The organism is Acinetobacter sp. ANC_7634 (assembly GCF_056779875.1).
In genome coordinates this window covers 114730-168946 of sequence record NZ_JBWYIT010000006.1, presented here as the reverse complement: position 1 = coordinate 168946, position 54217 = coordinate 114730, and the positions used below count along the sequence as shown (strand labels likewise).

The 54217-nt window shown below is 40.1% G+C and carries 50 protein-coding genes (1 of these 50 cut by a window edge); 17 read left to right on the top strand and 33 right to left on the bottom strand.

Going from position 1 to position 54217, the window contains the following annotated elements; all coding sequences use genetic code 11:
- Positions 1 to 499: 499 nt before the first annotated feature.
- The 5 genes from AC1M9A_RS08465 (at position 500) to AC1M9A_RS08445 (ending at position 4580) form a co-directional block, all read left to right on the top strand.
- Entirely contained in the window at positions 500 to 1474 is a 975-nt protein-coding gene (locus tag AC1M9A_RS08465) for an MlaA family lipoprotein (protein WP_481610020.1), read from the top strand.
- A 117-nt stretch (positions 1475 to 1591) separates the two neighbouring features.
- Complete coding sequence (gigA, locus tag AC1M9A_RS08460) at positions 1592 to 2560, top strand: RsbU family protein phosphatase GigA (RefSeq protein ID WP_035268527.1); 969 nt, start codon at positions 1592 to 1594, stop codon at positions 2558 to 2560.
- Positions 2561 to 2672: 112 nt separating this feature from the next.
- Positions 2673 to 3179 (top strand): anti-anti-sigma factor GigB, encoded by a 507-nt coding sequence (gene gigB / locus AC1M9A_RS08455; RefSeq protein WP_035268529.1) that lies wholly within the window; start codon positions 2673 to 2675, stop codon positions 3177 to 3179.
- A 38-nt stretch (positions 3180 to 3217) separates the two neighbouring features.
- The gene (locus AC1M9A_RS08450; RefSeq protein WP_481610019.1) at positions 3218 to 4045 is read left to right on the top strand and encodes a carbon-nitrogen hydrolase family protein; all 828 of its coding nucleotides are present in this window, start codon (positions 3218 to 3220) and stop codon (positions 4043 to 4045) included.
- 109 nt (positions 4046 to 4154) lie between these two features.
- Positions 4155 to 4580: an organic hydroperoxide resistance protein gene (locus tag AC1M9A_RS08445; protein WP_481608957.1), complete on the top strand. Its 426-nt coding sequence runs from the start codon at positions 4155 to 4157 to the stop codon at positions 4578 to 4580.
- 228 nt (positions 4581 to 4808) lie between these two features.
- Here AC1M9A_RS08445 and gspE read toward each other — a convergent pair whose 3' ends face one another.
- Positions 4809 to 6296 carry a type II secretion system ATPase GspE gene (gspE, locus tag AC1M9A_RS08440; RefSeq protein ID WP_481588729.1) on the bottom strand — a complete coding sequence of 496 codons (1488 nt, stop codon included), beginning with the start codon at positions 6294 to 6296 and terminating at the stop codon, positions 4809 to 4811.
- 99 nt (positions 6297 to 6395) lie between these two features.
- On the opposite strand from gspE, the gene AC1M9A_RS08435 reads away from it, so the two are divergent.
- Positions 6396 to 7214, top strand: a complete 819-nt coding sequence (locus AC1M9A_RS08435) for a hypothetical protein (RefSeq protein WP_092768367.1) — start codon at positions 6396 to 6398, stop codon at positions 7212 to 7214.
- An 11-nt stretch (positions 7215 to 7225) separates the two neighbouring features.
- Entirely contained in the window at positions 7226 to 8143 is a 918-nt protein-coding gene (locus AC1M9A_RS08430) for a mechanosensitive ion channel family protein (protein WP_481610018.1), read from the top strand.
- 29 nt (positions 8144 to 8172) lie between these two features.
- Here the strand turns inward: AC1M9A_RS08430 and AC1M9A_RS08425 are convergent, their stop codons facing one another.
- Positions 8173 to 10884: a DUF2339 domain-containing protein gene (locus AC1M9A_RS08425; RefSeq protein ID WP_481610017.1), complete on the bottom strand. Its 2712-nt coding sequence runs from the start codon at positions 10882 to 10884 to the stop codon at positions 8173 to 8175.
- A 160-nt stretch (positions 10885 to 11044) separates the two neighbouring features.
- On the opposite strand from AC1M9A_RS08425, the gene polA reads away from it, so the two are divergent.
- Positions 11045 to 13804 (top strand): DNA polymerase I, encoded by a 2760-nt coding sequence (polA, locus tag AC1M9A_RS08420; RefSeq protein WP_481610016.1) that lies wholly within the window; start codon positions 11045 to 11047, stop codon positions 13802 to 13804.
- Between the two features lie 78 nt (positions 13805 to 13882).
- On the opposite strand, the gene AC1M9A_RS08415 is transcribed toward polA, so the two are convergent.
- The 5 genes from AC1M9A_RS08415 to ppx form a co-directional block, all read right to left on the bottom strand.
- Positions 13883 to 14431, bottom strand: coding sequence for a YggT family protein (locus AC1M9A_RS08415; RefSeq protein ID WP_092768361.1), 549 nt, complete (start codon positions 14429 to 14431; stop codon positions 13883 to 13885).
- Positions 14432 to 14454: 23 nt separating this feature from the next.
- On the bottom strand, positions 14455 to 15285 hold the full coding sequence (gene proC / locus AC1M9A_RS08410; protein WP_481597628.1) for a pyrroline-5-carboxylate reductase: 831 nt from the start codon (positions 15283 to 15285) through the stop codon (positions 14455 to 14457).
- 21 nt (positions 15286 to 15306) lie between these two features.
- Positions 15307 to 16659 (bottom strand): tRNA lysidine(34) synthetase TilS, encoded by a 1353-nt coding sequence (tilS, locus tag AC1M9A_RS08405; protein ID WP_481591520.1) that lies wholly within the window; start codon positions 16657 to 16659, stop codon positions 15307 to 15309.
- Complete coding sequence (locus tag AC1M9A_RS08400) at positions 16596 to 17420, bottom strand: acetyl-CoA carboxylase carboxyltransferase subunit alpha (RefSeq protein ID WP_035268558.1); 825 nt, start codon at positions 17418 to 17420, stop codon at positions 16596 to 16598. The genes tilS and AC1M9A_RS08400 overlap by 64 nt, the downstream gene beginning before the upstream one ends.
- Before the next feature lie 67 nt (positions 17421 to 17487).
- A complete protein-coding gene (gene ppx / locus AC1M9A_RS08395; protein WP_035268561.1) occupies positions 17488 to 19008 on the bottom strand; it encodes an exopolyphosphatase in 1521 nt (506 codons plus the stop codon).
- 269 nt (positions 19009 to 19277) lie between these two features.
- Between ppx and trxA the strand changes: the two genes are divergently transcribed.
- The 3 genes from trxA to AC1M9A_RS08380 all read left to right on the top strand — a co-directional run bounded on the left by trxA (position 19278) and on the right by AC1M9A_RS08380 (position 21878).
- Positions 19278 to 19604, top strand: coding sequence for a thioredoxin (gene trxA / locus AC1M9A_RS08390; RefSeq protein WP_035268564.1), 327 nt, complete (start codon positions 19278 to 19280; stop codon positions 19602 to 19604).
- 319 nt (positions 19605 to 19923) lie between these two features.
- The gene (gene rho, locus AC1M9A_RS08385) at positions 19924 to 21192 is read left to right on the top strand and encodes a transcription termination factor Rho (protein ID WP_035268567.1); all 1269 of its coding nucleotides are present in this window, start codon (positions 19924 to 19926) and stop codon (positions 21190 to 21192) included.
- A gap of 401 nt (positions 21193 to 21593) precedes the next feature.
- Positions 21594 to 21878: a hypothetical protein gene (locus AC1M9A_RS08380; RefSeq protein ID WP_035268570.1), complete on the top strand. Its 285-nt coding sequence runs from the start codon at positions 21594 to 21596 to the stop codon at positions 21876 to 21878.
- A gap of 141 nt (positions 21879 to 22019) precedes the next feature.
- Here the strand turns inward: AC1M9A_RS08380 and AC1M9A_RS08375 are convergent, their stop codons facing one another.
- From AC1M9A_RS08375 to pheS, 3 genes are all read right to left on the bottom strand, one after another.
- Positions 22020 to 22316 carry an integration host factor subunit alpha gene (locus tag AC1M9A_RS08375; RefSeq protein WP_035265376.1) on the bottom strand — a complete coding sequence of 99 codons (297 nt, stop codon included), beginning with the start codon at positions 22314 to 22316 and terminating at the stop codon, positions 22020 to 22022.
- A complete protein-coding gene (gene pheT / locus AC1M9A_RS08370; RefSeq protein ID WP_481610015.1) occupies positions 22313 to 24694 on the bottom strand; it encodes a phenylalanine--tRNA ligase subunit beta in 2382 nt (793 codons plus the stop codon). The genes AC1M9A_RS08375 and pheT overlap by 4 nt, the downstream gene beginning before the upstream one ends.
- Before the next feature lie 120 nt (positions 24695 to 24814).
- The gene (gene pheS, locus AC1M9A_RS08365) at positions 24815 to 25795 is read right to left on the bottom strand and encodes a phenylalanine--tRNA ligase subunit alpha (protein WP_035265373.1); all 981 of its coding nucleotides are present in this window, start codon (positions 25793 to 25795) and stop codon (positions 24815 to 24817) included.
- Between the two features lie 169 nt (positions 25796 to 25964).
- Here pheS and AC1M9A_RS08360 point away from each other — a divergent pair, with 169 nt between their 5' ends.
- On the top strand, positions 25965 to 26990 hold the full coding sequence (locus AC1M9A_RS08360; RefSeq protein ID WP_035265371.1) for a hypothetical protein: 1026 nt from the start codon (positions 25965 to 25967) through the stop codon (positions 26988 to 26990).
- Here the strand turns inward: AC1M9A_RS08360 and AC1M9A_RS08355 are convergent.
- From AC1M9A_RS08355 to AC1M9A_RS08330, 6 genes are all read right to left on the bottom strand, one after another.
- Entirely contained in the window at positions 26975 to 27514 is a 540-nt protein-coding gene (locus tag AC1M9A_RS08355) for a P-loop NTPase family protein (RefSeq protein ID WP_481610014.1), read from the bottom strand. The genes AC1M9A_RS08360 and AC1M9A_RS08355 overlap by 16 nt on opposite strands.
- 83 nt (positions 27515 to 27597) lie before the next feature.
- On the bottom strand, positions 27598 to 27957 hold the full coding sequence (gene rplT, locus AC1M9A_RS08350) for a 50S ribosomal protein L20 (RefSeq protein ID WP_004867327.1): 360 nt from the start codon (positions 27955 to 27957) through the stop codon (positions 27598 to 27600).
- Between the two features lie 11 nt (positions 27958 to 27968).
- Positions 27969 to 28163 (bottom strand): 50S ribosomal protein L35, encoded by a 195-nt coding sequence (gene rpmI, locus AC1M9A_RS08345; RefSeq protein WP_004278281.1) that lies wholly within the window; start codon positions 28161 to 28163, stop codon positions 27969 to 27971.
- Between the two features lie 158 nt (positions 28164 to 28321).
- Complete coding sequence (locus AC1M9A_RS08340) at positions 28322 to 28747, bottom strand: YqaA family protein (protein ID WP_481610013.1); 426 nt, start codon at positions 28745 to 28747, stop codon at positions 28322 to 28324.
- Positions 28744 to 29043 carry a hypothetical protein gene (locus AC1M9A_RS08335; RefSeq protein WP_092768345.1) on the bottom strand — a complete coding sequence of 100 codons (300 nt, stop codon included), beginning with the start codon at positions 29041 to 29043 and terminating at the stop codon, positions 28744 to 28746. Before AC1M9A_RS08335 ends, AC1M9A_RS08340 begins: the two co-directional genes overlap by 4 nt.
- A gap of 72 nt (positions 29044 to 29115) precedes the next feature.
- Positions 29116 to 29733 (bottom strand): glutathione S-transferase family protein, encoded by a 618-nt coding sequence (locus AC1M9A_RS08330; protein ID WP_035265364.1) that lies wholly within the window; start codon positions 29731 to 29733, stop codon positions 29116 to 29118.
- 280 nt (positions 29734 to 30013) lie between these two features.
- Here AC1M9A_RS08330 and AC1M9A_RS08325 point away from each other — a divergent pair, with 280 nt between their 5' ends.
- A complete protein-coding gene (locus AC1M9A_RS08325) occupies positions 30014 to 30484 on the top strand; it encodes an Hsp20 family protein (protein WP_179998611.1) in 471 nt (156 codons plus the stop codon).
- A gap of 459 nt (positions 30485 to 30943) precedes the next feature.
- On the opposite strand, the gene infC is transcribed toward AC1M9A_RS08325, so the two are convergent.
- Positions 30944 to 31495, bottom strand: coding sequence for a translation initiation factor IF-3 (infC, locus tag AC1M9A_RS08320; protein WP_081403231.1), 552 nt, complete (start codon positions 31493 to 31495; stop codon positions 30944 to 30946).
- Positions 31496 to 31500: 5 nt separating this feature from the next.
- On the bottom strand, positions 31501 to 33423 hold the full coding sequence (gene thrS / locus AC1M9A_RS08315) for a threonine--tRNA ligase (RefSeq protein WP_092768341.1): 1923 nt from the start codon (positions 33421 to 33423) through the stop codon (positions 31501 to 31503).
- 325 nt (positions 33424 to 33748) lie between these two features.
- Between thrS and AC1M9A_RS08310 the strand changes: the two genes are divergently transcribed.
- Entirely contained in the window at positions 33749 to 35368 is a 1620-nt protein-coding gene (locus tag AC1M9A_RS08310) for a glutamate synthase-related protein (protein WP_481610012.1), read from the top strand.
- Positions 35369 to 35426: 58 nt separating this feature from the next.
- On the opposite strand, the gene AC1M9A_RS08305 is transcribed toward AC1M9A_RS08310, so the two are convergent.
- From AC1M9A_RS08305 to AC1M9A_RS08295, 3 genes are read right to left on the bottom strand one after another with little or no spacing between them, the layout of a single operon-like run.
- A complete protein-coding gene (locus AC1M9A_RS08305) occupies positions 35427 to 36626 on the bottom strand; it encodes an alanine racemase (protein ID WP_481587549.1) in 1200 nt (399 codons plus the stop codon).
- A gap of 3 nt (positions 36627 to 36629) precedes the next feature.
- Positions 36630 to 37919 carry a D-arabinono-1,4-lactone oxidase gene (locus tag AC1M9A_RS08300; RefSeq protein WP_481590350.1) on the bottom strand — a complete coding sequence of 430 codons (1290 nt, stop codon included), beginning with the start codon at positions 37917 to 37919 and terminating at the stop codon, positions 36630 to 36632.
- Positions 37916 to 39658, bottom strand: a complete 1743-nt coding sequence (locus AC1M9A_RS08295) for a neutral/alkaline non-lysosomal ceramidase N-terminal domain-containing protein (RefSeq protein WP_481610011.1) — start codon at positions 39656 to 39658, stop codon at positions 37916 to 37918. The genes AC1M9A_RS08300 and AC1M9A_RS08295 overlap by 4 nt, the downstream gene beginning before the upstream one ends.
- 264 nt (positions 39659 to 39922) lie before the next feature.
- On the opposite strand from AC1M9A_RS08295, the gene AC1M9A_RS08290 reads away from it, so the two are divergent.
- The gene (locus AC1M9A_RS08290) at positions 39923 to 41563 is read left to right on the top strand and encodes an acyl-CoA synthetase (RefSeq protein ID WP_481587552.1); all 1641 of its coding nucleotides are present in this window, start codon (positions 39923 to 39925) and stop codon (positions 41561 to 41563) included.
- Positions 41564 to 41619: 56 nt separating this feature from the next.
- On the opposite strand, the gene yjgA is transcribed toward AC1M9A_RS08290, so the two are convergent.
- The 9 genes from yjgA to mazG all read right to left on the bottom strand — a co-directional run bounded on the left by yjgA (position 41620) and on the right by mazG (position 48298).
- Positions 41620 to 42153 (bottom strand): ribosome biogenesis factor YjgA, encoded by a 534-nt coding sequence (gene yjgA / locus AC1M9A_RS08285; protein ID WP_035265351.1) that lies wholly within the window; start codon positions 42151 to 42153, stop codon positions 41620 to 41622.
- A gap of 2 nt (positions 42154 to 42155) precedes the next feature.
- Positions 42156 to 42425, bottom strand: a complete 270-nt coding sequence (locus AC1M9A_RS08280; protein ID WP_035265349.1) for an HPr family phosphocarrier protein — start codon at positions 42423 to 42425, stop codon at positions 42156 to 42158.
- On the bottom strand, positions 42422 to 43273 hold the full coding sequence (gene rapZ / locus AC1M9A_RS08275) for an RNase adapter RapZ (RefSeq protein WP_035265345.1): 852 nt from the start codon (positions 43271 to 43273) through the stop codon (positions 42422 to 42424). The genes AC1M9A_RS08280 and rapZ overlap by 4 nt, the downstream gene beginning before the upstream one ends.
- 39 nt (positions 43274 to 43312) lie before the next feature.
- Positions 43313 to 44152 carry a pantoate--beta-alanine ligase gene (gene panC / locus AC1M9A_RS08270; RefSeq protein ID WP_481591532.1) on the bottom strand — a complete coding sequence of 280 codons (840 nt, stop codon included), beginning with the start codon at positions 44150 to 44152 and terminating at the stop codon, positions 43313 to 43315.
- 2 nt (positions 44153 to 44154) lie between these two features.
- Positions 44155 to 44964: a 3-methyl-2-oxobutanoate hydroxymethyltransferase gene (panB, locus tag AC1M9A_RS08265; RefSeq protein WP_179998618.1), complete on the bottom strand. Its 810-nt coding sequence runs from the start codon at positions 44962 to 44964 to the stop codon at positions 44155 to 44157.
- A 40-nt stretch (positions 44965 to 45004) separates the two neighbouring features.
- A complete protein-coding gene (gene folK, locus AC1M9A_RS08260; protein ID WP_481591534.1) occupies positions 45005 to 45493 on the bottom strand; it encodes a 2-amino-4-hydroxy-6-hydroxymethyldihydropteridine diphosphokinase in 489 nt (162 codons plus the stop codon).
- Complete coding sequence (gene pcnB / locus AC1M9A_RS08255; protein ID WP_481588712.1) at positions 45490 to 46947, bottom strand: polynucleotide adenylyltransferase PcnB; 1458 nt, start codon at positions 46945 to 46947, stop codon at positions 45490 to 45492. Before pcnB ends, folK begins: the two co-directional genes overlap by 4 nt.
- A gap of 153 nt (positions 46948 to 47100) precedes the next feature.
- Positions 47101 to 47511, bottom strand: coding sequence for a ComEA family DNA-binding protein (locus tag AC1M9A_RS08250; protein ID WP_092768325.1), 411 nt, complete (start codon positions 47509 to 47511; stop codon positions 47101 to 47103).
- On the bottom strand, positions 47504 to 48298 hold the full coding sequence (gene mazG, locus AC1M9A_RS08245) for a nucleoside triphosphate pyrophosphohydrolase (RefSeq protein WP_481587553.1): 795 nt from the start codon (positions 48296 to 48298) through the stop codon (positions 47504 to 47506). The genes AC1M9A_RS08250 and mazG overlap by 8 nt, the downstream gene beginning before the upstream one ends.
- 107 nt (positions 48299 to 48405) lie before the next feature.
- Between mazG and AC1M9A_RS08240 the strand changes: the two genes are divergently transcribed.
- Together AC1M9A_RS08240 and AC1M9A_RS08235 are read left to right on the top strand one after the other, a co-directional pair.
- Entirely contained in the window at positions 48406 to 49182 is a 777-nt protein-coding gene (locus AC1M9A_RS08240; protein ID WP_481610010.1) for an SDR family oxidoreductase, read from the top strand.
- Positions 49183 to 49261: 79 nt separating this feature from the next.
- A complete protein-coding gene (locus AC1M9A_RS08235; protein ID WP_035265332.1) occupies positions 49262 to 49693 on the top strand; it encodes a hypothetical protein in 432 nt (143 codons plus the stop codon).
- A gap of 55 nt (positions 49694 to 49748) precedes the next feature.
- On the opposite strand, the gene AC1M9A_RS08230 is transcribed toward AC1M9A_RS08235, so the two are convergent.
- The 3 genes in view from AC1M9A_RS08230 to AC1M9A_RS08220 are tightly spaced (at most 53 nt apart) and all read right to left on the bottom strand, a layout consistent with a single transcriptional unit that may run on beyond the window.
- A complete protein-coding gene (locus AC1M9A_RS08230; RefSeq protein WP_035265331.1) occupies positions 49749 to 52055 on the bottom strand; it encodes a RelA/SpoT family protein in 2307 nt (768 codons plus the stop codon).
- Between the two features lie 53 nt (positions 52056 to 52108).
- The gene (gene rlmD, locus AC1M9A_RS08225; RefSeq protein WP_481610009.1) at positions 52109 to 53476 is read right to left on the bottom strand and encodes a 23S rRNA (uracil(1939)-C(5))-methyltransferase RlmD; all 1368 of its coding nucleotides are present in this window, start codon (positions 53474 to 53476) and stop codon (positions 52109 to 52111) included.
- Between the two features lie 9 nt (positions 53477 to 53485).
- A protein-coding gene (locus AC1M9A_RS08220) for a 3'-5' exonuclease (protein WP_035265329.1) crosses the window boundary here: on the bottom strand, positions 53486 to 54217 show its 3' portion. Its footprint extends 90 nt past the window's final position; only the last 732 of its 822 coding nucleotides appear in the window; its start codon lies off the right edge, out of view; it ends in the stop codon at positions 53486 to 53488.

Sequence of the window (54217 nt, the reverse complement as noted above, 5' to 3'; positions counted from 1 at the left end):
AATTTCTACCAATTATTAATGATAATATATATCGATCAATCAACCAGTAAAAATCCACACAAGTTGTTCTTCATAATCTCTTAATGATCTTCTTAATGCTTCGTCAGCATCAAGCTAGGTCGGCTATATTACCCTTTCTTTTCAGAAAGTCAACTAGCAATGTTAATTTATTTTCTAACTCATTCTCAAAACTTAGATCCAACTTATTCAGCTAAATCCTTGTTTTTCAACAAGTTTTAATCAACATCACCGCCGATGGATGTGCATTCTACAGCATTCCTCCCCCAATGCAACTACTTTTTTTAAAATTTAATTATATTTTCTTAACAAGTGATTATATTTTCTACAAAATCACTCTTTTTTCACGATTAATTCACATTTTTTGTGCAAATATGCTTTAGTAAACTGCTTTCAACTCTCGCTATAATGGCGTTATTCTGTTCGTACTTACTATTTATTTAATAAGACTAATATTCAGCTTTTATTCTAGGATGTTTTTATGCAGTACTCTCAACTTCTTTGGGTCAGTATGTTAAGTATTGGTTTAGCTGCACCCGCTTACGCCAAACAACCTGAGATTGCAGGCAATAAAACTGCTGACGATACTGCACTATCAACATCTGATCAGTTGTCTACCTCAAATGATAATAATCAGCCTTTAAACAACGATATTGCTAAGTCTTCACAACCAGCTTTAGAAAATTCAGTTAACACCAATGGATCCATCAAAGATTTAAAAAATTTAAAAATTGTTAATTTCAAAGTCAATGCAACAGCAGCATTACCTGAAAATGAAAAAGATCCACTTCAACCTTTAAACAGACAAATCTACGCATTTAATGATGTTGTCGATCAAAATGTCTTGCGCCCCATAGCCGTGCAGTACGCTGATAAAGTTCCAGAACAAGTTAGAGATTCAGTACGTGGCTTCCGAGACAATTTGGGTGAGCCATGGAATGCTGTAAATCAGGTTGCTCAAGGTCGCTTTAAACGTGCCGCACAAACGTTTGGTCGTTTTACATTAAATACAATTACAACGCTTGGTTTCGCTGATCCTGCACGTCGCTTATCTCTCCCAATGGAAGATGAGGATTTTGGAACTACTCTAGGCTATTACGGTGTCCCTTCTGGTCCTTACCTCGTTCTTCCTTTTATGGGACCAAGCACCCTCCGTGATACTGTTGGTCGCGTAGTGGATAGTCAGGCACGCCCTCAAAAATATTTACTCGATGGTCATGATCGCATCTATTATAGTGACTGGGCACTTAGCGCATTAGATACACGTGCTCAACTTTTAGAGATTGAACAAGTCTTGCAAGGTGACAAGTATGCAGCAATGCGTGATGCCTACTTACAACGAAAAAACTATGTTATTGCTGAAAAACGCGGTTTAGAAACGGGTTCTGGACTATTTATTGAAGATGATTTTTCAGATGATGAATCCTTCATGGATGAGTCTATGGAATCCGAATAGAAACCATATGCAAGTTAAAGTCTAAATCTTCTGTTTTTAGACTTTAACTTGGCGTTCGATATAAGTTCGTCTAAGATAGTTTTATAAATAAAGCATTTAGGATTGATTCTTTCATCTATGTATTTCATTCAACCCACTCGTGACATCCATCTTCTAGATAGCGTTCTAGAGGCTCTGCCGAGTTTACAAATGATTCATATAGATGATCTTCATCTTTACGATTCAACCATCATTGCCATTAGTGATGTTAATGATTTTCTGCAATATAAATGGACCCTCCCTACGATCGTGATAGGTCATGCAGATGAGGGACTTCAACTCTCGCAAGCATGGGAACTTGGTGCACTCGCTGGCTGGATTTGGGATCGTCTTCCAAAAGACCTCGCAAAATCGATTGCTAAAATTGAAGCAAAATACAAACGTAATCAGGACAGCCGCGACCTGCCCTCCGCAGCCGAATTACAAAAAAAACTATTACCCAACCCAATCGACCTACTTAATTATAAAGTTGAGACTTTATTTCAACCGTCAGCTTACTTATCTGGTGATTGGTATGATTATTGGAAACTCAGTGATCGTGAAATCTTATTTTATCTCGCTGATGTTTCTGGACATGGTGTAACAAGCTCACTTCTTACCTCTTGGATGGCTGCATTTCACGGTAGATCGAAAACCCCACGAGAACTCCTCAAAAAACTTAATGGCATGCTTTTACAAGAGAACATCGAAAAGCATATTACAATGATTGCAGGCACATTGAATCTAGAGACCCACCAGCTTAAGTGGTCAAGCGCAGGGCATTACCCTCCAGCAATTATCTTTGAACCTAATCAGGATGCTCGCATCCTCAACACCAGCAGCTTTCCCTTAGGTCTTACTGAAGATCTCGAAATTGAAGAGTTTGAATGTACGTTGAATCGTGGAGCTCGTTTTATTATTTGCTCAGATGGTGCACTTGAACCTTTTGATGGTGGATTGAATGAACAATTCACACAATTGGTCTATCACTTGCAAAATCAATCATTCGAAGTTCCTGAACATGTTGCAGATGATATTGCAATACTCAGCTTCCAACGTCTAAATTAAGTTAATAATCAATAGTGTAGCTGTTTATAAATCGATCTACGACTGAAGACTACTTGAGTATCGACTTGCGCTATGTGATAATTTTAGCATCCTTTCTGCAAATGGCATTTATATGTCAACAGGTCATGTTGAATATGCAAGCTTGGATGGTACGCACATTTTCAAACTCATTGGAGAAGTGCGCGCTCAATCTTGTATAAGCCTTGATAAATTATTATCTCGGATTGAACAACAACAAAACGTCGTAGGCGCAATTGTTGATTTAACCCAAACTACATTCATAGACAGTACTGTGCTTGGAATCCTCGCAAAACTTGGATTAAAGCTCAAACAAGTGCATCAAGTTCAAGCTGTTATGTTATCTACTAACCCAGATATCACTACACTTGCGAACAGTATGGGTCTTGGTCAGGTTTTCGTAATTTTAAACTATTGCGGAGATCCGAATGTGTGCACGCGCGCTTTATTGGACGAACACATCACACATAATGCAATGCTTTCAACTGTATTAGATGCTCATCGTACATTAATGAAATTAAATGCTGATAACCAAAATATGTTCGAACCTTTGGTTAAACAATTAGAACAACAACAAGATACCATCGATCACAGCATCTGATATTCTCTTAAGCATACTGAGCGCTTAAGGAGAACCTCATGACAACCTTACTTTCTGTCACCCAAATGAACTCCCAAAATGATATTGAAAATAACTTTCAAGTCATTGAATCATTGTTAGCAAAAAGTAAGAATCAAGGGGCCTCCTTGATCGTTTTCCCGGAGAATTTCGTTTGTTTTGCGGCAGGCAAACAGCGTGAGACTGCTGAACGATTTGAAGAAATACAATCTCGTTTAGAACAACTTGCTCATCAATATCAAATGTGGATTGTTGCTGGGACACTCCCCTGTCCTTTTCGCCCAGACGGCACCGTTGTGCCAGATGGTCGTGTCAGAACAACCAGTCTTTGTATTAGCCCTGAAAAGACAGAAGCACGTTATGACAAGATTCATTTATTCGATGTTCAAGTCGGTGATGCGGTAGGTGGATATCAAGAATCTAAGTTTTTTGAACCAGGTGATCAAACCGTCATTGCTAAAACTCCATTTGGCAATATTGGTTTAATGGTCTGCTATGACCTTCGTTTTCCTGAACTTGCTTTAAAGCTGCGCGCACAAGGCGCAAATATTTTAACAGCACCTTCTGCTTTTACTTACACGACAGGTCAAATGCACTGGCAATTACTTTTACAAGCTCGTGCCATGGATAGTCAATGCCAAGTTTTAGGCTCAGCTCAACAAGGGTGGCACGGTGAAAAAAGACAAACCTGGGGTCACTCTGGTGCTGCGAATTCTCGTGGTCAATTGTTAGATATCATCTCTGAAGAAGGTGCTCAAATGATTACAGTTCCGTTTGACATCGATGAACAGAAAAAAATTAGAGAATCGATGCCATTAATTCAGCATCGTAAACTTATTCAGCTTTAACCTGCTCACACATAAAAAATTGAATACCAAGCTTTACAAAATTACCGCTTATCATTCCTTTTAAATCAGAGAGTATAGATATTCACCTATACTCTATCTGGAAGGAATCATGTCATTAGAAAAAGTTGTTTATACCGCACATGCAAAAGCTACTGGTGGGCGTGATGGTCGTGCTACATCATCAGATCAAATTTTAGATGTTCGGCTCGCTGTACCAAAAGAAATGGGTGGTCCCGGTGGTGGAACAAATCCAGAGCAATTATTTGCTGCTGGTTATTCTGCATGTTTCTTAGGTGCGATGAAATTTGTTGCCAACCGCGATAAATTGAAAATCACACCAGATGCTTATATTGAAGGTGAAGTGAGTATTGGTCCTATTCCAACTGGTTTTGGAATAGCAGCCACTTTAAATATTCATCTGGAAGGCTTGGATAAAGAGCAAGCTCAAAAGCTAGTAGATGCTGCTCATATCGTTTGTCCATATTCAAATGCAACACGTGGCAATATTGATGTGACCTTGAATGTGATTTTTTGATCCAGTTGTTTCAATCCTAAAAATCACGCTGATATGCATATTGCATCTCAGCTTTTTTAGCGTTGTAGGTTAAGTTCATGTTAGAACCCATTTAAAATCAGTTGTTTAACCATATAAAAGAAGCCCTTTCATCTCCGATTGGGCTCTTTTGTTGAATCCTCAGCTTTCGGGCTTAATTTCAAATCAGCGCTTCTTCGTTTTATCGAGAATTATTAAATAATCTCTGAATCACTCCGCCGCTTCGTTTGTTACTCGAAGTACTTCCTCTAATGTACTCTTACCTTCAAGCACCTTTCGTAATCCATCATCACGTATCGAACCTGACTGCTGGCGAGCATAGTTTTCAACTTCAAACTCTGCAGCATTCCCGTGAATCAGACGGCGCATTCCATCATCAACAGGGACGATTTCATAAATGGCGGTACGACCACTAAAACCTGTATGCGCACAATGTTCACACCCCTCTGGTTGAGGCAGATTGAGCGCAATACCATCATGGACATTCTTAAAAATTTCTTTTTCAAAGTCATCCGCGGCACGCCAACTATGACAATGCGAACACAAAGTACGAACCAATCGTTGCGCAATCACACCAATTAAAGAACTCGACAGAAGAAATGGCTCAATTCCCATGTCTTTTAAACGCGTCACTGCACCAATCGCAGTATTGGTATGCAACGTCGACAATACCAAGTGACCCGTCAAAGATGCTTGCACAGCAATTTCTGCAGTTTCTAAATCTCGAATTTCCCCCACCATCACCACATCTGGATCTTGACGAAGCATCGCTTTCAACGCACGCGCAAATGTCATATCCACTTTAGTGTTAACCTGAGTTTGTCCAATACCTTCAAGTTGATATTCAATTGGATCTTCCGCGGTCAAAATATTCTTAGATCCGTCATTTAAATCCGAGAGTGCAGCATAAAGTGTCGTCGTTTTACCAGAACCTGTCGGTCCGGTCACGAGAATGATACCGTGAGGACGATGCACTAATTGGGTTAATCGCTCGTAATCATCTTTCATCAGACCCAAATGGGTCATATTTAAACGACCTGCTTGCTTGTCTAAAAGACGCATTACTACGCGCTCACCATGTGAAGAGGGTAAAGTCGAAACACGGACATCCACCTCACGACCTGCCAGTCGTAAAGAGATACGACCATCCTGAGGAATTCGCTTTTCAGCAATATCAAGTTTTGCCATTACTTTAATACGTGAAACTAACAATGGGGCAAGTTCACGACGTGGTTGCACGATTTCTCGAAGTTGCCCATCAACACGTAAACGAACCGATAACTTTTTTTCAAAAGCTTCAATATGTATATCTGATGCACTCACTCGAATGGCTTCGGACAATAATGCGTTAATCAATCTAACAATCGGAGCATCGTCTTCCTGATCCATCAGATCTTCTGCTTCAGGTACTTGATCGGCTAAACTTAACAAGTCAGGATGATCTTCTAAACCAGCAGCCACTTGCTGAGACTCGCCTGTCTCGCCAGCATAACTTGAACTGAGTAACTGACTAAAATCTTGTTCAGTCGCCAATTGATATTGGGCTGTACGCCCCACGTAACGGCGTGCTTCTTGCAAAGCAACCAAAGCAGTATCTTGACGACGGACAATAAAAACTTGATCCCCTTCATAACGCAACAAAACGCCATGCTTTTTTGCAAAACTATACGGTATTTGTATTTGTTTAAGTACTTGCATAAGGGATGATAATCATGATTAAAATTACCTCGAGTGTACTCTAAGCATTTGACAGCGTGAAGACAGTTTTTTAATGAATTTATTTAAGGATATTCCCTATTGTCACTAGATCAGAAACTTGAGCAAAACCCTTCGACTTTAAGATGGTGGGGTGAGCAGCATTTTGAACTCAATCAAGTGCGTGCTTGGCAATTTGGTTCATTGCTCTTTCGACTCACTCGTGGCTTACAAGAATGGCGCATGGAGTACTACCGTCCTCAAATTCAATACGACTACGAACAAAAGTGGCAGGAAATGGATGACCCCCATTTTTCATTTCCTCGTCCAGTACATGTTGAACGTTACATGTTCAGGGAAACTCACCCTAAAATTCAATTGATACCACGTCTTGCAGATCGATCTGTGGTGATCCGTCCTGTAGACCCAATTTACATTCCAGCTGGTCAACGTGGCACGCTTTATATTAGTACCCCTCTGTGGCTTTCAGGTTATGTCGAAAGTCAAAAGACCCCATTATTCGATATACCGGTCATTATGCCTAAAGATACATGGTTCGGTCCTGATCAACGCAGTGGTGAAATGTGTTACGCCACTTCAGTCGATGGTCGCACAGAACTCAAACAACTTCGTCCACGTGCATTTCGTGCGGTCACTCCAATTGACTTTCACAATGTCAGTGGACATCAACTCCGTTTCGATCGAATGAATGTACCTGTTCCTGCCCTGCCTTTGTTTTATAGTGAAAGTACAGAGCGATTATGGACATCACAAATTAAAGTCATTCACGAAGGGATGGATCGACCAGCACGTATTCGTATTGAAAATCGCACCCCACCATTGGCAGGTGATGTAATTTATGTCAATCCAGCACGTGCCCCAGGTAGTACTTTATTTAACATGTTTGATTCATTCTTCTAAGGGGGGGGCATATGGCAGATAGTCTTACCAGCACCATTGCTGATAGCCTCAAAAGTATATTTACCAATATCAATACGGATCGCTTAACTGAAATTATTATTGCGATTGTGCTTTGCTTTATTGGATTCCTTTTTGCTCGAGTCGTTTCCAATACTTTTGTGAGAACGATCGGCGCCAAATTTAATGCTCATCAGCGTTTGGTATGGCGGCGCGGTATTTTTTATTTTATTTTCCTCATCTTTGTGATGGCTAGTTTAAAAGAAGCAGGTTTTAAATTAAGTGTATTTCTAGGTGCCGCTGGTATTTTGACCGTAGCGCTGGGTTTTGCATCTCAAACCTCTGCGACGAACTTGATCAGCGGTTTATTCTTGATTGGTGAAGGTTCTTTTGAAATTGGTGACACCATTCAAATTACGTTAATTCGTGGACATACCATCGAAGGTGAAGTGATCTCCATTGATTTACTGTCTGTCAAATTACTGACTCAAGATAATGTCTATGTCCGTTTACCTAATGAGCAATTAATTCGTGCTCCCGTACACAACCTTTCTAAATTCCCGATACGGCGCATCCCCATTACACTTGCAATCAACTTTCATGAAGACATCATTAAAGTACGAGAAGTTTTATTAAAAGTGGCAAACAGCTATCCTTTAGTGTTAGCAGATCCCAAACCTGCTGTAACGGTAACCGCATTCCGTGAATCTTCAATCGAATTGTTATTCGCCATTTGGTGCCAACAGGAAAACTTTTTAAAAGTGCGTGATGAAATGCAAGAGCGGATTCGAAACGGTTTTGTTGATCACCATATTGAAATTCCTGTACCTAAAATGGGTTTTGTTGATCGCCCTCCACAACCCTCGTTAACAGATGAGGAAATAGACCAATACGCCAATGATAAGGAAATCAAAAGAGAGCCTAAATTATAATGAATTAAGGTTAATGCTTGATCTCAGGATCAAGCATTAGTCTCTTCTACTCGATTTTGCTCTGGCGCTGGGGCGATGTACGCAATAATCAGCATCAATCCTCCCGCGCCTAAAAATGATAAAACTCGACTTAGAGTGCCGATATGGGATAAATCTAACAATACCAATTTAAACGTCACGATCGCTAAAATACTTGCACCAAACATCCATACCACTCGATTATGGATGACAGCGGCATATTTCATCACAATGAATGCCATGACCACCCACAATAATGTCAACGCCAATTGCACTGCAGAATCTTGCCAAATGATCCACTGGTTATAAGGTGTAGAAAAATAAAAATGCAAGGCTCTGAGAAGTACATAACTACTTACCCATAGCACAGCGAGTAAGATCAAAAATGCGCCAAGTGTTCGCTCTAGCCCCTTTCTGATTTGACTGCGAAGCACCTGAATAAGCACCCACAAACCAGCCAGACTGACGACATCAATAGGATTTAAGATTGGGATAAAATATTTCCAAAAAGGTTCTACCACCCAAATTTGTGAGCTGACAATCCAGCACAACAATAAAATGAGGCTAGTCTTTGTTAACCAAAGCTTATTCAAGTCTGTTGTTTTAAAAATACTATAGCCATAAAGTATCAACGGTAAAAGGACAGCTCCCATCATAGGTGACATTGAAACTACACCCACGCTGGCACAAGCTAAAGAAGCGAGTCCACCAAAGGCGATCCATTCATTTTCATACTGAGCATTTGAAATTGGTTTTAACCACAGATAGCTCAGGCCCAAACAAGCCAAGATAAACAAGCCTTGCGCACCAAATGACTGCCAGACGATGACTCCTTGAGTGTATTGATCGATCAGCATAATAGCTGCGAACACTACAATAGGAATCAGCCCCAACCATTTTGGTAATAACCATGACCATGAGACTACTTGGCGCGGTTGTAAGACTAAATTAGCAGCAAAATAAATCGCAGTTGTGAATGCAAGTGTGTAGATTAATCTCATCGGTTCACTAAAACTTTCCACACCTTGATAAAGCAGTAAAAGACTCGCAAAAAAAGAAAAAATAGACAGGAAAATTTTATCTGACAGTGTCAGCTGTTTTTGATAACGCATAACAATATTGGAGACCGCAATCGCAAGGATATAACTTAGACCTAGTAACCATGGGATGATATTTGGAATTGATGCTAACTCGATCAAATAGTATAAATACGAAAATAATCCAACTGCTAACAACGCATAACCTAATGTTCGACCTACCCTAAACTCACGATGCAAGCCCCAAATTAAAATAAGAAGTCCTTCAATGATCCACCCGATCACACTCCATACTTGTGGGATCAAGATCGGCGGGATAAAACTTAGAAAAATAAAACCTAACATTAAATAATTTTGTTTAATCGCCGTATCAAATTTCGCGTGCTGCACAACTTTAAAAATCGCAAAGTGAGTCAATGCAAAACCCAAACACAAGGCAATTTGAACCGATGTTTGATCTAAATACATGAGATGTAAAAATGCATATGCGACCAAGGGACTGACATAAATCAATGCGGAGTCAATAATACGCTGACCTAAATGAGCTTGATTTTGATGTGTAGCGAGCTGGTTAAATCTGAAACCCAACCAAATAAATACACTCGCATGTACAATAACTAGACAGGATAAAACGAATCTCTCTGCAACACCGCCATTCAGAAAGCCATAACCACCACCGATAACAACAATGAGCAGCAACGCTATTTGAGTGAGTATTTTCCATGGATGTAATGTACAAATTACACCTACAACACAATTGACCGCTAGATAATAAGACAGTAATTGAGCTGAGGAAAAATCTGCATGAGGTAATGTGAACGGTGCAATATAAGCAACCAAAACTCCCATCAGGGAAAGCTCCACTGACCGCTGTTTTAAAATCAGCATGACCAACGACAGCATGCTCAAGCTGTAAAGCGTAATCGTATTAATGAGATTTAACAGATCATCGTGATAAGCAAATAGAATACTTAATAACAATCCCGCAAAACCCAGTCCTTGTAAAGCAAGACCAAAGCCGCGGTTTTTTTTCTGTATATGATAACCAAAGGCAACACATATGACGGCGATGACAGCAACAGCCAAAAGTTTGATTGAAAGACTTAAGGTCCAATGTTCAACCATATATCTCAATAATAAGACGACCCCAATCACTAGGACGGTAATCGCAACTTTGAGAACAGGATTACCATGAAAGATCCATCGTCTGATTTGCATCCCAAAACCCAAATCATGCTGCTGATTTGTCTGGATTCCCTCTGAATCTTGTAAAATACTTGTGGTGCTGGTCTGATCGTCTCGATCTAGTTTTATTAGCTTTTCCTGCAAAGCACCGATTTGAATTAATCGCCCCTCAAGTTGTCGCAACCAGTTTAGAAAAAAATAAATCCAGAATGTTAAACCTAATCCAACCAACCATGTCCAATCGAACAAACTACCAATTAGTGCAAAAAATGACGAAATATATAAGGGCAATCGTGATGTATTCTGCTTCGAATAATGAGTCTGTTGCTCAATGTTGGTAAGCGGTTTTTCAACATGATGGGCATATTGCATAACACTTATGAGGAATGCAGCAACACATAAAAACGTAATGATCGGCAACTCTAGAACCCAAGCACTGATCGCTACTATGATGAGTAGCATCAACCAAATCATTTTTATTTCACTATGTTGCTTCAGCATACACATCATTCCTTTTTAACTAGATTGATGATACCTCAGCAAGAATTGGCATTTTGCGTTTTTCATCGCATATTCTGTACACTTGATTGCAAATCTTGTATCAGCGCAACTGCTGAAAATCACGTACAATAAAAAAGTTAATTGGATTAGGAACGTTTCAATGCCACCATTTGTCTTGGTCGATGGGTCATATTTTTTATTTCGTGCTTATCACGCACTACCACCGCTAACGACGTCAACAGGTTTACAAACCAACGCAATTCGCGGAGCTATTTCTGCTATCCAAAAATTAATGCGTCGTGTTCAACCTACACACATGGCTGTCATTTTTGACACACCTGAACCAACTTTCCGTCATCAACTTTCCCCAATATATAAAGGGGATCGACCGAGCATGCCTGACGAACTCGCTCAACAAATTCCATATTTACATAATTTAATACGCGCTTTAGGTATCCCACTCCATGCCATTCCAGGCGCGGAAGCCGATGATATCATCGGTACGCTGGCAAAACGTGCAGAAAAAGAGGGCTATCAAGTCTTGATTTCTACAGGCGATAAAGACATGGCTCAATTGGTCACGGACAAAGTGACACTTGAAGACAGTTTTAAAGACAAGCCCATGGATGTGAATGGCGTTTTTGAAAAGTTTGGTGTTTGGCCGAACCAAATTATTGATTATTTAACCCTCATGGGAGATGCCTCTGACGGCATCATGGGCGTTCCTGGTATCGGGGCAAAGACTGCGGCTAAACTGCTGAATGAATATGGGTCAATAGGCGGAATTCTTGAAAATGTCGATAAAATTAAAGGCAAAGTAGGCCAAAATATTAAAGACAATGTAGATGGTATTGCGCTAGATCATCAGCTAGCAAGTATTGTTTGTGACTTAGACATGAATCTGACCTACGATGATCTTAAACTCCGAGATCCAAATGTTGCAGAGTTACGTCAGCTTTACACCGAACTTGAGTTTAGAAATCAACTTCAGTCTTTAGATCATCCCAACAATCCAAATAGTGCTGCGTATAAACAATCAAGTCAAGTTGTCGCAAAACCGAGTACTGCAACATCGAAAATCGAAGACCAAGCGGTTCAGACTAGTGTAGATGATCAGCTTGGCGAGGCAACTTACCATACCGTTTTAACACCAGCGGATTGGGAAAAACTCTTTCAAAGATTGACTACTGAGAAACGTTTTGCTTTCGATACTGAAACCACAAGTTTAGATTATCGTGTTGCAGAGATGGTAGGCTTCTCTGTGGCATTTGATGCCCAAGATGCATATTACGTTCCGCTTGCTCACGATTATGAAGGTGCTCCAGAGCAATTGGATCGCGACGCTATTCTTGCGCAAATCAAACCAATTTTAGAAAACGCTGAGATTGAGAAGATTGGTCATCATTTAAAATATGATGCTCATATTCTCGAAAATCATGGAATTCATTTACAAGGCTGGTACTTTGACACCATGCTTGCCTCGTACGTGCTCAATGCTGTGGCGACGCGCCATGGTATGGATGACGTTGCGCGCGTTTATCTTAGCCACTTAACCACCACTTACGAACAAGTGGCGGGCAAAGGTGCTAAACAAAAAACCTTTAATCAAATTGAAATCGAAACAGCAGCGCATTATGCCGCTGAAGATGCCCATGTAACCTATCGTTTGTATGAGGTATTGGAGCGTAAGCTTAAAGAAATCCCAGAGCTTCTCAATATTCTTCATCAAATCGAAATGCCGACAGCTGCAGTTCTGACGACGATGGAAGAAAATGGAATTCAGCTCGATTTGAGTTTCCTCGATCAATTGGGTCAAGAATTTTCTAATACAATTCTAGAGTTAGAAAATCAGATTATCGAAATCGCTGGTCAACCTTTTAATGTCAGCTCACCTAAGCAGGTGGGTGATATTCTTTTTGATAAGTTAGGTTTAAAAGGTGGTAAGAAAACTTCAACAGGTCAATACAGTACCAGCGAAAGCATTCTTGAGAAAATTGATCACCCGATCGCTGCACTTATTTTAGAATATCGTGGCTTGTCTAAATTAAAAAGTACCTATACTGACGGTTTAATCAAACAAGCCAATAACGAAAGTCATCGTGTTCATACCAGCTACCATCAAGCTTTAACCGCAACTGGACGATTATCTTCTACTGATCCTAATCTTCAGAATATTCCAATTCGCGAAGAGATCGGTCGTCAAATCCGAAAAGCTTTTGTTGCACCTGAAGGTCGGGTTTTACTTGCTGCCGATTACTCACAAATTGAACTACGTCTTATGGCACATTTTTCACAAGATGAGGCTTTAGTTGACGCGTTTAATCACGGCCAAGATGTTCATCGCCGTACTGCAGCAGAAGTATTAAATATTGCTTTGGATGATGTAACCAATGATCAACGTCGCCAAGCCAAGGCAGTCAACTTTGGATTACTTTATGGCATGTCTGAGTTTGGTTTAACACGTCAGTTGGGATTCACACGCGAAGAATCTCAAAATTACATTAAACAATATTTCCATCGCTATCCTGGCATTTATGAATATATGCAACGCACACGACAAGTCGCATTAGAACAAGGCTTTGTTGAAACCATTACAGGGCGACGCTTATACACCCCAGATATCGATGCGCGCAATATGATGATTCGAAAGGCAGCTGAACGCGCTGCAATTAATGCGCCTCTTCAAGGTTCTGCTGCGGAGATTATCAAAATGGCAATGATCGAAGTAGATAAAATTCTACCTAAAGATCAGGCCAAATTATTATTGCAAGTTCACGATGAATTAGTGTTTGAGGTAGATGAAGCGATCGCTGACGAGATCGCTATTAAAATCGCAGATGCAATGCAAGGTGTTGTTCAACTCTCTGTGCCACTTGTTGTTGAAGTCGGCAAAGGGAAAAACTGGGGCGAAGCGCACTAATTTCTAAGATTCTTAGATTGTAAAAAAGGACTCAAATGAGTCCTTTTTTATGAAATTGTTTAAATCCACAATTTAGATTTAACCAATTGATTTCAACATGATTTCAGCAATATAAAGTGTAAAGAATGCAAGGATTGGAGAAAGATCAATCATCCCTAAATTTGGCATTACTTTACGGAATGGTGCCAACATCGGTTCAGCTAATTCTTGAATCACTTCAATATAGGGTGAACGTGTTTGTGAAAACATCAAAATCCAACTACATATGATGTAAGCGAACAGTAAATATTTAAGAATTGAAATTAATGCCTGCAACATTGAAAGTACTGTTGAACCAATAAAATACAATGCATCGCCTGTTGGTAAGGCATTTAAATATTTATAGCCAAATACCTTAAGAAAATACAACAACACGATCAGCACTAAAGCTGCTAGATTTACACGCCCCTGTGCCACAGTTGGCAAGATTCGTCCAAACACATCTACAATTTTAGTTGCTTTCACTGTCGATAGCACAACAGGGTTATATGGACTGACTGCCGCTAATTGCATTAAAAAACGGAAAAATACCAATAAAATCGCAACATTAATGATAATGTCAAAAAATAGCGCAGAGTTCGCACCCATACTTCAATTTTCCTAAAATTTAGTTATTTAGAACTATCACTTAATTCCTGAGCGAGCTCCTGACTGCGTTTTTTTGCAGCCGCAAGAGCAGCTTGAATATTCTGTGAAATTTGCGCTCGATCAAAAACTTCCAAGGCCGCTTGAGTTGTACCATTTGGTGATGTCACATTTCTACGCAGTTCAGATGGCGTATTAGAACTGGTGATCGCCATTTGTGCAGCACCGAGAGCTGTTTGTAGCGTTAATGCTGTTGCAGTTTTCTCATCCAAGCCTAAATTTTTCCCAGCACGAATCATACTTTCCATCATATAGAAAAAGTACGCTGGACCTGACCCCGATACCGCAGTTACTGCATCAATTTGCTCTTCTGAGTTTACCCAAAGTGTTAAGCCTGTTGCAGCTAAAATCTGACTTGCCAATTCACGCTTTGCTTGGTCAACAACGTCATGAGCATATAAACCATGGGCACCTGTTTGAACCAATGCAGGTGTATTAGGCATGACACGAACGATAAAATCCGTCCCCGTTAATGCAGCAATCGTTGCAATTTCAGCTCCTGCTACAATCGAAACAATTAACTTATTCTCAAATTTATCTTTTAACGGTTTAAGAACTTGTGCCAGTACTTGTGGTTTCACCGCCAGAACAACAACATCAGCATTTTGGATCGCGTCTTCATTATTGTCTGTAACTTGAATTTCTTTTTCTTTTAATAACTCTCTCACACGTTCTACAGGATCGGAAACTGTAATACGCGTTGTTGGTAAACCACGACTAATCAACCCTCCAATTAGGGCTTGAGCCATATTACCACCACCAATGAAACAAATATTACAGTTTAACGCAACACTCATGAACGACTCTCAACCTTGATTTTATAGCGATGAAACTAACTTTGGCTGCCAACCACCGACTTCACAATACTCTGATTCAGCCAGCCAAAACCCTTTTGGCGTGAAAACACCAAGCATAACATTATCTAAGCTTAAAATTTGAATAGTATGACGCTTCCATGGAAAAATTTGTGCCTCTTGAATTGCTTTTTTTAATGGCCATTTCCCCACACGTCCATGCAAATGGACTTTTTCCCCACCTTGACGATAATGCAATGTCAAAGGCTGATTTAAAAGTTCTGTACGCAGACCATACTCTTCCTGATGTTGGCAGATCTTAAATTGACCCGAAGCTAAATTTACAACTTGCTGGATTTCAAATTTTATTTCTGAATCAGTTGTATTCGATTCTGCTAAGTATTCATCCTTAGCAACTCGATATAAGATGTTTTGGAAACGAACATAATATTGTCCATTCCAATGCAATGCTGCTTGTGCATCAGGTTTCGCCAAAATAACTTCTTCAGTCAACCGCTCTACCATCTCAAATGCAGGACGGTATTGATCCTTACCTTTCATCCAATTGGATAAAAGTTGTCTTCTTCTTGCTAAACTTAATTGATTGAGTTGTCGTAAATCTAGATGATCATCATCGCCACAGAACGCCAAATCTTGCTGTAAAACCTCTTGCAAAATTTCATCCGCATCTTGCATCAGCACACTAGTTCTCACAATCGCCTGTTGCATTTTAGGGAATCGGCTTTGCAAAATATTCCAAAGCTCATGACGGCACCAAGCTCGATCATAATGCGTATCAAAATTGGTCGGGTCATCCACGTAGGGCAATTTGAGTTGTTCTACCCATTGGCAAATCTGCTCACGACTTAGATTCAATAGTGGTCGCCAAATAATGATGTCTTCACGTGAATCTAATAATTTCATCGCGGACAACCCCTGTATTCCAGCACCAGAGAACAAACGTAATAATACGGTCTCAGCTTGATCCTGCTGATGATGTGCCAGTACTAAAATATCTGTGTCGGATAAATGATGTTTAAAAGCTTGATAACGTGCTGCTCGAGCTTGCTGTTCCAAATTCCCCTCAGCAACTTGAACTGTCTCGAGAACCACAGGGATGTGCGCTGCTATACAAAATTGATGGACGAATTCAGCCCATTCCTGATTTGCAGATTGCAACTGGTGGTTAATATTAATCGCACGGATTTTTTGGGGAATTAATTGAGACATGATATACAGCAACAGCATGGAATCCATGCCGCCACTGCATCCCACTAAGAACGTGTGTTCATCACCAAATTTGGCAATTTGTTTTAAGAAGCTAGACCTGAATTGTCGCTGCCAAACTTCATTAAACGTTGGTAACGTGCTTCGCATCTTGCATTTGCATCCATTGGAACAAGCTCATCAAGTGCAGCTTGTAACACATGTTTTAATTTATCCATGACTACGTCTGGCTGAAGATGAGCACCCTCACCTTCATCTACAACATACTCAACAATACCAAGTTCTTTCAGTTTATCTGCAGTGAGTGCAAGTGCTTCACTCGCTTGCTCAGCTTTTTCAGCAGTTTTCCAAAGAATTGAGGCACAACCTTCAGGTGAAATCACAGAGTAAATACTGTGAGAGAGCATAATCACACGATCTGCAACGCCAATGCCTAATGCGCCGCCAGAACCACCCTCGCCTAGAACAGTCGCGATGACAGGTACTTTTAAACTTGAGAGTTGAGCTAGACTCGTAGCAATTGCTTCTGCTTGTCCACGCTCTTCAGCACCTACACCAGGGTATGCACCCATGGTGTCAATAAATGTGAAAACTGGAAGATTAAAGCGTTCAGCCATATCAAGTAAACGCTGAGACTTGCGATAGCCTTCTGGATTACTCATCCCAAAATTATGCTGTAACTTTTCACGTGTACTACGACCACGATGTTGACCAACCACCATCACAGCCTGACCATTAAAACGTGCTAAACCGCCAACCATTGCACCATCATCACCATATAAACGGTCACCATGAAGTGCATCAAATTCTGTAAAAATTTCGCTCACATAATCTAAAAATTGTGGGCGATCTGGATGACGCGCAATTTGAACCGTTTTCCATGCTTTAGATTGAGCAGCTTTATTTTTCATAAGTCGATGAATATCCCTAAATTAACTATGACGTAGTTAACTAATAAAATTCGCTTATCAGCTTCTGTTAGCCAATAAATTGTTCCGACTGAATATTCAAAACGATATCCCAATGTTTAAATTGCACCTGCTCATCATGCAGCTCTGCAACCAACAAAGGCCATTGTTTTGCATCACCAGAAACTTTCAGTTGCCATTGTTGCTCATCTAATATCTTTAATTCAATGGCAGGAAGCATCTCATCGCTTCGGCTGTGATTCAGCAAAATTGCGAGACGAAGGAGCAAACATAGATAGACAAGTTTAATTCCACCGACTTTCGTCACATCATTTTTTGCTTCAGCACGCAATTTACGGCGATGATGAGCGACCAAATGTGACAAATGATTTTGATCAATTTGTGAAAAACCAGCAATGTCAGAATGCTGAAGCAAATATGCGCCATGACGATGATAACCACTATGACTAATGGCTAAACCTATTTCATGAAGATAAGCTGCTCGACGTAGCAAATCACTATCGTCATTATTTAGACCAAGCGTTCCTGCCACGCTATCAAATAATTGTTGAGCCGTTTCAACAACACGTTCTGCTTGTTTTTGATCAGCACCATAACGCCCCATCAAGGCTTGTACGCTACGATCTCGAATATCTTCATGCTGGAAGCGCCCGAGCAAATCATACATTACACCTTCTCGTAAGGCGCCATCTGAATAGACCAGCTTATCAACTTGAAGAACTTCAAATACAGCGTATAAAATCGCAATACCCGCAGGTAGGACTGCACGACGATCTTCCTTAAGACCCTCAAATTCCATGTCTGAAATATGTTTATATTTGAGTAATTTATCTTTAAGTTTTTCCAAGCCTTCACGAGTCAAGTTTTCCTGATCATCGCTCCAGCCCATATTTACCGCAATTTGACGACAGGCTTTAATGGTTCCACTTGAACCGACAACAGTATCCCATCCTGCCGCACGATAAGTTGTCGCGATACCCGAGATTTCTTTGCGTGCAGCAGTCACCGCACGATCGAAAGCTTTTGGATTAATATCGCCGTCTGCAAAATAGGCCTTCGTAAATGCAACGCATCCCATTTGCACGGATTCAGTATGAATCGGCTCAAACTCTTCACCAATGATTAACTCAGTCGAGCCACCACCAATATCAATCACCAAACGGCGACCGCTGTTCGCCATAGTATGTGATACACCTAAATAAATTAAACGTGCTTCTTCACGACCAGCAATAATTTCAATAGGTTTAGGCAGAATTTCAGCTGCTTTTTGAATGAATTCATGCCCATTTTTAGCTTGGCGCAACGCATTGGTGGCGACAATTCTTAAGCGATTGGATTGGACTGAACTTAGGCGCCCTACAAATCGAGCTAAGCATGCTAAACCACGTTGTTGAGCAGCTTCTGTCAAATTTTTATTTTCATCTAAACCTGCGGCCAATTGGACCTTTTCAGACATCGATGCGACTTTTTTTACCTCACCATGATCAACTCGAGCAATCGCCAAGTGGAAGCTGTTTGAGCCCATATCAATGGCTGCAAGGAGTTCTTCATCAATCAAAAAATCAGACATTGTTGCGCTAAGTTCAACCAGAATTGTGCCTAGATTAATTCACATAACTGTAATTTAAAAGCCATTTATTTAGTCAATTTAACGACTATTTAAAAAATCATCATATATGACAATTGTGTTACACCGATCATGGAAATCGTGAGCATCAATTAGACATTTACAGAATTTAGTCCGAAAATAAACCCTATCCCCTACTTTGTTAAAGTGGTCTATGTAATACTTATATACATAGATAGACCGTTTTCAAAAAATTATTCGGAGCAAATTCCATGTCTGCTAATATTGTTAATACAACTGATGCTAATTTTGAAGCTGACGTTTTAAATTCTGACACGCCAGTTCTTGTTGATTTTTGGGCAGGCTGGTGTGCGCCATGTAAAGCTATTGCTCCTGTACTTGAAGTTTTAGCAACTGAATACGAAGGTAAGGTTAAAATCGTAAAAGTTGACGTAACTTCATGCGAACAAACTGCTGTAAATTACAATATTCGTAATATCCCAGCTTTATTGATGTTCAAAAATGGTGAAGTTGTTGCTCAACAAGTTGGTGCAGCTCCTAAATCTAAACTTGCAGCTTTTATTGAAGAAAATATCTAATTCTTTCAATTTTAATTGCCTTGAAAGCGTCAAATTTTTGGCGCTTTTTTTGACGGTAAAATTGACAAAGAGCCATATCTCACTTATATTGCATGATCAAGAAACACTTGGACAATTTCTCCTCGTTTCTTACAATACACAAAACATAAGATCGCCGCTCGGCTAAAGAAATTGTTTACACATTTCTCCTCGAAAGAACTTACTAGATTCTGAGTTTGTTATTGTGCAAATCAATTGCTGCTCTTTTCTTGCACTGCGGATGTCTTTTGCTTCTATTCTATCTGTGTTCCACACTTCCTTTTAATTCAATCGACCATTTATGAACTTAACTGAACTCAAGAAAAAACCGATAGGCGAACTCATCAAAATTGCTGAGTTCATGGGCCTTGAAGGAATGGCACGTAACCGTAAGCAAGACATTATTTTTGCCATTTTGAAACGCCATGCTATGAATGGTGAAGAAATTTTCGGCGATGGTGTTCTTGAAATTCTGTCTGATGGTTTCGGTTTTTTACGTTCTGCAGCAGGGTCTTACCTTGCGGGTCCAGATGACATTTATGTCAGCCCTTCTCAAATTCGCCGCTTCAATTTGCGCACTGGGGATACGATTACAGGTACGATTCGTCCACCAAAAGAAGGCGAACGTTATTTTGCACTTTTAAAAGTGAATCAAATTAACTACGACACGCCAGAAAACTCTCGCAATAAGATTCTTTTCGAAAACTTAACGCCTTTATTCCCAACTGAACAATTAGTGATGGAGTTAGGAAATGGTTCGACTGAAGATTTAACTGCGCGTGTTGTCGATTTAGTTGCTCCAATTGGTAAAGGTCAACGTTCAATTATTGTTGCACCACCTAAAGCTGGTAAGACAATGTTGATCCAAAACATTGCTCAATCTATTGTTCGTAATAATCCTGAATGCTTCCTAATCGTTCTTCTCATTGATGAGCGCCCAGAAGAAGTAACAGAAATGGAACGTACCGTTCGTGGTGAAGTTGTTGCTTCAACATTTGACGAATCACCTGCACGTCACGTTCAAGTCGCTGAAATGGTGATTGAAAAAGCGAAACGTCTGGTAGAACACAAAAAAGACGTTGTTATTTTGCTTGACTCAATTACACGTTTAGCACGTGCATATAACACTGTTATTCCATCATCAGGTAAAGTTTTAACTGGTGGTGTTGATGCCCACGCTTTAGAACGTCCAAAACGTTTCTTCGGTGCTGCACGTAATATCGAAGAAGGTGGTTCACTTACGATCATTTCTACTGCTTTAATTGAAACTGGCAGTAAAATGGATGAAGTCATCTACGAAGAATTCAAAGGTACAGGTAACCAAGAAATTACGCTTGATCGCCGTATTGCAGAGAAGCGCGTATTCCCTGCGATGAATATCAAGAAATCTGGTACACGTCGTGAAGAACGTCTCATGGATGAAGATAAACTACGTAAGGTTTGGATTTTACGTAAGCTTCTCCATCCTATGGACGAACTTGCTGCGATGGAATTCTTACTTGATCGCATGAAGGAAACCAAGACCAATGATGATTTCTTCGATCAAATGAAACGCAAAGCTGCCAACTAATACGCAAAAGGCCATCATTTATTGATGGCCTTTTATTTGGGTTGACACCATTTACATAAATACACAATACCGACTTTTGAATGTAACTTTTCTTGCAAGTATGTGATTTTTATCATCTTGTATTTTAATTCCCTTTATTTTTTAAGTATTTACTTAGTATTTCTCCAATTCAAAATGCAAAAATGATTGTAATTTTCTGTTAAAAATAGGGGCAAATTTCTCATTTTTTAAGCATTTTTTCATTTCGCCTAGTAGTAATTCAAAATACTCAGTGATAGCATGTCGGCATACCAGTTAGGCTGCTCCATGCGTTATTAACCTTACTAACGTTAGGAATAATAAAAGCACACAACAGACTAACCGGGTTTTTTGTCTCAATTTATTTTAATGAGAGTGATGCCATGTTATTCAAAAAAATTGCTATTGCTGCTGCCGTTGCTACTACTTTAGCTTTCGTTGGTTGTGCTAAAAAAACTGAAGAAGCTGCTGCTGACGCAAACGCTGCTGCATCTGAAGCTGTAGAAGCTGCTTCTGAAGCTGTTGTAGCTGCTGACGCTGCTGCTGTTGAAGCTTCTTCTGAAGTTGCTGCTCAAGCTGACGCTGCTGCTGCTGAAGCTACTGATGCTGCTGCTGAAGCTACTGACGCTGCTGCTGACGCTACTGCTGCTGCTTCTGCTGCTCAATAATCTAAAGTTTAGATTATTCGAAAAAAAGAGAACCTTTGGTTCTCTTTTTTTATGCGCTGAATTTTATGAATACGCATAAAGTTAAGAGCATAAAAAAACCTGAGCTGAGCTCAGGTTTTTTTATGTTATTTGATCAAGCGATTAATCGACTTGCTCTGTCCCTACACGCTGTCTAAACTTTTGACCAGCACGGAAGGTCACTACACGGCGAGCAGAAATAGGAATCTCCTCACCTGTTTTTGGATTACGCCCTGGACGCTGACGCTTGTCACGCAGTTCGAAATTACCAAAACCCGATAATTTGACATGTTCACCTGCAATTAATGCCTGGCTAATTTCATCAAAAAACAACTCAACCATTTGTTTAGCTTCACGACGATTTAAACTCGTCAGCTCACTCAAATGATCAGCCATTTCTGCTTTTGTTAATGCTGTCATGAGGCCCTCAATGTCGCTTGGTAAGTGTTTTCTAACACTTGTAAAATATTATCCATACCAGATTTAATTTCAGCATCCTCAAGCGTGCGACTCGGATGCTGCCATAAAAGTGCAAACGCCAATGAACGTTTACCCTCTTCTACACCTTGACCCGTATACACATCGAATAACCAAGAAGAATCAAGTAACTCTCCTCCAGTTTTTTCGATAAGTTGCTGAATTTCACTAACATTAATCTTATCACTAATTAAAACTGCAATATCACGTCTCACTGAAGGAAATCGTGATAATTCTGTAAAATTAGATACATAAGTTTGCAAAACAGACGATTGATCGAGTTCTGCTACCCATGTCGTTGCGAGATCAAGCTCATCTTCAAGCGATGGATGTAAACGACCAATATAACCAATTGATTGTCCGTCCACTAAAATTTCAGCAGATTGACCTGGATGTAACCATGAACGCTCTGAACGCACATATTCTACTTGAACTCGCCCAGCCGCCAATACAGCCTCAATTTCACCTTTAAAATCGAAGAAATCCATTGGCTGAGGTTTAGCATGCCAAGATTCCTGATTCTTCGCACCTGTTGCCACAATCGCAAGTGTAGGTATTTGCTTAAGATCATGAATACTGGTGGCTTCTTGATAATCAAAACGTAAGCCAAGCTCAAAGAAGCGTACGCGACTTTGTTGACGATTAACGTTGTATTGGACACAAGGAATTAAGCTTGAAAGTAAAGTCGAACGCATTACCGCCAAATCACTTGAAATTGGATTTGCCAATGCCAAAGGATTTACACTTGGATTTAACTGTTTTTCAAGTTTTAGATCAGCAAAACTAAAGCTGATTGCCTCTTGATAACCAAGAGCAACCAAAGTTTGACGTAATTGTGCAACTTCAAATTGATCTTGGTATTTTGCAAGTTTCACATCAATCACAGGCAAGCTGATTTGAATGTTGTCATAACCATGAATACGCGCAACCTCTTCAATTAAGTCTTGGTAGATTGCCATATCATAACGATGTGATGGCGGTACGACAGACCATTGACCTTGTGCTTTAATTGCTACCTGACAACCTAGACGTGTTAACGCATCAGTAATAAAGTCAGAGTCAACTTTATAACCAAGAAGTTGATCAACTTGCGCCTGCTCAAGCTCGATTGCTTCTCGTGTTGGTAATACTGCTGGATTTTCTGCTACCGTAATTGGACCAAATTCACCACCTGCAAGCTCAGAAATCAACTGAGATGCACGGTGCATTGCGATCATTGGAAGTTCGAAATCTACTCCACGCTCATAGCGCTGAGACGCATCTGTATGTAAACCGAAGCTACGCGCACGACCTGCGATATGAAGCGGTGCAAAGAATGCTGATTCAAGGAAGATTTCAGTCGTTGCGTCTGTCACCGATGAAGACAAGCCACCCATGATGCCCGCAATTGCTAATGCTTTTTCGTCATCTGCAATCACCATCACGTTGTCTTGCATTTCAACTTCTTGCTCATTCAAGAGAACAAGTTTTTCACCTGCAGTTGCTTGACGAACGTGTACCGCACCTTGAACTTTACCACCATCAAATGCGTGAAGCGGTTGACCCAACTCCATTAATACATAGTTGGTAATATCAACCAAGATACTGTGCTGACGGATACCAGAACGAGCCAGTGCACGCTCCATCCATTCAGGAGTTGGCGCTTTGGTGTTGACGTTTTTGATCACACGACCTAAGTAACGTGGGCAACCTTCAGTAGATACAACGACCTTCTTTTCATCAGCAATCGTTGCAGCCACTTCTTTAATTTCAGGCGCAGTCACGGGAAGTTGGTTAATCACACCAATTTCACGTGCAATCCCACGAATACTGAAACAGTCACCACGGTTTGGTGTGATACTAATATCAATCACGTTGTCATCAAGGTCTAGATATTCACGTACGTTTACACCGACTGGCGCGTCCGCGGGAAGCTCGAGTAGACCGTCGATTTTATCTTCTAAATCAATTTCAGATGCACCGCACAGCATACCCTGTGATTCAACACCACGAAGCTTACCTTTTTTGATTTTAAAATCACCTGGCAATACTGCACCGATGGTTGCTACGGGTGCTTTCATTCCTGCACGTACATTAGGTGCACCACAGACGATTTGTAATGGTTCACCCACACCAATGTTGACAGTCGTTACACGTAAACGATCTGCATCTGGGTGCTGTTCTACCGTAAGTACTTCACCTACAACCACACCTGTAAATGGTTTTGCAGCAGGAGATAAATCATCTACCTCAAGGCCAAGCATGGTCAGTTGGTCAGATAAAGTATCGCTATCGATGGCTGGGTTAACCCATGTGCGTAGCCAATTTTCGCTAATTTTCATTGATATAAAACCTGTAATTCAAATCTCTAGAATCCTCCCTCTAACCCCCTTTGCTAAGGGAGAGAACCCCAAATGATTCTGTGGAGTTCCTCAAGTTAGGAGAGGATTTAATAAAAAGTTTTAAGCAAACTGGCGTAAGAAACGCACATCATTTTGGTAGAACATACGCAAGTCGTTTATGCCATAACGAAGCATTGCAAAACGTTCAACACCTAAACCAAATGCAAAGCCTTTGTACTTGTCTGGATCAATACCCGCTGAACGAAGAACATTTGGATGTACCATGCCACAACCTAATACTTCTAACCATTTTCCTCGCTCATCCATGATGTCGACTTCAGCACTTGGTTCTGTGAATGGGAAGTAAGATGGGCGGAAACGTACTTTCAAGTCTTTTTCAAAGAACTCATTCAGCAAATTAACCAATAATCCTTTTAACTCAGCAAAGCTCGTATTTTCTGCAACGTACAAACCTTCAATCTGGTGGAACATCGGAGAATGTGTTTGGTCTGAGTCACAGCGATACACACGACCTGGACATACAATACGAATTGGTGGTTGCTGTGTTTCCATCGTTCGAATCTGTACACCAGAGGTATGCGTACGAAGCAAATGGTTTACATCGAAGTAAAAGGTATCGTGCATTGCACGCGCAGGGTGATGACCAGGAATATTTAATGCCTCAAAGTTGTGATAGTCATCTTCAACCTCTGGACCAGTCGCAACAGAAAAACCTGCTTTCGTGAAGAATTGACAAATACGCTCTTGTACTTGGGTCACTGGGTGGATACTGCCCACCTGTTGACCACGACCAGGCAACGTGATGTCGATCTGTTCACTTGCTAATTTTTGTTCTAGTGCAGCTTTTTGTAATGCAGTTTGACGCTCAGTTAATGCGCCATTAATCGCTTCTCGAACTGAATGAATCTGCGCACCAAAAACCTTACGCTCTTCCGGATCCATTTTACCCAGTGCTTTCGATTGTTCAGCAAGCTGGCTTTTCTTACCCGTAAATTGCACTCGAACCTGATCGAGTGTTGCAAGGTCTTGAGCTGCTGCAATGGCAGCGAGCGCTTCAGTGGTCAGGGCTTCCAGTGACATAGTAACTCTCAAAGCAACAAATATAAAAAATAATATAACTGCGCATTCTAACAGCTTTTATAGCTCCGTATGAAGATCAGCAAGTGTTAAAATTGGATGTGGAATTAAATTGGAAATTACATTTATAAAAAGTTTAAGATATGCGCAATGATCATTGAGAAGATATGTCATGGCATTAGATCAAATTTGGAAACAACAGCTCACACTCGTGACTTACGGCAATGAGTTTTTAAGTCAGGATTTAAGTTTTCAACACTGGAAAAATCATGCGATTTTTAATCAGCACCATTTCCTTTTTCGAGATTTAAATACGCAACACTTATTGGCACAACATTTCCAAGTTTGGTTAGAAAGCTTAAAACGTCAGGGTGTCACACGCTTAAGCCTACATAACTCAAGTTTATTAATCGATGAAAAAAATCCCAATCCAAATGTTGAGCTTTTACCATATCCCCATTTCATTGTCAGTCATCACCGCAATGTAAAAACAGCATGGATCTGTGGTAAAGAACTTGCCGAATGGTATAGTTCTGAACAAGACTTCGACATACCAAACAACCAAACACTCCCTGCACGAATTGAAACATTTTGGCGTTTTGATCTATCCACCCAACATATCAAACGTGTTGAGGCAGATCTTCAAGCACCTAATTGGAATGATATTCACGACTACACAGAGAATGAGCTGTTCGATCGCGCATTAGCACAAGGGGTGGAATCCGTTAAACGTGGCGCAATCTTTTATGGTACTGACGATCAATCACCCTCCAACGCTGGAGCTGCCTTACCATTACTGCCACAAGATTATGCAGCACCTTATGCCAATGAAACCTTAGTGCGTTTCATGCATCTAGAACAACATTTAAAGATTCAAAAACGAAAGCTTTTGGAGCAAGATCATCAAGAATCTCTTGAGGAAGAAAAACAACTGAAGGTATTTCAACAAAAGTTAGATGACCTGAGTGCAAAATTCATTACTAAAGTAGCAAATCACTATAAAACTGCTCATTTAAAAAGCCCCGAAATTCACTCCCCTTTGGATGAAGCCTTAACACATACTCAACATGGAAAACGCTTTTTCAACAATGATTCCAGTTCTCACCAACCCACACCTAAAACAGGTAAATCAAATGTGTTTGCCCTCATTTTAGTCACTGCAATAATCTGTTTCTGCGCTTACTATTTTGGACTGTGATGTTTTAAAAATTCATCTAATTGTTCAGTTTTATGAAAATGTAGCCACTTTATATGATGATATTGAGTGGCATTCATCATCTGCAAATATTTAAGTCTATTTTTCCCATGTGTTTGGACTACCCACAATATTATTGAGTCTTTACTTAACAATTTCGCCCAATGTTCTCTATTGTTAGAATTTTTCCATATTTTCTTTTGGCTAATCACACGGTATAGCGACCTCTTAATCACACGATAAAGATTTACGCGTAGTGAAAAATCCAACCACATCACAGTGTCGATCTCATTTAAGATTAAATTTTGAATCAGAGAATAATTACCATCAATCACGAAGCCCTTATTCATAGACCTAACACGATTTATAAATTTTTCTTGAAATTCTATTGAAGATGACTCAGTCCAGTTATCCAACCAAAAGAGATTATCAAGTTCAATATGATCGACTTGCAGTTGAACAGCCAACTTACGTGCAAAGGTTGTTTTCCCAGATGCTGCTGTACCGACGACCATAATTTTATTCATACCAATCTCTTGGCTTTATTTGGTCGTAAACAATGAAAATAAAAAAGACCGCTAAAAAGCGGTCTTTTTCTCATCTACGATGATTAAGCAGCTAATGCGCCTTTAGCTTTTTCAGCTAAAGCAGCAAATGCAACTGCATCATGCATAGCGATGTCAGCAAGTACGCGACGGTCGATGATCACTTGAGCTTTTTTCAAGCCATCGATCATACGGCTGTACGACAAACCATTTTGACGTGCACCAGCATTGATACGCGCAATCCATAAAGCACGGAATTGACGTTTCTTTTGACGACGGTCACGGTAAGCATATTGACCTGCTTTGATTACCGCTTGGAACGCTACGCGGTAAACACGTGAACGAGCACCATAGTAACCTTTAGCGCGAGCAAGAATTTTTTTGTGACGGCGATGAGCCTGTACACCACGTTTTACACGAGCCATTTATAATCTCCTTAGATGTACGGGCACATACGACGAACTGAAGCAACGTCACTTACGTGAACCATTACACAGCCGCGCAATTGACGAATACGCTTAGCAGATTTTTTGGTCAAAATGTGGCGTTTGAACGCTTGTTTACGCTTAAAACCGTTAGCAGTCGCTTTGAAGCGTTTTGCTGCACCACGGCGAGTTTTCATCTTAGGCATAACAACCTCTTTTGAACACCTGTTCGGCTCGTTTGCACCATTACAATACGACCTGCAGGTAAGGGAGCGAGTATTCTATAGCATCTTTGCGCAAAACAAAAGCACCGTTAATCTTGATTCAGACAAATTAATCTTGATGAGTTTTACTCTACGAAAATTTAGAACAAACCAAGATACACCCAGTAAATAAATAGATACCGACCTGTTTTCGCTATACCCACCACGAAGATAAATTTCCAGAATTTTTCTTTCAAAATTCCTGCAATTAAGGTGATTGGATCACCAATGATAGGCACCCAACTTAAAAGAAGTGACCATGTACCATACTGCTGATAAGCCCGTTGAGCACGAATCATGTGATCTGACTTAAATGGAAACCACTTTTTGTTTTTAAACTGCTCTATTTTTAAGCCCAACCACCAATTGACGCATGAACCCATCACATTCGCTACACTTGCAACAAAAATAAGCATCCACGGCGAAAATTGTTTTAAAGCAAATGACCCCAACAATACTGCTTCGGACTGTAAGGGCAATAAAGTGGCGGCTCCAAAGGCACTTAAAAACAATAAAATCAGATTCATTTACTGGACTTGTTCGCCGCTAAAAGTTTCTGCGTTTTGCGATATTCTTTTATCGACCAAGCAATTGCCAACACTACTATGATGGCACGTAGCACCGTATATTTATTCGTTATCGCTGGAATCACCTGTTTTAATTGATCCCTAGAATCTGGTTCGATTGCTGCAATGATATTTTGCACATGAAATATTTCGACGATATAAGAAGCAACACAGAGTAAAATACCAGCAATAATTGCCCAGTATACTTTTGAATTAGATTCAACAATTTTGCTGAAATTTAAAAAAAAATCCTTCATGGCAGTTCTCCATAAAAAAACCACCAAATGGTGGTTTAGATGTATAGAGTTTAGCACACTTAAATCCGTGATCTACTTTAGTAGTGCAAGCGCCTTTTGTACCGCTGGTCTCTGTTGGATACGTTGAATATAAGCTTCCACTTCAGGAAACTCTGCTAAATGAATACTTTGCCACTCGTGCCGCATCAACCAAGGGAAAATTGCCATATCCGCAATAGAGTACTCACCAGCCACATAGTCTTGCCCAACTAACTGCTTATTGAGCACCCCATATAATCTTTTAGTTTCTGTAATGTAGCGCTCGATCGCATAAGGGATTTTCTCTTTAGCAAATTTAGCAAAATGATGATTTTGACCTAACATCGGTCCTAGACCACCCATTTGCCACATCAACCATTGTTCAACCTGAATCCTCGCGATTTCGTGCTGAGGATAGAATTGTCCCGTTTTACGTCCTAAATATTGCAGTATTGCACCAGACTCGAAAATCGAAATCGATTGATTATTCGGTCCATTTTGATCAACTATCGCAGGAATTTTATTATTAGGAGAGATCGCAAGAAAGTCAGTTTGGAACTGATCATTTTCTAATATATTGATTGGATAGATTTGATAATCTAAAGCCATTTCTTCGAGTGCAATTGTTATTTTTAATCCGTTGGGTGTTCCCCAGTAATATAAATCGATCATTACAGTTCAGGCTCCATATGCCCTTTGTTGATTGATTTATCCACCATAAATCATTTCAGACCAAACAACAAGGATAGAAATTCTTTATTTATAAGTTATAAAAAATCAATTATTTATAAAATATTTTAAAAATTTTTTGAATTTATTATTGAAAAATTTCGGTCTGAACCTATATAAAAACTTGCCAGATTTATGATGATCATCTGGTTCTGTTGATGATAGTCATGACAGAACAACATTCTTATTTTTATGACTTTGCTGACCTCAGGAGGTTTTAATCATGAGTAACTTAAATCTTCATCCATTGTTTCGTCGTAGCATTGGTTTTGATCGTTTAAACGATTTTATTGATTATGCAATGCAAAGTGATGCTCCAAACTACCCACCTTATAACATTGAAAAAAAAGGTGAGAATAAATATCGCATCGTGGTCGCTACTGCAGGCTTTAGTCAAGATGAGTTAAATATCAGTCTTGAAAATCAGCTTCTCTCGATCACAGGAAAACCAGAAGCTATTCAATCTGAACAAACCGAATATCTTCATAAAGGAATTGCGCGTCGTTCATTTAAATTATCGCTTCGCTTAGATGAACATATTGAAGTTCAACAAGCAGATTATGAAAATGGCTTATTAGTGATCGACTTAGAGCGTATCATTCCAGAAGAGAAATTACCTCGACAAATTCCAATTGGCAAAAAACTTCTGTTAGAAAATACAGAGTCTACTGAAAAAACAGTTCATGTCGAATAAAGCATCGAACTTAATAAGTCACAAAAAAAGCCGATGCAAAAGTATCGGCTTTTTTTATAGATCAAATCTAAAGGTACTTTGAGCAACGAATTTCCTGATGTGCTGATGTGCTGATGTGCTGATGTGCAATATAAAAAATCCTTTTTGGGTCATCTTTCAAGGCAGTAAACACTCTAAACCTATTCAGTTTTACCATCCATCTAGAATTTTCTATGCATAAGTACGAGTTTACCTGTCGAAATAATTAAATTTTTTACTCAAGCCACAAAATGATTCGAGAAGTTTAAAATATAAGTTTATTAGACTTCACTAAAGTACTGCCTGATGGAAATATTCAACTGATGATTTATACCCCAACTACAGTCGTTCCTCTCTTTACTAACTCAGGATGTACCTATATCCCTTCAATCAACATATAAAAAAGCCCTGCATGTGCAGGGCTTTTTCTCTAAATCGGTTTTACTTTTTCTTTTTAGGACCAAGTAACATACCCATTTGACGGCCTTCCATTTTTGGTGCTTGTTCCACTACACCGATTTCAGCCACATCAGCTTCAATCTTTTGTAATTGAGCAAGACCCAATTGTTGGTGAGCCATCTCACGACCACGAAAACGTAGAGTAATTTTAACTTTGTTGCCTTCTTCAAGGAATTTCAGAATAGCACGCAACTTAACATTGTAATCACCAACGTCTGTACCAGGACGCAACTTGATCTCTTTAACCTGAACTTGATGCTGCTTTTTCTTAGCATCTTTTTGCTTTTGCTTCAGATCAAATAAATGCTTGTTGTAATCCATGATTTTACAAACAGGCGGCTCTGCATTCGCAACGATCTCAACGAGGTCAAGATCAACTTCTTCTGCAGCACGCAACGCTTCAGCAAGTGAAACGATGCCTTTTTGTTCTCCGTCAGCGCCAACGAGACGCACTTCTTTCGCACGAATCTCATCATTTAATGCAGGACGATTGCTTTTAGCACCTTGTTGTTGGTTACGGTCAGGCTGTTTAATCTTTCTTACTCCACAATATACCGGCCGCGTTCGGCTACGGCTACTTTCACTAAGTCAACGAATGCATCGATAGACATAGTACCTAAATTTGTTCCAGAGCGAGTACGTACATTCACTGTACCTTCCTCTACTTCTCGATCCCCAAGCACCAATAGGTATGGAATACGCTCTAAAGTACGCTCACGAATCTTAAAGCCGATTTTCTCATTTCTCAAGTCTGAAATCGCTCGAATGCCATTTTCTTGCAATTTAGCGACGACTGACTGACAAGCATCTGCTTGAGAATCGGTAATATTCATCACACATGCTTGAATTGGTGCCAACCATGGTGGCATAAATCCAGCGTAGTGTTCAATAAGTATACCAATAAAACGTTCAAAACTGCCAAGAATTGCACGATGAAGCATCACAGGATGATCACGATCGTTGTCTTCAGTCACATAAGATGCATCTAAACGTAATGGCAAGTTAAAATCGCATTGGATTGTACCGCACTGCCAGATACGACCTAAACAATCTTTCAAAGAAAATTCAATTTTAGGACCGTAGAACGCACCCTCACCAGGTTGTAAATCCCAAGCGAGACCTGCTGCATCCAGTGCGTCAGCTAAAGATTTTTCAGCAACATCCCAAAGCTTATCATCCCCTACACGCTTTTCTGGACGTGTTGAGAGTTTCATTTGCACTTCTTCAAAACCGAAATCTTTATAAACATCTAAAGTCAGTTTGATAAAGTCAGCAACTTCTTGACCAATTTGCTCAGTTGTACAGAAAATGTGTGCGTCATCTTGGGTGAAACCACGAACACGCATAATCCCATGTAATGAACCCGATGGTTCGTTACGGTGACATGAACCAAATTCAGCAAGACGAATTGGTAAATCACGGTAAGATTTTAAACCTTGGTTAAACACTTGAACATGACATGGGCAGTTCATTGGTTTAACGGCATAGTTACGGTTTTCAGAATGTGTAGTAAACATGTTTTCTGCATAGTTTGCAGCATGTCCTGATTTTTCCCACAGACTAAAATCGACCACCTGAGGTGTGCGAATCTCTTGATAACCATTGTCCTGCTGAACTTTACGCATGTATTGTTCTAAAACTTGATAGATCGTCCAGCCATTTGGATGCCAGAACACCATGCCTGGTGCTTCTTCTTGCATGTGGAACAGATCAAGCGCTTTACCAATTTTACGGTGGTCACGCTTTTCAGCTTCTTCAATACGTTTGATATAAGCAGCCAACTGCTTCTTATCCGCCCAAGCCGTACCATAAATACGTTGAAGTTGTTCGTTTTTCGCATCACCACGCCAGTAAGCACCTGACATCTTCGTCAACTTAAATGACTTTAAGAATTTAGTGTTTGGTACGTGTGGACCACGACACATATCCACATATTCTTGATGATAATAAAGACCCATTTGAGTCTCATCTGGCATATCTTCGATGAGGCGTAATTTATAATCTTCACCACGCTCAGTGAATACTTTGATCACTTCATCACGAGGTGTCATCTTTTTAATGACATCATAATCTTGATCGATGAGCTTTTTCATACGCTCTTCGATGGCAGCCATATCATCTGGTGTAAATGGTTTTTCACTGTAGATATCGTAATAGAAACCATCTTCAATGACAGGTCCAATCACCATCTTTGCTTCGGGGAAAAGCTGCTTCACTGCGTGACCAACTAAATGGGCACAAGAGTGACGAATAATTTCAACACCTTCATCATCTTTAGGCGTAATGATCTGCAACGTGGCATCATCAGTGATTAAGTCACATGCATCAACTAGATGGCCGTTTACACGACCTGCAACCGTATTTTTTGCAAGACCTGGACCGATGCTTTGAGCAACTTCCATGACAGAGACAGCTTGATCAAATTGTTTTTGATCGCCGTTTGGCAAAGTAATAATTGGCATAAAAAATCCTTAAGGAGTGATGCCCCGTACAATGGAGCATGTCACCGCGAGATTATGATCGAGGCGAACCTCAAAAGATAAAAACGGTGGATAAATAAAATCGCTAGAGATTTTACACGTGTCACGTTGTTTAATAAACCGTTAATCGAGCATTAGGCGATAGCAGTTTTAATTGTGACAAAAATAGTTAAAATATATTCCCAATTTAATATTTAAACCAATATTATCCCAATTATAGAAAAATAATCTTTTATACTTTCTATTAGATGATCAACATACTTTTAAACAAATAAATATAACCCACTGAAATCATTAGGCAGGTCATATGAAATCTCACCCACTAATTGCTTGGTCTACACTCCAGCCGCTTAAACCCGCATATGCTTTAGCAGCCAATGTGGATCTTGTTGTTCTTCGTCTTGAAGATCATGATGAAGAAAAAGTCGTAGTCATGTATGGTCGTTGTCAGCATCGCGGAGCACTCATGTCCGATGCCCATATTCAAGGCGACAAAATTGTATGTGGCCTTCACGGCTCTCATTACATCTATAAAACTGGCATTAACCCGAGATATCTCAATAAAAATCTGCAAAAATTTAAAGCTTGGATTCATGATGATCATGTCTATGTTGACTTAGAAGAAATCGAAGCTTGGGAAAAAAGAAATCCACAGCAATTCAACCGTGATCGTTATCAAGGACTCTACGCAGATTCTCAGCCTGCTCCTGAAGAGCCACACAATAGATTCATCTTAGAATTAGCTCGAAATGGTCTAAAAAATTTCGGTCATCATGGTCCTACCGCAGCCATGGGTGTGCCTTTTGACAAACTTCCAAAATGGGAAGATATTCAACTGGTCACAGCTCAACTTTGGAAAGTTCCTCTACTGGATGATGCCCCCGTTGCAAGCGAAGTGATTATTGGACCAAATGCAAAAAAACCATTGAGACTCAATATTCCATTATTTGTTTCCGACATGAGTTTTGGAGCTTTATCGCAAGAAGCAAAAACTGCACTGGCAATGGGTGCGGAAATGGCAGGTACTGGCATCTGTTCTGGTGAAGGTGGAATGTTAGATGATGAACAAGCCTCGAATTCACGATATTTTTACGAGTTGGCCTCTGGTCGTTTTGGCTATGACATTGAAAAAGTAAAAAAATGCCAAGCTTTTCACTTTAAAGGTGGACAGGCAGCAAAAACAGGAACAGGCGGACATCTACCCGGGCATAAAGTGGTCGGAAAAATTGCAGAAGTACGTGGTTTAGAAGAAGGACAATCTGCGATTTCTCCCGCAACCTTTCCGGATTGGACTGAACTTTCACAGTACAAGGAGTTTGCAAACTATATACGCGAGCAGACAGGTGGCATTCCGATTGGCTTTAAACTGTCTGCACAGCATATCGAAAAAGACATTGATGCTGCGATTGCGATAGGTGTGGACTACATTATTTTAGATGGTCGTGGTGGTGGTACAGGTGCAGCACCAACATTATTCCGTGACAATATTTCAGTGCCGACCATTCCTGCTTTAGCACGGGCACGTCGTCATTTAGATCGTTTAGGACGTCGTGACATTAGTTTGGTCATTACAGGTGGCTTACGTGTCCCTGCTGATTTTATTAAAGCCTTAGCGCTGGGTGCAGATGCCATTGCCGTGTCTAACTCTGCCATGCAGGCAATTGGTTGTTTGGGAATGCGCGCGTGTAATACAAATGAATGCTCTGTCGGTATTACAACACAAAAAGATCATTTGCGTCGAAGACTCGAAATAGAAAAATCAGCACAGCAACTCGCCAACTTCTTCAATGCTTCAGTCGAGTTGATGCAAGTAATGGCGCGTGCTTGTGGGCATGACCATTTAAGTAAATTTAATTTGGATGACTTAACCACTTGGAAAAAAGAAATCAGTGAATTAACGGGCATCCATTACGGCGGCGTCCAATAAATTTCAAACCAATGCTAAAAAGGGATGATTAACTTCATCCCTTTTTTTCTTTTAATCACTACTCTCTAAAATTTTCCCAAGGTTCAAATCTACTCGTTTCCAAATCAGATGAATTCCACTCATTTTCTTTTCGATAAAGGTACGTGCGATTGAACTGCGGGATGACCACCTCACTCTGGCTCGGTCGAATAAATACATAGTCATCAGGATGGATATCAATTTTACGATCGACACAAATCATTTCCTGGTTGGTGCTTCGTCCATACAATAAATGAGGATGAGATTTTGCTGGATAAACATATTGACCCATCCAATAGCCACCGTAGATAAAAACCGCTTGATGCTTCTGAAAGAATTTTATTTTTTTAAATGAAGGTATCCCTGGCAATGAGACTTCGTCTAATACTTTCAGTACGGGACTCGCAATATATAAAGCGGGTTTAAGCAAAGAAAGATGTTCAGAATCAAAATCGCTGGGCTTTAGCAACATTGAGCCAAATGACAGATCATTACACACACTATGTTTCACGTGAAAACTAAAGGTTGGACTTCCTCCTCCGTTAAAACACAGCTGAGCATGATTTAAATCTGGGAATTGGTGTTTTAAGATGTGCTGATAATTTTGATAAATATGTTGAGACTCAGCATAAGCTGTTTCTGGACGCTTCACCATCTTAGGTAGTTTAGTAACATGCGCATCGTAGCCCATTAAACCACTCAAATTTAGCGTTTTTTGATGCTGCTGAATATAATTGAGCATTTGTATAAATTCAGCAGAATTTTGAACGCCTCCACGATGTAATCCCACATCAATTTCAAGATTGATATTGAAGCTAAATCCCAGTTGATCAGCCAAGGCATGATATTGTTGCAAACGAGCAAAGGAATCAATTAACCAATGTATCTTGCATTTGATTGGCGTGTGATGGTTTTGATAAAACCTTTCTACTGCACGAATTGGCATCGGCTTGCCAAAGAGTAAATCAGCTTGATCAAAATGATTGAACATCAATTGTAAGTGATCAATATGAAATACCATAAAGTGTTGGGTGTCTAAATCGAAACTTAGCTTTTTTAACAAAGGCAAACAAGCCAAAGATTTAACGACTAACCGCGGTTTTAAGTGCTTTGCCGAAGCTAGCTGCTGTTTTACATAAGCAATATTAAAGTTTAATGCATCGTCATCGATCAAGAGCATAGGTTGACCTAAACCATGTGCCCGCAAATCATCATTCATTTGATTAAAAAAACTATTCATCTCTCATCCTTGTTGCCCAAGTAATAGTTTTTCAAGATAGGGATTGAGAAACTTTCGATGGGGATCGAGCGCTTCTCTGATTTGCATAAATTCATTCCATTTCGGATAAAGAGCTCGCATCTCTTGGTGAGACAGTTGATGCATCTTAGCCCAGTGTGGACGGCCTCGATATTTTTGAAAAATCGGCTCAATAAGATCAAATACTTTTTGAGGTGACTGCTTATAATATTGATGGATTGAAATCGAAATACTGTCTTGCTGATAGAAAGGACTTAGCCAAATATCGTCCCCTTTGACCACGCGGAATTCGATAGGGAAAAAAGAATTTATTTGATATTTTCTAAACGTTGCAATCACTTCTTTGATGCATTGAATACCATTCTCAATTGGAATTTGATATTCCATTTCATTGAATTTGGTATTCCGAGGTGTTGCAAAAATATCACCCGACCAATCAATGAATTCTGTTGGCTTCACAAAAACACCGACTAATTTTTGAAGATATTTCGTCAAAAAAGGGGCTTTTTTAGAAATTTCACAACACCATGTTAAAAGTTGATCCTCAGATGGCCAAGAAGTTTCTCTTGGCTTCACCTCACCCTCTGTAACATCAAGTGTTTTAAAAATTAACTGATCTGTAAAAGGGAAAATAAAATACTCCAAATGCCGATGTTGGTGCATCAATTGGAGAAATTGATCAAGGCTTTCTTCTACAGGGGCTAAATGAATTTTCTCTTTCAATTTATATCTAGGGCGGTTTTGCATGGTTATTTTCGTTAATATCCCGAGCGATCCCAACGATACTCTACCTGCCTGAAAAATTTCAGGGTTCTCCGTCTTTGAGCATTGGATTAAATCCCCATTTGCCTGTAATAGCTCAAAATCTTCTACATAGCCTGAAATAGAATATAGCGCTGCACCTGTCCCGTGTGTTCCTGTAGATACAGCACCAGCTAAACTTTGTTGATCAATATCACCCTGATTCATAAGCGACTGCTCATAAGGCGCAAGATGCTGGCCTAAATTGAATAGTCGAGTACCTGCCCATAACGTCGCTTGGCATTTAGCCTGATCAGCATTTAAGACACTTGAAAATCGGTCTAAAGAAATAATAGACGCATCCGTTTTTACCAACGGAGTAAATGAGTGCCCTGCACCAACCACACGAACTTTAGGATGTTGAATCACAATATCCTGTAATTCATGTAATTGGTCTGGATATAAGATATGTTGCGGGTTTGAGTGGCAATATCCCGACCAGTTAGACCAATAATGATGTGTCAGATTACTCATGTTGCCAACTCCTTTTGTGCAACGGCGGTTTGAACATTTCCCCGATTGGTTCTTTTCTCTAATTCTTTTTGAGGTACTGCTTTAGGTACGCAATTTGATAATTGACGTTGTTCAGGTGGCAAACAAATCTGTTTAGCCAAATGTTTAAAATAGGTTTGAAAAGCTGCCAAAGTCCATTGACCAAATAAAGTGTGTCCACCTTCATAGGCTTGTTCTTGATATTCTTCGAATGTCGTGACATAGCCCATATAGTCATTACAATAAGATGCAAACCAAATTTTTGCGTTAGGAAATGTCGGTAATACACTTTTCTGAATGGTATTTAATACGCGCTTACCTGAAGTTGTTGTAAACTCTCCGGGAACACATACCAAAAAAAGTTGACCGATTCGAATGAGCTGAATTGGCACAATATGTGGCACTAAATCGCTTTCTTGAATTGCGCCGGCGTGAACTTGAGCATTCATTTCAGCAATGAGTGGATCTAAAACACCAGGAAGTGAACCTAATTTTTTTCCTAATATCCGATGCTGACCCGATTCAAAAATAATATTTTTGGGTCCTTGAGCATGATAAAGCTTCTGATAATAAGCACTTTCCACTGGATCTTTTGAATTCAATTTACTTCGTTTGAATTGTTTTGAAAGTAAATTCATAGCCATGATCAATGGCTTTGCAGCACCCACACCATCGACTGGTGTGCCCGCAATAAATGCTGTCCCATGACAAGCTTGGCTTGTTATCGCATTGCTATATCCACCTGAAAACTCTGGATCAGCCACAGTATTTGCCATATCCACATACTCGAGTACTGCATCCAAATCTTGATATTGGATGTTTTGATTCTGTTTCTCAAGTAAAGCGGCTAAAGCATACTCACTCTGTATACGACCATTGTTTCTCGCATAGATGTATTCTGCTTCACCTTTTATCTTTTTTCTGATCTTAGTCTGATTCTTTCCATGGAAGTGTGGTGACACATCGCCTGCTGTTGCTTGCGCAAATATACAAACTGGTCCATCCACCCCAGCAGCACTTAAGGTCTCTTCCGAAAGTGTTGCGGCATAGCCTTTATTATCACCATCATGAGCGTCTAATTGATTGCCCAAACATGTCGCATGCACACCAAAAAGTGACAACAGAGAATGAAGCTTTTCCCCACGATAAAAGCCAAGGACTTGCATTTGTCGATTGATTGCTTTGTAAGTTTCAGATTCATCGACGAATGCAGTATCGAGATTTCGATTATACGCTTTTATCGAGCGATTCCATGCCACAGGGACTTGCTCAGGAATGTCAATTGTCGCTAATCGAATCTCTGTAAAATCGCGATTGAATAATGCCTGTTGAATACTGGATTGCACAGCATCCACAACTGCATCAAGGTGCTCAGGCACAAATCCTGGTGTCGGCATATTATAAAGAGCTTCATAACCACAACCGCCTGGACCTGAATGGGTATGCGTTGCCATTAGAACCAAACGATGCGGATCGAAACAATCCCTCAACGTTTCATTCAAGCGTTGGATTACATTGATTCGAATTGCTGAAGTAATACAGCCAAAATCTAGACAACATAATATCAATGGGGCATCTTGATCTTTTTGAATGGTCACTGTTCTCGCATACAGCGCAGTTCTTTTTTTATAGGCACGGTGATGCCACATCCCATAGCCAAACATGGCATAGCCTTTGGGTTCGATGTTAATTTCATCTTTCCCCCACCCAACAATATACATATGCAAAATCCTTTTGCTTTTATTATTCGATTTTGAAACTTAAAATCTGTTTAAAATTTACCCTATTTCTCGATCAATTACATTATTCAGCACAAATAAATATCACCAACTTCACGAATAAATCGCAATAAAATGAAGTTAAAAAATATGAAATTTCGCCTAATTGACAAAATGTCACGTTTGCTCGACTAAAGGATAAATGTATTCCGTTTATTTTTTGCTTATCTTTTACTCAGGATTATAAAAATGAAGATGGATACTAAAATGAATTTAAGTCCGTATGACGAACTACCTAGAACGCCAGCAAATTTTGTTGCCCTTTCTCCACTCAGATATTTAGAGCGTGCGGCCTATATCTACCCTCAGCAAGATGCAATTATTCATGGTACACGCCGGATTAGCTGGAAAGAAAAGTACAAACGTTGCCGTCAATTTGCCGATCAGCTGCAAAAGCTTGGTATTCAAAAAAATGATACTGTGTCGGTATTACTTCCAAATATTCCAGCCATGATCGAAGCGCATTTTGCAGTGCCTATGGCAGGCGCTGTACTCAATACATTAAATACGCGCCTAGATGCAAAAACACTCGCATTTATGCTTGAACATGCTGAATCAAAAGTACTTTTAGTTGACCCTGAATTCTCAGAATTAGCACAGGAAGCTTTAGCACAAGTTCCTCAGGACATTTATGTTATCGATGTTGCAGATACTGAATATGAATTCAATGATCAAGCGCCCCGTATTGGAAAAATTGAGTATGAATCTTGGCTTTCACAAGGTAATCCTGAGTTTGAGTGGCAATTACCACAGGATGAATGGGATGCCATCAGCTTAAACTACACCTCAGGCACAACTGGGAATCCAAAAGGTGTGGTCTATCATCATCGTGGGGCTTATATTAATGCAGCGAGTAATATCATTGCTTGTGGTATGACACCCCGTGCCACCTATTTATGGACTTTGCCTCTGTTCCATTGTAATGGATGGTGTTTCGCTTGGACCATGGCCGCCAACGGTGGCACAAATGTTTGTCTTCGAAAAGTTGATCCAGCACAGATCTATCAATTGATCGCGGATCATCAAGTCGATTACTTCTGCGGTGCACCAATTGTATTGTCCATGTTGATCAACACACCAAAAGAGCAACAACGCGAAATTAATCATCGAGTTGAAGTGATGGTTGCTGGTGCAGCGCCACCAGCTGCCATTATTGAAGGTATGCGAAATTTAGGAATCAATGTTACCCACGTCTATGGTCTCACTGAAACCTATGGACCATCAGCGCTATGTGCTTCGCAAGCAGGCTGGAGTGATTTAAGCATCCAAGAACAAGCTCAACTACATTCACGTCAAGGTGTACCTTATCCACTTCAAGATGGGATGAAAGTACTAGATCCTGAAACGATGCTGCCTGTACCGAATGATGGTCAGACCATGGGCGAAATTATGTTCCGTGGCAACATTGTCATGAAAGGGTACTTGAAGAATCCTGAAGCCACCGCTGAAGCATTTGCTGGTGGATGGTTCCATACTGGCGATCTTGCCGTATGCCAGCCTGATGGTTATGCCAAAATCACAGATCGCTCGAAAGATGTGATTATTTCTGGTGGTGAAAATATTTCTTCACTTGAAGTGGAAGAAGTACTTTATCAACACCCTGCCGTGCTGACAGCTGCAGTTGTTGCAAAACCTGATCCACGTTGGCAAGAAGTTCCATGCGCATTTATTGAATTGAAGCAAGGGCAACAAGCTACACCTGAAGAAATCATTGAATACTGCAAACAACATCTTGCTCGATTCAAGGTACCTAAAGACGTAGTGATTACTGAAATCCCTAAAACTTCAACAGGTAAACTGCAAAAGTTTGTGTTGCGAGATTGGGCAAAAGATCGTGCTGCACTCTAAATATTAAGCATCTAAGAAATAAAAAAGGTCTGAAACATCAGACCTTTTTTTGACCATTAACGATCAGAGATAAGTGCAACTTGCTGAACGTAATTCAGCAAATTTAACTTAGATTGTGCAACAGCATCCTCACCTAAGTTTTTTTGAATATCACGTTCAATACGAAGTAAATGCTGACGTATTGCATGATGCTCTGCAGCATTGTAAGTCTTCATAAATTCTTTAATAACAGGCTCACCTTGTGCAATCATACGATCGACCCAGCGGTGCAATTGTGCTGTCTTTTTCGCCCCTTGTTGAGGTGTCAAATAAGATAAGATCATGCTCTCGTCTTCATTGCGTAATAATTTACCAATACGCAAAAATTGACGACGACGAGCCTCACCTGATGTTATCAATTGAACATCCAATAAAGCTTCAATTAAGCGTTCTTCCACAGGAAGGCTTTCAATCTTTTTTTTGGGTAACTCAGCAAGTTGAGCCCCTAAAGCAGCCATACGTTGTACAGCTTTCTTTTGTTCAGTTTTACTTGCACGTCCTTCTAAAGACTCAAAATCATCTTCAGTAAAACGTTGCGATCGACGTGCCACGATTATTCAGCCTCGTAAAATTTTGCTGCGAATAATGCTTGAACTTCAGACAAAGCTTTCTCTTCATCTGCCCCTTCAATCACTAGTCTTAATGTAGTTCCTTTGCCTGCACCGAGCATGAGCAAAGACATAATATTTTTGGCATCGACTAATTTATCGCCCTTACCAATTTTAATCGAACTTCGAAATTTGGTAGTGACCTCAATGAGCTTGCCTGACGCACGCGCATGTAATCCTAATTTGTTAATTACGTCAACAGTTGTGTCAATCATGACCAGTGCTTCATTTCTCTATGCAAGACCTGAATAGACCATTGTGCCTCAAGCGCCTTTTTGAGTCTATCCACAATAAATACAGAGCGGTGCTGACCACCTGTACATCCAATCGAAACCGTAATGTAATGGCGATGCCCTTCTGCAAAGGCAGGCAACCACTTCTCTAAAAATTGCTTTAAATCCTCAAACATCATATTCACTTGGTCAAATGATGTCAGGAATTTTTCAATGGGCTCATCTAAACCCGAATATTTTCTAAGCTCTAAATCCCAATGTGGATTGGGTAAATGCCGCACATCAAAAATAAAATCAGCATCCAACGGAATACCATGCTTATATCCAAAAGACTGTAAAATAACAATTAAGTTATCTACCTGCCCTAAGCGGGATAATAATGTATCTTTAAGATCATGGACACTTTTATCTGATGTATCAATCTGTACAGTTGCTCTTAATTGAATCGGCAACAGTAATTGTTTCTCTTCCTGAATGCACTCATTCAGACTTTTAAAACGATTCGCCAGTGGATGAGGTCGACGCGAAGCACTAAAACGAGCAATTAACTCTTGATCTTTGGTGGTGAGATAAATCACCTCGACCTCACCATGTTTTTCCAGTTGCTGATAAACTTGCTCAAATTCTTGCAAATCAGCGCGTGTACTCCGAACATCAACCCCTAAAGCCAATTGTTCTAAATTATTTTCTTGATCTAACTTTCCAACGATCTCAGGAAGTAATGCTAGCGGCAAATTATCGATACAGTAATAACCTAAATCTTCGAGAACCTGCAATGCAGATGACTTCCCTGAACCGGATTGTCCTGTAACAATAAGAATTCGCTTCATGCACCACACCTGACGATCATCATCGAGTTTAATCCTGTTTTAATGACTGATTTGTAAATTGTCGATCAAGCGTGTCGAGCCAATTTTCGCAGCAACAAATAACACAATATCTTGGTCAAATTGCTCAACTGCCTGCAACATTGGATTACGTGCTTCAACATAATCCACGACAAAGCCAGCATTACTTAAAGTTGATTTTATCTCAGCAAGAACCTCTGTAAGCGCTTGACCTTGTTTTAAATTTGTTTCAGCAGTTTTTAAAGATTGATAAATCACTGGTGCAATTTGACGATGTTCAGCCGAAAGATAACCATTACGTGAACTTAATGCCAAACCATCTTCAGCACGTGCAATTGGCACACCAATAATTTCAATCGGCATGTTCAAGTCACGTACCATTGTCTTAATCACAGCCAACTGCTGGTAGTCTTTTTGACCAAAGAATGCAAAATGTGGTTGTACGATATTAAATAACTTCGTTACCACTACCGCAACACCATCAAAGTGCCCCGGACGTTGAGCACCACATAAATCATTGGTGATTTGACCGACACTAATGTTAGTTAAGCGAGGTTGACTGCCATACATTTGCTCAACTGAAGGTGCAAAAATAATGTCACAACCCTCTTCAGCCAACAACTGACTATCTTGATCAAGTGTGCGTGGGTAACTGTCATAATCTTCATTTGGGCCAAATTGAATCGGATTCACAAAAATACTGACCACAACCACATCACATAATTTACGTGCTTCACGTACTAAATTTAAGTGACCTTGATGTAGATTCCCCATGGTCGGGACAAAACCAATAGTCTTTCGTGCTTGACGAGCAGCATGAAGTGATGCGGTTAAACCATGGATTGTTGTTTCAGTTTTCATGATTAAAGCTCAACTTGGAACGTATGTTCTTTAGCAGGGAAAGATTGATCTAGTACAGCAGCATGATACGATTTGATTGCATCAAGAATGGCTGTTTCACCAGACTGTTCTTTCATAAAATTACGTACAAAACGTGCAACACGACCGAAGTTTAATCCCAGCATATCTTGAACAACCAGAACTTGCCCATCGGTTTGTGCCCCAGCACCAATACCAATCACAGGTACATGCGGAAATAGTTCTGTAATTTCTTGACCCAATTGTGCAGGTACACACTCTAGCAATAACACTGCAGCCCCAGCCTCAACAACGGCTTTACAATCAGCAATCAGTTGATCCGCAGCTTCACGCGTTTTGGCTTGTAATTTATAGCCACCAAATACATGAACGGATTGCGGCGTTAGTCCAAGATGGACACACACTGGAATACCATTGCGAGTCAATACTTCTACCGTTTCAGCAAGCCAAGCACCACCTTCAAGCTTGACCATTTGTGCGCCAGCCTGCATCACTTTTTTCGAGTTTACTAGTGCATCATTAAGTGTGGCATAACTCATAAAAGGCAGATCAGTTAAGATGAAAGCATGGTTATTTCCACGACGTACAACTGAGGTGTGATAGACCATATCTTCCACATTCACAGGCAACGTTGAATCATGGCCTTGAATAGTCATCCCAAGCGAATCACCAATTAAAATGGTATCTATTTCAGCAATTTCCATTGCCTTCGCCATACTGGCGTCATAACAAGTCAGACATGAAAATTTTCGACCTTGCTGTTTGAATTGTCTTAAATCGCTCAGACTGATCATAAGATGCCCTCTAACACAGTTCCTTAGAACATTTTAAAGTTTAAATATTGATCCAAGATGAATCTGCTAAAACATCCAATTGGCTGTGTTTTGCAATATTCGTTTCTCGAATTTTCTGTCCATGAATTTCTAATTCGACATCCAGATCTAATAACGGCAGTATGACAAAATCTCGCTCAAATATCCCGATATGCGGAACAGTTAAGCGATCATTTTGAATCGTTTGATCACCATATAACAATAGATCTAAATCGAGTGTGCGTTCACCCCAACGACGTAAACGCACCCGCCCTGCTTCATTTTCTATTTTTTGTAATTCATCCAATAATTCAAGCGCCGTTAGACTCGTATCTAAACGAACGACCGCATTGTGGTAATGTGGTTGGTCTTGAGGACCCATAGGTGGACTATGATAAAGCCTTGATGCTTTCACCATACCCAGCATTGCCAGTTTCGTATAGGCTTCTGCCATCAACTGCTGAGAATCACCTAAATTACTTCCCAGTCCAATATATGTTCGTACTGTCATTGGATAGGACCAAACACCACTGTATTTAAATCGCGTTTGACACGTTTACGCTTCAAAATAGGATGATCAGCTGCAATACCATTATCCAAAGCGATACTCGCATTTTGCTCTGTTCTTCGCTCATTCGCTGAAGCGGCCTTACGACTGCGGCGGCTACGTGACTCCGTTTCTTTAACTAGCGGTTCAATCTGCTGAGGCTTTGTTTCCGCAACATCTTCGGTCACGGCAACTTTACGTCGTGATTTAGTCCGTTGACGATTGTACTGCGCAATCACACGCTCTTTTTCGTCCAAAGACATCAACTGATAAGCATCCCACCATTGACCCATGCCATTGGTCGTCTGATCTCCAGACTTTTCACGCAGCAACATAAAGTCAAAACCTGCTCTAAAACGAGCATGACCTGAGAGTGCTTCAATTTGCTGAGGTTTTGGGTTCAACAAACGAGTTTGCATTTCCCAAACTTCACGAATAAATGTTTCTGCAAAACGCGGGATAATCGTGCGTGTCGCTTGGCGCTTCAGCACATCTAAGCCAGCTTGAGCACGTGCTTCAGCTGCCACAACACCTTTGTGCATATAAAAATCACAACGCTCAAGGAATGGTTTCCACAACAATACCGCATAGAAAAATGCAGGGTTGATCGTTTTACCAATTTGAATTCGCTGATCTGTATTTTTCGCTGCACGTTCAATAAATGCATCAATATGAGGAGGAATATCTGCAAATAATTGCTTCCAGATTCCAAACTCAATCAACATCGGGAGCACACGATTCAAATGCCCCATTGTGAATAACTTTTGAGATTCATCATATAAACGATGCGGTGATACATCACGTAAAAGCAAGGTTGCCTCAGGTGTAAATACATCTAAAATTGCAGGATCAATTTTAAAGTTAAGTTTCGCAGCAAATCTCAGTGTTCGTAACATACGAACTGGATCTTCTTCAAAACGTAACTTTGGATCCCCCAATAAACGCAATGTTTTTGTTTTTATATCATCAATAGCGTTACAGAAATCAAGAACGATACCCTTACGCGGTTGGTAATACATCGCATTGATTGAGAAATCTCGACGAGCAAAATCTTCTTCAATTGAGCCCCAATTATTATCTCTTAGAATCATCCCTGCAGCAGAAGTCACTGCTTTTTTAGGAGGAGCTCGGAAAGTGGCCACTTCAATTAATTCACGACCAGAATAGACATGAGCCAACTCAAAACGACGACCAATAATTCGGCAACGACGACCAAATACTTCTTTAATTTGTGAAGGTGTCGCATTGGTTACAGCATCGAAATCTTTAGGCGCAAGTCCAAGCATCAAATCACGGACACCACCACCGACGATATAGGCTTCATAGCCGGCTTTAGTTAAAGAATCAATAACATCTAAAATGGAAGAAGGTAATTGTGCAGTGGATAAACCGCACTTTGACGCGTGCAAAGTTTGCAAAAGACGCTGTCTCCTACGTCAGAACGTAAAATCATAATTGTGCTAATCATAGCTCTAACACAATCAAAGGGCAATTTTATTCTCCAAGATTCACCGTCAAAATTGATTAAATTTCAACACCCCTTAGTGCCATTTGATCTCTATAAAAATGTGTTAGAGGGCTAACTGGTTGCGATTCTTTTCGATAAACTTTGGACCTATTCCTTTGACATTTTGAAGTTCATCTACTGACTTAAAACTGCCATGCTTTTGCCGATACTCAATAATTGCAGCAGCTTTCTTCTCACCCACTCCTTTAATCATTTGTAGTTCAACCATTGAAGCCGTATTAAGACGAACTTTAGTTGATTGCCCGACACCACCAGCTGCTTGCTTTGATGATGTATTTACGGCTGGTCGAGATAAATAATGGTTCGCACTTTGCCGGTTAAGTCGTTGATCATGAGCTTCTTGCTCTGCTTTCCATTTTAAGTAAGATTGATCAAACTGTTGTGGATATGCCGAACTGATTAAACTCACACATGCAGTAAATATCAGAAGAAGAAAAGAAATGATGCTATTCATGTTGAACCTGAATTTTATTGTTATGTTGCTTTAGATACACTTTTGCCTGATCCCACAATTGGTCCATTTCTTTGAGACTCATATTTTCAATGGGCGTATTTCTATTTTTTGCCTGCAACTCAATGTATGAAAAACGTTGTTTAAATTTGTGGATGGTTCCAAGTAGAGCCATCTCACTTGAAATGCCGATTTTACGTCCAACATTGATTAAAGAAAATAAACAATCTCCAAACTCCTCTTGTATTTCGTCGGAATTTTGATGGTTGAGCGCCTCTCTCAATTCAGATAACTCTTCATCTAACTTTTCATACGCTTGCTCAACATTTTCGAAATCAAATCCAATCTGAGCTACATTTTTTTGAATTTGCTCGGCTTGATCTAAGGCAGGACCCGCTTTAATTTCATCTAAACGTGATTTAGTTTTGTCTTTTTTCTCTTCAGCCTTAATTTTTTGCCAAAGTTCACTCACCTGCTGTTCATTCAGTTGTTCAAACTGAGCCGATTGAAAGACATGAGGATGTCTTCGAATCAACTTGTCGCACAGTGTTTCCACCACATCATGAAAATTAAATGCTCCTTGCTCACTATACATTTGCGATTGAAATACAACTTGCAGCAGAAGATCTCCCAATTCCTCTTTTACATGCGCTGTATTTTGTGATCGAACTGCTTCTTCTACCTCATAAGCCTCTTCAATCGCATAGCGAGTCAAGCTTTCAGGCGTTTGTTTTTGATCCCATGGACATTTCGCACGAAGCTCTTGCATGATATTTAAAAGTTTTTCCATGAAAGTTGATCTCTAGTGAATGATGAGTTTAAAGATATTGTTGATTCAATGAACAATCTTATGCTCAACTAGGAACATAAAATGATGTAAAACAACAAGGATTTTCGATGACATCTAGCATTTTTATCAGTGGCGCGGCTCAAGGGATTGGCGCAGCTACCGCAAAACTATTCTATCAGCAAGGTTATAAAGTCGGTATTTATGACATCAATCTCGAACAAGCTGAACAATTGGCTCGATCTTTAGGGCCAAATGCTAAAGCGGGTTTGCTAGATGTTTCCCAATACGACCAATGGCAAAGTGCTTTAACTGAGTTCAACGAATGGGCTGGTGAAATAAATATATTATTAAATAATGCTGGCATCTTATATTCAGGGGCATTCGAAAATACAGATATCTCATCGCATCATCGAACATTTAATATCAATGTTAACGGCGTTCTCAATGGCTGTCATGCTGCGCTCCCTTTCTTAAAACAGGCCTCCCACGCACGTATCATCAATATGTCCTCTGCTTCTGCTATCTATGGTCAAGCTGATTTAGTGTCCTATTCAGCAAGTAAATTTGCTGTTCGCGGCATTACAGAAGGACTTGATGTTGAATGGCAAAAATATGGAATACGCGTATTAGACATCATGCCATTATTTGTTCAGACTGCCATGGTAAAAGGCATGGATGCGGGTACGATTCAAAATATGGGAGTCAGTCTCAGCGCCCAAGACGTTGCTCAGGAAATTTACCGTGTCGCACGTTTAAAAAACCATCACTTGACCGTGACTCACCATACGGTTGGCATCAAAACTGAACTGATGTATCACCTGTCAAGATTCAGTCCTCAATTGTTCAATAGAGTGACAAATTTAATATTAAGTAAAAAGAAATGACAAATTAGTCACATTTGTGTAATATTCTCTCGCCCCAACAGGGGCATTTATAACAATGCGTTACAAATGAGAATATATAATGAAAAAAATTTTAACTTTAGCTATCGCTACTGCTTTAACAACGACTCTTGCTCAAGCTTCGGGTGAACTACCAACGAAACAACACTCAACTGCTGAACTCAAGGCAATGGATTGTGCAACACTAGCTGTTGAAAAAGCCAATGCTAAGCGTAACTTAGAAAATGCTGATAAAAATATTGCAGCTGCTGCAACTCAAACGCCAGCTAAATCATTGAGCAAATGGGCGGGTATGGCAGGTAATGCATTATCTACTTTCGGTGGCAACTCAGAAAAAGCAACAAAAATGGGGCAAGTTGCAAACTCTGTAGCGGGTGAAAGCGATACTTCTGATGCTGCAAATATTCCATTACAGCAACAGATCAAAGCTGCATCGCAAGCAAACATCGATAATATTGGAATCTATCAAGGTTCTAAAAAATGCAAAATCTGATTTAACTCTATTTGAGTGATCAGTCATAAAAAAGCCTGCTAAAGCAGGCTTTTTTTTAATTTCCTTGAACCAAACGTCTTGCGCTAATGATGCCTGGTTGCTGTTCCAATCGAGCCAACAAGCGAGACAATTGAGCCAAACCTTTGACCTCAATCAATAGTTTCATATTGGCAATACCATCCGCTTCGGAAATGGTATTCACTTGGCGAATATTAATCTGATCTGAAAAAATCACTTGGGTTAGATCCTTCAGCAGTCCTCGACGATCATAAGCCTCAACCACAATTTGGACACTCTGCCCTCTTGTCGGTTGCATTTCCCAATCTGCTTCAACAGCGCGTTCAGGTTCTTGGCTGATCATACGTACATAATCCGGACAAGCCACCTTATGAATACTCACCCCACGATTGAGTGTGATATATCCAGCAATCGACTCACCATGAACAGGCTGACAACATTGTGCAATATGTAGTTCAACATTATCCAAACCGTCAATCAGAATCCCATGCGCTGATAATGTATGACTCGCCCGTGGATTTAATGCTGGCTTCAGCACTAACTCAGGCTCATCTTGATCCAAGTGCATATGACGATTGACTTGATTAATCAATGCATGAAGACTGATATCTCCACTCACCAAGGATACAAGAATGTCCTCACCTGTTTTAACGTTAAAATGAGCACAATAATCACTCAAATCAATACTTTTTGGGTGAATTGCAAGACGTGATAATTCCTTGGTGAGAATCTCTCGACCGACTTCTAAGTTCTTACTACGGTCTTGCTGTCTGAACCAATGGCGCAACTTGTCTCTTGCACGTGCTGTCTTGATATAACCTAAAGAGTTCACCAACCAATCACGATTTGGCTCACGATCTTTCTTGGTCAAAATCTCGACTTGTTCACCTGTTTTTAATGTATAAGTCAGTGGAACATAACGTTGGTTTACTCGTGCTGCATAACACTTGTTGCCAACCTCCGTATGCACATGGTATGCAAAATCTAAAACGGTTGAATTACGTGGTAATTCTTTGATGTCACCATCACGACTAAAAACATAAATTTTTTCAAAATCTTCAAAATCTTGAAGCTGATTGAAATTTTCAGTTTCGTCTTCATTCGGATGCGCACCTGCTTCATTTCGCTCTTGATAATGCTCAAGCACCGAACGTAAAGAGTGTAAACGATGATTAAATGAATAATCTGTAGTTTTCGCACCTTCTTTATAATTGAAATGAGAACAAACGCCTAACTCAGCTTCTTCATGCATTTCAGTGGTTCTGATTTGTATCTCTAAAGATTTATTTTCAGCAATCACTGCAGTATGTAAAGAGCGATAACCATTGGCTTTCGGGTTAGTGATGTAATCATCAAATTGATGGGGAATATGACGCCAGATTTGGTGTACGATCCCCAAAGCGTGATAACACTCAGATACATTTTGAACTAATACACGAACAGCTCGAATGTCATATAGCTGATCGAAACTTAAGTTCTTGCTTTTCATTTTTCGATAAATCGAATAAATGTGTTTCACACGACCTGAGATTTCAGCCTCAATGCCATGCTTCAACAACTCACTTTTCAGCTTATCGACCACGAATTGAATATATTGTTCGCGCTCTAAGCGTTTTTCATTGAGTAAAGATGCAATTTCTTTATAGCGCTCTGGTGCTAAATAACGGAACGCAAGATCTTCAAGTTCCCATTTTAACTGCGCGATACCAAGACGATGCGCCAAGGGCGAGTAAATGGTCAAAATTTCTCGTGCGACACGCTCTTGACGCTCTTTTGGAGAGTTTGCCAACTCACGCAAAGCCAGCGTACGCTCAGCCAACTTGATTAATACAACGCGAACATCCTCTGTTACTGAGATCAACATCTTGTAAATCCCAGTTAAATGTTCACGCTGATTATTATTGAAGTGATCTTCTAAACGTTTATTTTTTTCGATCAGCTCTGACAACTTACCCATTGCCAAAGTGCCTTTCACCAAATTGTAGACACTTTCACCAAAGCTTTTACGAATCTCCTCAAGCGACGTCATGCCCTCACGCACACTACGATAAAGCATCGCTGCTGACAAAGTATCTTCATCAACATGTAGGTGAGCCAAAATATCTGCCATACCTAAGCCAGTCGCGAAGGTATTGGTTTTATGATGGTGATCAGAAGTCAGTTCTTTTTTTAAAACACTAAGAGCGACTTCTTCTAATTTTTTAAGTTCTGCACCGTCTAAAATAATCCGCGCACGGTCTAGCCAAGTTGCTAAACCAAGTTGCGCTTCAGCGGCATGTTCTACAGTCGTTTCCTCAGACAACTCAGTCAGTCGTCCAGGTAACTGCTCACGTACTGTGACCATACCCTTCTCCTTTTTTAAATCTAATCTTCATTTTATTAAATCAACACTTAGCACTAGCTTTTTTCAAATAAAGCAATAGATTCAACATGGCCTGTATGACTGAACATATCCATCACACCAGCTTTCTTCAACTGATAACCATGTTGTACTAAAATCCCTGTATCACGTGCTAATGTAGCAGGATTACAGGAAACATAGACGATTTTTTTTGCACCAAAATTTGGCACATAGTGCATAATTTCTTCAGCTCCAGCGCGTGGTGGGTCTATTAAGAGTGCATCGAACCCTTGATTTGCCCAAGAATGTTGCGAAAAATCTTGCGTTAAATCCTGAGCATAAAATTTTACGTTTGTGATGCCGTTTTTCAGTGCATTTTCTGTCCCACGCATCACCATTTCCTCACTTCCCTCCACCGCGACGACCTCACCCCGTGTTACAGAACGTGCAAGTGGCAATGAGAAATTCCCTAGACCACAGAATAAATCAAGAACACGCTCATTTCCGCTCAGGTCAAGCAATTCACATGCCAGCTTCACCATTTGTGGATTAATGGTGGGGTTAACCTGAGTAAAGTCAGTCGGTTTAAAACCAAACGTCACGTTAAAATCCGGTAGTGAGTAATGTAATCGCTCAGATAGGTCACCATCCGCACGATGAACACTACTTACACCAGCTGGTTGCAAATAAAGCTGCCATGATCTTTCTAACGCAAATTCACGCAGTTGGTTGACATCATTTTGCAGTAATTTGTTGGTATGACGTATCAAAAGTGCAACCTCTTGATCTCCTTTCGCCAATTCGATATGACCTATATCTGCTTTTGCTTTTAGATTTTCAAGGAGTACCTTGAGGTGAGGTAACGCAGCATCTAGCTCTGCATCTAAAATTTTGCAGGTTTTAATTTCTGTAAGCTGATTAGATTGAACCTCACGAAAACCCATGACTAGTTTATTTTTTTTAGCAATGTAGCGAACGCCAATACGAGCCTTGTGACGATAATCTTCACGTGTCGAACGCAATGGTTCTAGCCACGACTCTGGAAGAGCACCTGCAAAGTGGGTGAGATGCGACTCTAAAACTGATTGTTTTAAACGAATTTGTTCATCTAATTTTATGTGCTGCATATTACAGCCTCCACATTTTCCAAAATGTGGACAAACTGGCTGTGTACGAATTGGACTCGGCGCCCCAATCAACTGCACACAATCAGCTTCTTCTAATTTTTTTGCCTGATGGGTAATTTGAGCTTCTACTGTTTCTCCTGGCAGTGCAAAACGAATAAAAACCTTTTTACCCAATTTGTCTTGAGGATGTTCCTGTCCTTGAAAATGTGCGATCCCTCGCCCTTCATGTGAAAGTCTCTCAACTGTAAATGTATAACGAGGAAGTTGAGATGAGCGATGTGTGGCACGTTGTTTCAAAGAGATAACCTAATGTTGAGTTGATTTAAAATCCGAAGCGGTGAAGTCAGTTTTTTCAGCAGTTTCTTGCCAAATACGCAAAAATTCTGTTTGCTGGGGTTGACCTTGAAGATAATGAATCGTCGCTTGAATCCAGAGACGATGATCTTCAGGCAAAATCTGTCCTTTTAACAATACATAGCGCAGATAGACTAACCATGTGTTTAAAACATCCCCTTCACAATAACTGGTTAATTCTATCCAATTATTGTTACGAACATATTCAGGGATAAAATAACCTGGTGTTCCGCGCTTACCCGGGTAACCGAGCATATAAGCGACATCATCCAGTTTTTGGAAGTGACGCGCATTAAACATTGCCATAAAATCCATCAAATCAATATGACGATGATGGTAACGATTCTGGTAGTTATTATAGCGCTTTTGTGTATCAATTTCGCCTTGATCAAACAGACTTGGCGCAGACAACCCATGATACATTGCTCTATACATAATAACAGGCAGATCAAATTGGGAGCCATTCCAACTGACTAAAGTCGGATTACGTTTATCAAAAATTGATAGAAATTTTTGTAAAATTTCAGGTTCTGAATAATGTTCACGACTGAATGAAAATAATTTCATTCCCGCCTTTTCATCAATCCATAGTCCTGAAATACAGACAATTTCATGTAAAGCAAGTCGCTGAAAGTCAGTGCCCGCTTCTTGACGTCTTAACTTACTCAGCGCTTGTTCAATACT

Excerpts from the sequence above, each read along its gene's own strand:
- AC1M9A_RS08465 (WP_481610020.1), top strand. The coding sequence starts at position 500 with ATGCAGTACTCTCAACTTCTTTGGGTCAGTATGTTAAGTATTGGTTTA.
- AC1M9A_RS08335 (WP_092768345.1), bottom strand. The coding sequence starts at position 29,043 with ATGAAGGATTTTTTTTTAAATTTCAGCAAAATTGTTGAATCTAATTCA.
- proC (WP_481597628.1), bottom strand. The coding sequence starts at position 15,285 with ATGAGTGTTGCGTTAAACTGTAATATTTGTTTCATTGGTGGTGGTAAT.
- rapZ (WP_035265345.1), bottom strand. The coding sequence starts at position 43,273 with ATGAAGCGAATTCTTATTGTTACAGGACAATCCGGTTCAGGGAAGTCA.
- folK (WP_481591534.1), bottom strand. The coding sequence starts at position 45,493 with ATGACAGTACGAACATATATTGGACTGGGAAGTAATTTAGGTGATTCT.
- AC1M9A_RS08230 (WP_035265331.1), bottom strand. The coding sequence starts at position 52,055 with ATGGTCACAGTACGTGAGCAGTTACCTGGACGACTGACTGAGTTGTCT.
- AC1M9A_RS08310 (WP_481610012.1), top strand. The coding sequence starts at position 33,749 with ATGAAATCTCACCCACTAATTGCTTGGTCTACACTCCAGCCGCTTAAA.
- AC1M9A_RS08355 (WP_481610014.1), bottom strand. The coding sequence starts at position 27,514 with ATGAATAAAATTATGGTCGTCGGTACAGCAGCATCTGGGAAAACAACC.
- rplT (WP_004867327.1), bottom strand. The coding sequence starts at position 27,957 with ATGGCTCGTGTAAAACGTGGTGTACAGGCTCATCGCCGTCACAAAAAA.
- AC1M9A_RS08295 (WP_481610011.1), bottom strand. The coding sequence starts at position 39,658 with ATGTATATTGTTGGGTGGGGGAAAGATGAAATTAACATCGAACCCAAA.
- thrS (WP_092768341.1), bottom strand. The coding sequence starts at position 33,423 with ATGCCAATTATTACTTTGCCAAACGGCGATCAAAAACAATTTGATCAA.
- AC1M9A_RS08235 (WP_035265332.1), top strand. The coding sequence starts at position 49,262 with ATGAAAAAAATTTTAACTTTAGCTATCGCTACTGCTTTAACAACGACT.
- panB (WP_179998618.1), bottom strand. The coding sequence starts at position 44,964 with ATGATCAGTCTGAGCGATTTAAGACAATTCAAACAGCAAGGTCGAAAA.
- AC1M9A_RS08325 (WP_179998611.1), top strand. The coding sequence starts at position 30,014 with ATGAGTAACTTAAATCTTCATCCATTGTTTCGTCGTAGCATTGGTTTT.
- AC1M9A_RS08250 (WP_092768325.1), bottom strand. The coding sequence starts at position 47,511 with ATGAATAGCATCATTTCTTTTCTTCTTCTGATATTTACTGCATGTGTG.
- AC1M9A_RS08330 (WP_035265364.1), bottom strand. The coding sequence starts at position 29,733 with ATGATCGATTTATATTACTGGGGAACACCCAACGGATTAAAAATAACA.
- AC1M9A_RS08290 (WP_481587552.1), top strand. The coding sequence starts at position 39,923 with ATGAATTTAAGTCCGTATGACGAACTACCTAGAACGCCAGCAAATTTT.
- AC1M9A_RS08380 (WP_035268570.1), top strand. The coding sequence starts at position 21,594 with ATGTTATTCAAAAAAATTGCTATTGCTGCTGCCGTTGCTACTACTTTA.
- AC1M9A_RS08400 (WP_035268558.1), bottom strand. The coding sequence starts at position 17,420 with ATGAAAAATAAAGCTGCTCAATCTAAAGCATGGAAAACGGTTCAAATT.
- trxA (WP_035268564.1), top strand. The coding sequence starts at position 19,278 with ATGTCTGCTAATATTGTTAATACAACTGATGCTAATTTTGAAGCTGAC.
- panC (WP_481591532.1), bottom strand. The coding sequence starts at position 44,152 with ATGAAAACTGAAACAACAATCCATGGTTTAACCGCATCACTTCATGCT.
- gigA (WP_035268527.1), top strand. The coding sequence starts at position 1,592 with ATGTATTTCATTCAACCCACTCGTGACATCCATCTTCTAGATAGCGTT.
- AC1M9A_RS08240 (WP_481610010.1), top strand. The coding sequence starts at position 48,406 with ATGACATCTAGCATTTTTATCAGTGGCGCGGCTCAAGGGATTGGCGCA.
- AC1M9A_RS08305 (WP_481587549.1), bottom strand. The coding sequence starts at position 36,626 with ATGAATAGTTTTTTTAATCAAATGAATGATGATTTGCGGGCACATGGT.
- gigB (WP_035268529.1), top strand. The coding sequence starts at position 2,673 with ATGTCAACAGGTCATGTTGAATATGCAAGCTTGGATGGTACGCACATT.
- mazG (WP_481587553.1), bottom strand. The coding sequence starts at position 48,298 with ATGGAAAAACTTTTAAATATCATGCAAGAGCTTCGTGCGAAATGTCCA.
- AC1M9A_RS08340 (WP_481610013.1), bottom strand. The coding sequence starts at position 28,747 with ATGAATCTGATTTTATTGTTTTTAAGTGCCTTTGGAGCCGCCACTTTA.
- AC1M9A_RS08360 (WP_035265371.1), top strand. The coding sequence starts at position 25,965 with ATGGCATTAGATCAAATTTGGAAACAACAGCTCACACTCGTGACTTAC.
- tilS (WP_481591520.1), bottom strand. The coding sequence starts at position 16,659 with ATGCGAAGCACGTTACCAACGTTTAATGAAGTTTGGCAGCGACAATTC.
- polA (WP_481610016.1), top strand. The coding sequence starts at position 11,045 with ATGCCACCATTTGTCTTGGTCGATGGGTCATATTTTTTATTTCGTGCT.
- pheT (WP_481610015.1), bottom strand. The coding sequence starts at position 24,694 with ATGAAAATTAGCGAAAATTGGCTACGCACATGGGTTAACCCAGCCATC.
- ppx (WP_035268561.1), bottom strand. The coding sequence starts at position 19,008 with ATGTCTGATTTTTTGATTGATGAAGAACTCCTTGCAGCCATTGATATG.
- AC1M9A_RS08430 (WP_481610018.1), top strand. The coding sequence starts at position 7,226 with ATGGCAGATAGTCTTACCAGCACCATTGCTGATAGCCTCAAAAGTATA.
- AC1M9A_RS08425 (WP_481610017.1), bottom strand. The coding sequence starts at position 10,884 with ATGCTGAAGCAACATAGTGAAATAAAAATGATTTGGTTGATGCTACTC.
- AC1M9A_RS08415 (WP_092768361.1), bottom strand. The coding sequence starts at position 14,431 with ATGGGTGCGAACTCTGCGCTATTTTTTGACATTATCATTAATGTTGCG.
- rpmI (WP_004278281.1), bottom strand. The coding sequence starts at position 28,163 with ATGCCTAAGATGAAAACTCGCCGTGGTGCAGCAAAACGCTTCAAAGCG.
- pheS (WP_035265373.1), bottom strand. The coding sequence starts at position 25,795 with ATGTCACTGGAAGCCCTGACCACTGAAGCGCTCGCTGCCATTGCAGCA.
- AC1M9A_RS08300 (WP_481590350.1), bottom strand. The coding sequence starts at position 37,919 with ATGAGTAATCTGACACATCATTATTGGTCTAACTGGTCGGGATATTGC.
- AC1M9A_RS08375 (WP_035265376.1), bottom strand. The coding sequence starts at position 22,316 with ATGACAGCATTAACAAAAGCAGAAATGGCTGATCATTTGAGTGAGCTG.
- AC1M9A_RS08450 (WP_481610019.1), top strand. The coding sequence starts at position 3,218 with ATGACAACCTTACTTTCTGTCACCCAAATGAACTCCCAAAATGATATT.
- gspE (WP_481588729.1), bottom strand. The coding sequence starts at position 6,296 with ATGCAAGTACTTAAACAAATACAAATACCGTATAGTTTTGCAAAAAAG.
- AC1M9A_RS08445 (WP_481608957.1), top strand. The coding sequence starts at position 4,155 with ATGTCATTAGAAAAAGTTGTTTATACCGCACATGCAAAAGCTACTGGT.
- AC1M9A_RS08280 (WP_035265349.1), bottom strand. The coding sequence starts at position 42,425 with ATGATTGACACAACTGTTGACGTAATTAACAAATTAGGATTACATGCG.
- rho (WP_035268567.1), top strand. The coding sequence starts at position 19,924 with ATGAACTTAACTGAACTCAAGAAAAAACCGATAGGCGAACTCATCAAA.